68 protein-coding genes (1 of these 68 cut by a window edge) are annotated in these 52,573 nt (G+C 66.0%); 17 read left to right on the top strand and 51 right to left on the bottom strand.

Translation table 11 applies throughout. The features are described 5' to 3' along the window. Positions 1–30: 30 nt before the first annotated feature. Both L0D18_RS09290 and L0D18_RS09285 read right to left on the bottom strand, forming a co-directional pair. A complete protein-coding gene (locus tag L0D18_RS09290; protein ID WP_243028605.1) occupies positions 31–978 on the bottom strand; it encodes a branched-chain amino acid transaminase in 948 nt (315 codons plus the stop codon). A gap of 37 nt (positions 979–1,015) precedes the next feature. After that, entirely contained in the window at positions 1,016–1,912 is an 897-nt protein-coding gene (locus L0D18_RS09285; RefSeq protein ID WP_243028604.1) for a hydrogen peroxide-inducible genes activator, read from the bottom strand. A 101-nt stretch (positions 1,913–2,013) separates the two neighbouring features. On the opposite strand from L0D18_RS09285, the gene L0D18_RS09280 reads away from it, so the two are divergent. Continuing rightward, positions 2,014–2,922: a manganese catalase family protein gene (locus tag L0D18_RS09280; RefSeq protein ID WP_243028603.1), complete on the top strand. Its 909-nt coding sequence runs from the start codon at positions 2,014–2,016 to the stop codon at positions 2,920–2,922. A 38-nt stretch (positions 2,923–2,960) separates the two neighbouring features. On the opposite strand, the gene dprA is transcribed toward L0D18_RS09280, so the two are convergent. Further along, positions 2,961–3,962: a DNA-processing protein DprA gene (gene dprA, locus L0D18_RS09275; RefSeq protein WP_243028602.1), complete on the bottom strand. Its 1,002-nt coding sequence runs from the start codon at positions 3,960–3,962 to the stop codon at positions 2,961–2,963. Positions 3,963–4,100: 138 nt separating this feature from the next. Here dprA and era point away from each other — a divergent pair, with 138 nt between their 5' ends. The 3 genes from era to L0D18_RS09260 all read left to right on the top strand — a co-directional run bounded on the left by era (position 4,101) and on the right by L0D18_RS09260 (position 6,820). Continuing rightward, positions 4,101–5,003: a GTPase Era gene (era, locus tag L0D18_RS09270; RefSeq protein ID WP_243028601.1), complete on the top strand. Its 903-nt coding sequence runs from the start codon at positions 4,101–4,103 to the stop codon at positions 5,001–5,003. 122 nt (positions 5,004–5,125) lie between these two features. Then, a complete protein-coding gene (locus L0D18_RS09265; protein ID WP_243028600.1) occupies positions 5,126–6,007 on the top strand; it encodes an acyltransferase in 882 nt (293 codons plus the stop codon). Between the two features lie 3 nt (positions 6,008–6,010). Next, complete coding sequence (locus L0D18_RS09260; protein ID WP_243028599.1) at positions 6,011–6,820, top strand: HesA/MoeB/ThiF family protein; 810 nt, start codon at positions 6,011–6,013, stop codon at positions 6,818–6,820. A gap of 216 nt (positions 6,821–7,036) precedes the next feature. On the opposite strand, the gene L0D18_RS09255 is transcribed toward L0D18_RS09260, so the two are convergent. Both L0D18_RS09255 and L0D18_RS09250 read right to left on the bottom strand, forming a co-directional pair. Further along, on the bottom strand, positions 7,037–8,170 hold the full coding sequence (locus tag L0D18_RS09255) for a citrate synthase/methylcitrate synthase (RefSeq protein ID WP_243028598.1): 1,134 nt from the start codon (positions 8,168–8,170) through the stop codon (positions 7,037–7,039). A 65-nt stretch (positions 8,171–8,235) separates the two neighbouring features. Then, complete coding sequence (locus L0D18_RS09250) at positions 8,236–9,381, bottom strand: class I SAM-dependent rRNA methyltransferase (protein ID WP_243028597.1); 1,146 nt, start codon at positions 9,379–9,381, stop codon at positions 8,236–8,238. 33 nt (positions 9,382–9,414) lie between these two features. Between L0D18_RS09250 and sppA the strand changes: the two genes are divergently transcribed. Together sppA and L0D18_RS09240 are read left to right on the top strand one after the other, a co-directional pair. Beyond that, positions 9,415–10,347 (top strand): signal peptide peptidase SppA, encoded by a 933-nt coding sequence (gene sppA, locus L0D18_RS09245; RefSeq protein ID WP_243028596.1) that lies wholly within the window; start codon positions 9,415–9,417, stop codon positions 10,345–10,347. Then, entirely contained in the window at positions 10,341–10,781 is a 441-nt protein-coding gene (locus L0D18_RS09240; protein WP_243028595.1) for an RDD family protein, read from the top strand. The genes sppA and L0D18_RS09240 overlap by 7 nt, the downstream gene beginning before the upstream one ends. Before the next feature lie 55 nt (positions 10,782–10,836). Here L0D18_RS09240 and L0D18_RS09235 read toward each other — a convergent pair whose 3' ends face one another. Continuing rightward, positions 10,837–11,205: a metal-sulfur cluster assembly factor gene (locus L0D18_RS09235; RefSeq protein ID WP_243028594.1), complete on the bottom strand. Its 369-nt coding sequence runs from the start codon at positions 11,203–11,205 to the stop codon at positions 10,837–10,839. A 216-nt stretch (positions 11,206–11,421) separates the two neighbouring features. Here L0D18_RS09235 and L0D18_RS09230 point away from each other — a divergent pair, with 216 nt between their 5' ends. Further along, positions 11,422–12,117, top strand: coding sequence for a TerC family protein (locus tag L0D18_RS09230; protein WP_243028593.1), 696 nt, complete (start codon positions 11,422–11,424; stop codon positions 12,115–12,117). 1 nt (position 12,118) lies between these two features. Further along, positions 12,119–12,649: a DedA family protein gene (locus tag L0D18_RS09225; RefSeq protein ID WP_243028592.1), complete on the top strand. Its 531-nt coding sequence runs from the start codon at positions 12,119–12,121 to the stop codon at positions 12,647–12,649. A gap of 17 nt (positions 12,650–12,666) precedes the next feature. Here L0D18_RS09225 and L0D18_RS09220 read toward each other — a convergent pair whose 3' ends face one another. Together L0D18_RS09220 and L0D18_RS09215 are read right to left on the bottom strand one after the other, a co-directional pair. Then, positions 12,667–12,969, bottom strand: coding sequence for a P-II family nitrogen regulator (locus L0D18_RS09220; RefSeq protein ID WP_243028591.1), 303 nt, complete (start codon positions 12,967–12,969; stop codon positions 12,667–12,669). Between the two features lie 3 nt (positions 12,970–12,972). After that, positions 12,973–13,929: a sodium-dependent bicarbonate transport family permease gene (locus L0D18_RS09215; RefSeq protein WP_243028590.1), complete on the bottom strand. Its 957-nt coding sequence runs from the start codon at positions 13,927–13,929 to the stop codon at positions 12,973–12,975. A 47-nt stretch (positions 13,930–13,976) separates the two neighbouring features. Between L0D18_RS09215 and purE the strand changes: the two genes are divergently transcribed. The 4 genes from purE (at position 13,977) to L0D18_RS09195 (ending at position 17,934) form a co-directional block, all read left to right on the top strand. After that, positions 13,977–14,471: a 5-(carboxyamino)imidazole ribonucleotide mutase gene (gene purE / locus L0D18_RS09210; protein WP_243028589.1), complete on the top strand. Its 495-nt coding sequence runs from the start codon at positions 13,977–13,979 to the stop codon at positions 14,469–14,471. Continuing rightward, on the top strand, positions 14,468–15,571 hold the full coding sequence (locus L0D18_RS09205) for a 5-(carboxyamino)imidazole ribonucleotide synthase (protein WP_243028588.1): 1,104 nt from the start codon (positions 14,468–14,470) through the stop codon (positions 15,569–15,571). The genes purE and L0D18_RS09205 overlap by 4 nt, the downstream gene beginning before the upstream one ends. Positions 15,572–15,608: 37 nt before the next feature. Next, positions 15,609–16,745 (top strand): phenylacetate--CoA ligase family protein, encoded by a 1,137-nt coding sequence (locus tag L0D18_RS09200; RefSeq protein ID WP_243028587.1) that lies wholly within the window; start codon positions 15,609–15,611, stop codon positions 16,743–16,745. 268 nt (positions 16,746–17,013) lie between these two features. Continuing rightward, complete coding sequence (locus L0D18_RS09195) at positions 17,014–17,934, top strand: carbohydrate kinase family protein (RefSeq protein WP_243028586.1); 921 nt, start codon at positions 17,014–17,016, stop codon at positions 17,932–17,934. Here L0D18_RS09195 and hisH read toward each other — a convergent pair. The 4 genes from hisH to L0D18_RS09175 are packed head-to-tail and all read right to left on the bottom strand — an operon-like array spanning position 17,905 to position 21,100. Then, positions 17,905–18,501: an imidazole glycerol phosphate synthase subunit HisH gene (gene hisH / locus L0D18_RS09190; protein ID WP_243028585.1), complete on the bottom strand. Its 597-nt coding sequence runs from the start codon at positions 18,499–18,501 to the stop codon at positions 17,905–17,907. The two genes, L0D18_RS09195 and hisH, sit on opposite strands and share 30 nt — an antisense overlap. Positions 18,502–18,504: 3 nt before the next feature. Then, positions 18,505–19,089, bottom strand: coding sequence for an imidazoleglycerol-phosphate dehydratase HisB (hisB, locus tag L0D18_RS09185; RefSeq protein ID WP_243028584.1), 585 nt, complete (start codon positions 19,087–19,089; stop codon positions 18,505–18,507). Continuing rightward, positions 19,082–20,125, bottom strand: a complete 1,044-nt coding sequence (locus L0D18_RS09180) for a pyridoxal phosphate-dependent aminotransferase (RefSeq protein ID WP_243028583.1) — start codon at positions 20,123–20,125, stop codon at positions 19,082–19,084. Before L0D18_RS09180 ends, hisB begins: the two co-directional genes overlap by 8 nt. A 39-nt stretch (positions 20,126–20,164) precedes the next feature. Further along, positions 20,165–21,100, bottom strand: a complete 936-nt coding sequence (locus tag L0D18_RS09175; RefSeq protein ID WP_243028582.1) for a thiamine-phosphate kinase — start codon at positions 21,098–21,100, stop codon at positions 20,165–20,167. A 27-nt stretch (positions 21,101–21,127) separates the two neighbouring features. Here L0D18_RS09175 and L0D18_RS09170 point away from each other — a divergent pair, with 27 nt between their 5' ends. From L0D18_RS09170 to L0D18_RS09155, 4 genes are all read left to right on the top strand, one after another. Beyond that, a complete protein-coding gene (locus L0D18_RS09170) occupies positions 21,128–21,844 on the top strand; it encodes a 2-phosphosulfolactate phosphatase (RefSeq protein WP_243028581.1) in 717 nt (238 codons plus the stop codon). Beyond that, a complete protein-coding gene (locus tag L0D18_RS09165; protein ID WP_243028580.1) occupies positions 21,832–22,536 on the top strand; it encodes a WecB/TagA/CpsF family glycosyltransferase in 705 nt (234 codons plus the stop codon). Before L0D18_RS09170 ends, L0D18_RS09165 begins: the two co-directional genes overlap by 13 nt. A gap of 9 nt (positions 22,537–22,545) precedes the next feature. Beyond that, a complete protein-coding gene (locus L0D18_RS09160) occupies positions 22,546–24,441 on the top strand; it encodes a tetratricopeptide repeat protein (protein WP_243028579.1) in 1,896 nt (631 codons plus the stop codon). Positions 24,442–24,609: 168 nt separating this feature from the next. Beyond that, the gene (locus L0D18_RS09155; RefSeq protein ID WP_243028578.1) at positions 24,610–25,779 is read left to right on the top strand and encodes an ABC transporter; all 1,170 of its coding nucleotides are present in this window, start codon (positions 24,610–24,612) and stop codon (positions 25,777–25,779) included. Between the two features lie 222 nt (positions 25,780–26,001). Here the strand turns inward: L0D18_RS09155 and L0D18_RS09150 are convergent, their stop codons facing one another. Beyond that, positions 26,002–26,646, bottom strand: a complete 645-nt coding sequence (locus tag L0D18_RS09150) for a hypothetical protein (RefSeq protein ID WP_243028577.1) — start codon at positions 26,644–26,646, stop codon at positions 26,002–26,004. A gap of 105 nt (positions 26,647–26,751) precedes the next feature. Here L0D18_RS09150 and L0D18_RS09145 point away from each other — a divergent pair, with 105 nt between their 5' ends. Continuing rightward, entirely contained in the window at positions 26,752–26,964 is a 213-nt protein-coding gene (locus tag L0D18_RS09145) for a hypothetical protein (protein WP_243028576.1), read from the top strand. Positions 26,965–27,224: 260 nt separating this feature from the next. Here L0D18_RS09145 and L0D18_RS09140 read toward each other — a convergent pair whose 3' ends face one another. From L0D18_RS09140 to L0D18_RS08955, 38 genes are all read right to left on the bottom strand, one after another. Then, on the bottom strand, positions 27,225–27,539 hold the full coding sequence (locus L0D18_RS09140; RefSeq protein ID WP_243028575.1) for a hypothetical protein: 315 nt from the start codon (positions 27,537–27,539) through the stop codon (positions 27,225–27,227). A gap of 409 nt (positions 27,540–27,948) precedes the next feature. After that, the gene (locus tag L0D18_RS09135; RefSeq protein WP_243028574.1) at positions 27,949–28,557 is read right to left on the bottom strand and encodes a M23 family metallopeptidase; all 609 of its coding nucleotides are present in this window, start codon (positions 28,555–28,557) and stop codon (positions 27,949–27,951) included. A gap of 2 nt (positions 28,558–28,559) precedes the next feature. Then, positions 28,560–28,832, bottom strand: coding sequence for a hypothetical protein (locus tag L0D18_RS09130; RefSeq protein ID WP_243028573.1), 273 nt, complete (start codon positions 28,830–28,832; stop codon positions 28,560–28,562). Beyond that, positions 28,822–29,124, bottom strand: a complete 303-nt coding sequence (locus L0D18_RS09125) for a hypothetical protein (protein WP_243028572.1) — start codon at positions 29,122–29,124, stop codon at positions 28,822–28,824. Before L0D18_RS09125 ends, L0D18_RS09130 begins: the two co-directional genes overlap by 11 nt. Continuing rightward, positions 29,121–30,170: a hypothetical protein gene (locus tag L0D18_RS09120; protein ID WP_243028571.1), complete on the bottom strand. Its 1,050-nt coding sequence runs from the start codon at positions 30,168–30,170 to the stop codon at positions 29,121–29,123. The genes L0D18_RS09125 and L0D18_RS09120 overlap by 4 nt, the downstream gene beginning before the upstream one ends. 1 nt (position 30,171) lies before the next feature. Then, a complete protein-coding gene (locus tag L0D18_RS09115; RefSeq protein ID WP_243028570.1) occupies positions 30,172–30,642 on the bottom strand; it encodes a hypothetical protein in 471 nt (156 codons plus the stop codon). A gap of 10 nt (positions 30,643–30,652) precedes the next feature. Then, the gene (locus L0D18_RS09110; protein WP_243028569.1) at positions 30,653–31,066 is read right to left on the bottom strand and encodes a hypothetical protein; all 414 of its coding nucleotides are present in this window, start codon (positions 31,064–31,066) and stop codon (positions 30,653–30,655) included. Beyond that, complete coding sequence (locus L0D18_RS09105) at positions 31,063–32,904, bottom strand: fibronectin type III domain-containing protein (protein ID WP_243028568.1); 1,842 nt, start codon at positions 32,902–32,904, stop codon at positions 31,063–31,065. The genes L0D18_RS09110 and L0D18_RS09105 overlap by 4 nt, the downstream gene beginning before the upstream one ends. Before the next feature lie 554 nt (positions 32,905–33,458). Further along, positions 33,459–33,767: a hypothetical protein gene (locus tag L0D18_RS09100; protein WP_243028567.1), complete on the bottom strand. Its 309-nt coding sequence runs from the start codon at positions 33,765–33,767 to the stop codon at positions 33,459–33,461. Next, entirely contained in the window at positions 33,764–37,774 is a 4,011-nt protein-coding gene (locus L0D18_RS09095) for a hypothetical protein (protein WP_243028566.1), read from the bottom strand. The genes L0D18_RS09100 and L0D18_RS09095 overlap by 4 nt, the downstream gene beginning before the upstream one ends. Then, entirely contained in the window at positions 37,771–38,025 is a 255-nt protein-coding gene (locus tag L0D18_RS09090) for a hypothetical protein (RefSeq protein ID WP_243028565.1), read from the bottom strand. The genes L0D18_RS09095 and L0D18_RS09090 overlap by 4 nt, the downstream gene beginning before the upstream one ends. 104 nt (positions 38,026–38,129) lie before the next feature. Continuing rightward, the gene (locus L0D18_RS09085; protein WP_243028564.1) at positions 38,130–38,498 is read right to left on the bottom strand and encodes a hypothetical protein; all 369 of its coding nucleotides are present in this window, start codon (positions 38,496–38,498) and stop codon (positions 38,130–38,132) included. Beyond that, entirely contained in the window at positions 38,499–38,714 is a 216-nt protein-coding gene (locus L0D18_RS09080) for a hypothetical protein (protein WP_243028563.1), read from the bottom strand. A 5-nt stretch (positions 38,715–38,719) separates the two neighbouring features. Beyond that, complete coding sequence (locus tag L0D18_RS09075) at positions 38,720–39,100, bottom strand: hypothetical protein (protein ID WP_243028562.1); 381 nt, start codon at positions 39,098–39,100, stop codon at positions 38,720–38,722. Positions 39,101–39,206: 106 nt separating this feature from the next. Then, positions 39,207–39,380, bottom strand: a complete 174-nt coding sequence (locus tag L0D18_RS09070; RefSeq protein WP_243028561.1) for a hypothetical protein — start codon at positions 39,378–39,380, stop codon at positions 39,207–39,209. Then, the gene (locus L0D18_RS09065) at positions 39,377–39,772 is read right to left on the bottom strand and encodes a hypothetical protein (RefSeq protein ID WP_243028560.1); all 396 of its coding nucleotides are present in this window, start codon (positions 39,770–39,772) and stop codon (positions 39,377–39,379) included. Before L0D18_RS09065 ends, L0D18_RS09070 begins: the two co-directional genes overlap by 4 nt. Then, the gene (locus L0D18_RS09060) at positions 39,772–40,242 is read right to left on the bottom strand and encodes a phage virion morphogenesis protein (protein WP_243028559.1); all 471 of its coding nucleotides are present in this window, start codon (positions 40,240–40,242) and stop codon (positions 39,772–39,774) included. The genes L0D18_RS09065 and L0D18_RS09060 overlap by 1 nt, the downstream gene beginning before the upstream one ends. Further along, positions 40,239–40,487 (bottom strand): hypothetical protein, encoded by a 249-nt coding sequence (locus L0D18_RS09055; RefSeq protein WP_243028558.1) that lies wholly within the window; start codon positions 40,485–40,487, stop codon positions 40,239–40,241. Before L0D18_RS09055 ends, L0D18_RS09060 begins: the two co-directional genes overlap by 4 nt. 53 nt (positions 40,488–40,540) lie before the next feature. Further along, positions 40,541–40,930, bottom strand: a complete 390-nt coding sequence (locus L0D18_RS09050) for a hypothetical protein (protein WP_243028557.1) — start codon at positions 40,928–40,930, stop codon at positions 40,541–40,543. 3 nt (positions 40,931–40,933) lie between these two features. Next, entirely contained in the window at positions 40,934–41,101 is a 168-nt protein-coding gene (locus L0D18_RS09045) for a hypothetical protein (RefSeq protein WP_243028556.1), read from the bottom strand. Between the two features lies 1 nt (position 41,102). Next, positions 41,103–41,996, bottom strand: coding sequence for a phage major capsid protein (locus tag L0D18_RS09040; RefSeq protein ID WP_243028555.1), 894 nt, complete (start codon positions 41,994–41,996; stop codon positions 41,103–41,105). 10 nt (positions 41,997–42,006) lie between these two features. Beyond that, positions 42,007–42,600, bottom strand: coding sequence for a hypothetical protein (locus tag L0D18_RS09035; RefSeq protein WP_243028554.1), 594 nt, complete (start codon positions 42,598–42,600; stop codon positions 42,007–42,009). A 136-nt stretch (positions 42,601–42,736) separates the two neighbouring features. Next, entirely contained in the window at positions 42,737–43,396 is a 660-nt protein-coding gene (locus L0D18_RS09030; RefSeq protein ID WP_243028553.1) for a hypothetical protein, read from the bottom strand. Next, positions 43,393–43,578, bottom strand: a complete 186-nt coding sequence (locus L0D18_RS09025; RefSeq protein ID WP_243028552.1) for a hypothetical protein — start codon at positions 43,576–43,578, stop codon at positions 43,393–43,395. Before L0D18_RS09025 ends, L0D18_RS09030 begins: the two co-directional genes overlap by 4 nt. Further along, on the bottom strand, positions 43,575–44,834 hold the full coding sequence (locus L0D18_RS09020) for a phage portal protein (protein WP_243028551.1): 1,260 nt from the start codon (positions 44,832–44,834) through the stop codon (positions 43,575–43,577). The genes L0D18_RS09025 and L0D18_RS09020 overlap by 4 nt, the downstream gene beginning before the upstream one ends. A 70-nt stretch (positions 44,835–44,904) precedes the next feature. Beyond that, positions 44,905–46,176, bottom strand: a complete 1,272-nt coding sequence (locus tag L0D18_RS09015) for a terminase large subunit domain-containing protein (RefSeq protein WP_243028550.1) — start codon at positions 46,174–46,176, stop codon at positions 44,905–44,907. Beyond that, a complete protein-coding gene (locus tag L0D18_RS09010) occupies positions 46,160–46,513 on the bottom strand; it encodes a hypothetical protein (RefSeq protein WP_243028549.1) in 354 nt (117 codons plus the stop codon). Before L0D18_RS09010 ends, L0D18_RS09015 begins: the two co-directional genes overlap by 17 nt. 142 nt (positions 46,514–46,655) lie before the next feature. Continuing rightward, positions 46,656–47,219: a hypothetical protein gene (locus L0D18_RS09005; RefSeq protein ID WP_243028548.1), complete on the bottom strand. Its 564-nt coding sequence runs from the start codon at positions 47,217–47,219 to the stop codon at positions 46,656–46,658. Further along, positions 47,219–47,431, bottom strand: a complete 213-nt coding sequence (locus L0D18_RS09000; RefSeq protein ID WP_243028547.1) for a hypothetical protein — start codon at positions 47,429–47,431, stop codon at positions 47,219–47,221. The genes L0D18_RS09005 and L0D18_RS09000 overlap by 1 nt, the downstream gene beginning before the upstream one ends. A 14-nt stretch (positions 47,432–47,445) precedes the next feature. Next, positions 47,446–47,688 carry a hypothetical protein gene (locus L0D18_RS08995; protein ID WP_243028546.1) on the bottom strand — a complete coding sequence of 81 codons (243 nt, stop codon included), beginning with the start codon at positions 47,686–47,688 and terminating at the stop codon, positions 47,446–47,448. A 205-nt stretch (positions 47,689–47,893) separates the two neighbouring features. Next, entirely contained in the window at positions 47,894–48,247 is a 354-nt protein-coding gene (locus tag L0D18_RS08990) for a RusA family crossover junction endodeoxyribonuclease (RefSeq protein WP_243028545.1), read from the bottom strand. Next, entirely contained in the window at positions 48,244–48,762 is a 519-nt protein-coding gene (locus L0D18_RS08985) for a hypothetical protein (RefSeq protein ID WP_243028544.1), read from the bottom strand. The genes L0D18_RS08990 and L0D18_RS08985 overlap by 4 nt, the downstream gene beginning before the upstream one ends. Further along, a complete protein-coding gene (locus L0D18_RS08980) occupies positions 48,759–48,944 on the bottom strand; it encodes a hypothetical protein (RefSeq protein WP_126187915.1) in 186 nt (61 codons plus the stop codon). The genes L0D18_RS08985 and L0D18_RS08980 overlap by 4 nt, the downstream gene beginning before the upstream one ends. Further along, complete coding sequence (locus L0D18_RS08975; RefSeq protein WP_243028543.1) at positions 48,941–49,192, bottom strand: hypothetical protein; 252 nt, start codon at positions 49,190–49,192, stop codon at positions 48,941–48,943. Before L0D18_RS08975 ends, L0D18_RS08980 begins: the two co-directional genes overlap by 4 nt. Positions 49,193–49,235: 43 nt before the next feature. Continuing rightward, entirely contained in the window at positions 49,236–49,916 is a 681-nt protein-coding gene (locus L0D18_RS08970) for a hypothetical protein (RefSeq protein ID WP_243028542.1), read from the bottom strand. Further along, positions 49,910–51,538 (bottom strand): ATP-dependent helicase, encoded by a 1,629-nt coding sequence (locus L0D18_RS08965; RefSeq protein ID WP_243028541.1) that lies wholly within the window; start codon positions 51,536–51,538, stop codon positions 49,910–49,912. The genes L0D18_RS08970 and L0D18_RS08965 overlap by 7 nt, the downstream gene beginning before the upstream one ends. Then, the gene (locus L0D18_RS08960; protein WP_243028540.1) at positions 51,516–52,418 is read right to left on the bottom strand and encodes a hypothetical protein; all 903 of its coding nucleotides are present in this window, start codon (positions 52,416–52,418) and stop codon (positions 51,516–51,518) included. The genes L0D18_RS08965 and L0D18_RS08960 overlap by 23 nt, the downstream gene beginning before the upstream one ends. Before the next feature lie 47 nt (positions 52,419–52,465). Then, a protein-coding gene (locus L0D18_RS08955; RefSeq protein ID WP_243028539.1) for a hypothetical protein crosses the window boundary here: on the bottom strand, positions 52,466–52,573 show its 3' end. Its footprint extends 519 nt past the window's final position; the window shows 108 of its 627 coding nt (coding positions 520–627); its start codon lies beyond the right edge, outside the window; it ends in the stop codon at positions 52,466–52,468.

The following is a 52,573-nucleotide window of genomic DNA, read 5'->3' as shown; positions in this document are numbered from 1 at the left end:
ATGGGGCGTTTCCGGCCGGCACTCACGCGGTCACACGTAGGTGAGCCAGCCCTCGTACTCCGGCCTCAGGCCCCGCACCACCTCCAGGTAAACCTCCCGTAGCCTTAAGGTGATGGGCCCGGCGCTCCCCGAACCGATGGGCCGCCAGTCAATCATGGAAACCGGGGTCACCTCGGCGGCGGTGCCGGTGATGAAGACCTCGTCGGCCATGTAGAGCTGGTCCCGGGTGGCCCGCACCACCTGCACCTCATAGCCCAGGTCCTTGGCGATGCGGATCACCGAGTCGCGGGTGATGCCCTCCAGGTTCACCGAGTGCTCGAGGGCGTAGACCACCCCATCCCGGACGAAAAACACGTTCTCCCCACTGCCCTCGGCCACATAGCCTTCCTCGTCCAGCAACAGGGCCTCGTCCGCCCCCGCCGCCACCGCTTCCATCTTGGCCAGGGCCGAGTTCACGTAGTTTCCCCCCACCTTGGCCTTTCCCGGCATCACGTTGGCGGGGAAGCGGGCCCAGGAGCTGGTGATGAGCTTAGCCCCCTTGCGCACCGCCTCCTCCCCCAGGTAAGCCCCCCACTCCCAGGCGGCCACCATGACCTCCGCGGGGTTGTTGGGCAAGGGGTTCACCCCCAAAGCCTTGGCCCCCATCCAGGCCAGGGGGCGGATGTAACAGCTCTTGTAGCCGTTTTGCCGCACCACCTCCTTGATGGCCTCCTCCATCTCCTCCGGGGTGAAGGGAATCTCCATGCGCAGGACCTTGGCGGAGTTGAAAAGACGCCGCACGTGCTCCCGAAGGCGGAAGATGGCCGGACCCCTTGGGGTTTCATAGGCCCGTATTCCCTCAAAAACGCTAGTCCCATAGTGAAGGGCGTGGCTTAGGACGCTGGTCTTGGCCTCCTCCTGGGGCAGAAGGGCCCCGTTCATCCAGATGAGCCCCGCTTTGATATGCACGTCCCCACCCTTTGCCTCGGCCTTAATCATGGCGAACCTCCGCCCTAATCATAACGCTTTTTTGCCCTCAAACCCTCACCCGTAACCCTTGGAAGATGTCCTTGGCCTCCTCCCCCAAAACCCGGGCCACGGGAGCCTTGAGGCTTCCTTCCCGCACCAAGAGGTACACGGTCCGCCCCGCACCCGGAGGGCTTAGGGGCCTTAGGTGGGCATGCTTATCCCTGGGCAGGGTCCATAGGGCCACCTCAGGAAGAAGGGTAAGCCCCCCTACCTCCTCCACCAAGAGGACCAGGGTCTCCAGGTTGCCGCTTTGGAAGGCCACCTTGGGCCTTTCCATGCTTGGGCGGCAAACGGAAAGGACCTGGTCGCGGAAGCAGTGGCCCTCCGAGAGGACCCAGGTGTCCTCGAGGGGTATCTCCAAGGGATGGAGGCTCTCCTTAGCGTAAAGGGGATGCCCCGGGTAGACGTAGGCCAGAAACCCCTCGGAGAAAAGGGGAATGCTTTGCACACCTGCCACCCGCTCCTCCGTGCCCACCAGCCCAGCGTCCAGGCGCCCCTCTTGAAGCCCCTGGAGGATACTTGGGGTGAGCTCCTCCCGCACCGAGACCTCGAGGGCGGGATGCTTTTCTGCAAGCCGAGGCAACAGCTTGGGAAGCAGATAGGGGGCAAGGGTGGGGATGACACCTATATGGAAAAGGCCCAGGAACACCCCCTCCTCCCCCCGGGCCATGGCCTTGATCCTGGCCACCCCCTCTAAAACCCTTCGGGCCTGGGCCGCCACCGCCTGCCCCATCTCGGTGGGTTCTCCCCGCCTGCGGTCAAAGAGCTTCACCCGTAGCTCCTCCTCCAGCTTGCGGATCTGCACGCTTAGGGCGGGCTGGGAGAGGTAGACCCGCTCCGCCGCCCGGGTGAAGCTCTTTTCCTCCACCAAGGCCACCAGGTAACGCAGTTGGTCCAAGGTCATAGCTTTATTTTATTTCCTTGGCTATCCGAATCTATTAGACTTATGAGTAGGGTTTCCCTAAGGTGAAAAGTGCCTGGCTAGGTCAGGCAGGAGGTGTAAGGATGTTTTTAAGGATAGATCGCCTACAGATAGAGTTGCCCATGCCCAAGGAGCAGGACCCCAATGCGGCAGCGGCGGTACAGGCCCTTCTGGGGGGGCGCTTCGGGGAGATGTCCACCCTGATGAACTACATGTACCAGTCCTTCAACTTCCGGGGGAAGAAGTCCCTCAAGCCCTATTACGACCTCATCGCCAACATCGCCACCGAAGAATTGGGCCATATAGAACTTGTGGCCGCCACCATAAACAGCCTTTTGGCCAAGAACCCTGGCCAGTACCTGGAGGAAGGCGTGGACCCAGTACAAGCCCCCCTGGGCTTCGCCAAGGATGCCCGCAACGCCGCCCATTTCATCGCCGGAGGAGGCAACAGCCTGGTGATGGGGGCCATGGGGGAGCACTGGCACGGGGAATACGTCTTCACCAGCGGCAACCTGATCCTGGATCTTTTGCACAACTTCTTCCTGGAAGTGGCCGCCCGTACCCACAAACTCCGGGTCTACGAGATGACCGCCAACCCCGTGGCCCGGGAGATGATCGGCTACCTCCTGGTGCGGGGCGGGGTGCACGCCGCCGCCTACGGCAAAGCCCTGGAAAGCCTTACCGGGGTGGAGATGACCAAGATGCTCCCCATCCCCCGGATTGAGAACAGCAAGATCCCCGAGGCCAAGAAGTACATGGACCTGGGCTTCCACAAAAACCTCTACCGCTTCAGCCCCTCAGACTACCAGGACCTGGGCCTCATCTGGTCCGGCCCCTCCCCGGAGGACGGAAGCGAGGTAAGGGTTGTGGACGGACCCCCCGAGGGTGGCCCGGTCTTTGATCCCGGCCACGACGCCGCCCTTTTCGCCCCCGAGTTCCACCCGGGCGAGCTCTACGAGATCGCCAAGAAGCTCTACGAGAAGGCCAAGTAGGCCAGCACCCCTGGCCGGGCCCTAGGGCCCGGCCAGGGCTATAAAGCCCCATACCTTCCCCCCGGTAAGGCCTGGGCCAGGCCCTTCAGCTCCAGGAGGGTGAGGAGGGAAAGTACCCGCTCTGGGGTCAACCCCAAGGCTTGGGCCAGGTCCTCGGGCAAGGCCTCCCCCTGCCGCAGAAGGGCGTAAAGCCCTTCCTCCTCCTGGGAAAGCTCCAGCGCCTTCCTGGGCTTTCCGGAAAATCCCAGGTAGGAGAGGACGTCCTCCGCGGAAAGCACCGGGTAAGCCCCGTCCTGGATAAGGCGGTTGGCCCCCAGGGAGTTTTCGTCCGTGGGCCGGCCCGGCACCGCCAAGACCTCCTTGCCCAGCTCCAGGGCGTAGCGGGCGGTGATGAGGGCCCCGGACTCCAAGGGGGCCTCCACCACGATCACCGCCCGGGCAAGCCCAGCGATGATGCGGTTTCTCCGCGGGAAAAACTCCGGCTTGGGACCGGTGCCCAAGGGAAACTCGGAAACCAGGTCCATCCTATGGGCCAGCTCCCGGTGCTCGGGGGGATAGAGGCGGTCCAAGGCACTCCCCAAAACCCCCAGGGTCCGCCCTCCTCCCTCCAAGGCCCCAAGGTGAGCCTCCCGGTCAATGCCCCGGGCCAGACCGGAAAGCACCGCAACCCCCGCCTCGGCCAGCTCCCGGGCCAGCCTCCGGGTAAAGAAAAGGGCCCAGGAGGAGGCCTTGCGGGTACCCACGATGGCCACCGCTCGCCCTTCTTCCGGAAGTTCTCCCTTCAGGTAAAGATGGGTGGGAGGCTGGGGAAGCCGCCTGAGCCCCTCAGGGAATTCCTCCTCCCACAGGCCCAGGATGCGCACCCCTAAGGCCGCTGCCCGCTCCCTTTCCCTCCCGGCTTGCTTTTCCGCCTGGGGAAGCCCTATCGCCGCCTGAGGAAAGCGCTCTTTTAAAGAACGCACCGGGTTTTCCTCAGCCAAAAGCTCCAGAAGCCGCTTGGGCCCGATGCCGGGAAGCAGGGCCAGGGCTAGGGGATCCACGGCTTTGGAGTATACTGAAAAACCTGGGCCACGGGCAAAGCCCGTATTCCGCCCTTGGTTGCGGGCCAGGCCCGTGGCTGGAAGGTCCGGCCCCAGGCCTCAAGGCCAATCCCCAGGGGCCGGGATGACCTAAGGACCATGGAAGAGAAAACCTATTCCGGATTCGTGGCCATTGTGGGCAAGCCCAACGTGGGCAAGTCCACCCTCCTCAACAACCTCCTGGGGGTGAAGGTGGCCCCCATCAGCCCCAAGCCCCAGACCACCCGCAAGCGCCTTCGGGGCATCCTCACCGAGGGCAACCGCCAGATCGTCTTCGTGGACACCCCAGGCCTCCACCAGCCCATGGACGCCCTGGGGGAGTTCATGGACCAGGAGGTCTACGAGGCCTTAGCCGATGTGAACGCGGTGGTGTGGGTGGTGGACCTGCGCCACCCCCCCACCCCGGAGGATGAGCTGGTGGCCAAGGCCCTAAGGCCCCTGGTGGGGAAGGTGCCCATCCTTTTGGTGGGCAACAAGCTGGACGCCGCCAGGTACCCTGAGGAAGCCCTAAGGGCCTACCATGCCCTCCTTCCCAAGGCGGAAACCCGTACGCTCTCCGCCTTGGACGAGCGCCAGGTGGCCGAGCTTAAGGCGGAACTCCTGGCCCTCCTTCCCGAAGGCCCCTTCTTCTACCCCGAGGACTTCGCCAAAAGCGACCAAGACTTCGGGGAGTGGGTGGCGGAGATCGTGCGGGAAGAGGCCATGAAGCGCCTTTGGCACGAGGTACCCTACGCGGTGGCCGTGAAAACCGAGGAGGTGGCGGAAAGGGAAAACGGCGTCCTCTACATCAAGGCCATCCTCTACGTGGAACGCCCCTCCCAGAAGGCCATCGTCATCGGGGAGGGGGGTCGGAAGATCAAGGAGATCGGCCAAGGGGCTAGGAAGCAGCTGGAAATCTTCTTGAACCGGCATGTGTACTTGGACCTCGAGGTCAAGGTCTACCCCGACTGGCGCAAGGACCCCGAGGCCTTAAGGGAACTGGGCTACCGGTCCATGGGGTGACACCCTTCTCGTGTTTCGTCCCCTCGGTTCCCCTCTTAAGGCCTTTTCCGAAGACCTTGCCCTGGCCTAGGTGGTAAGTTGGGGTATCCCTTTCCATGGGGTTTCCGTTTAGCATAACCCATATGCCTTGGCTTCTGCCCAAAGGAATCACCCCCCTCCACGAAAAGGCCCTGGACCGCTTCCTGGGGAGCTTGGTGGAGAAGCTTTCCGACCCCGCCGTGGACCGCAATGCCCTGGTGCGGGAGGAGCTGGCCCGCCTCCTCTATGGCCGGCCCTATCAAGAACTCCTCGAGGCCAGCCCTCTGGCCGCCATGGGGTTGGACCCCGAGGGCATCACCTTTGAGGCCGAGTACTACGCCGCCACCGACCAGGAGAAGTTCCAAAAGGTCAAGCCCCTCCTCTGGTTCTGGAAGGTTTTGGACCTCACCCCCATCGGCCAGTCCGTGCACTCGGGGGTGGCTATCCGCCGGGCCCTGGCCCCCTTCATCTTCAAGCGGGTGGGGCGAAACCCCAAGTTCTTCCAAAACGTGGAGTTTTCCGTGGGGTACAACCTGGAGCTGGGGGACGACGTGGTGGTCCACCGCTACGTCCTCCTGGACGATATCGGCGGCATCAAGATTGGGGACCGGTCCTCCCTTTCCGACTATGTGAACGTCTACAGCCACACCCACCACGTCCTGGCCTCCCCCGATGTGACCCTTAAGGAAACCATCATCGGAAGCGGGGTACGCATCACCTACCACGCCACCATCCTGGCGGGGGTGCGCATCGGGGACGATGCCATGGTGGGCACCGGGGCCATCGTCACCAAGGACGTGCCCCCCCACGCTATCGCCCTGGGGATTCCCGCCAGACCCGTGCGCTACAAGGTGCGCCACGACTGTCCCTACTGCCGCAAAGGGGAACCCCATCCCTCGGACCTCATCCCCAAGGCCCCCGACCGCAAGGGCAACCCCGACTACCCCGACTTCCTTCCCCCTGGCTTCGGCACCCGGGAGGCCTAGGCCATGTGGACCAGGGAGGAGCTGGACCGCTACCACCGGCAGATGATCCTGCCCCAGGTGGGGCCGGAAGGGCAAGAAAGGCTCAAGCAGGCCTCTGTGGTGGTGGTGGGAGCCGGAGGGCTTGGGGTTCCTGTCCTCCAGTATCTGGTGGCAGCTGGGGTGGGCCGGATCGGCATCGTGGAGATGGACCGGGTGGAGGTCTCTAACCTCCACCGCCAGGTGCTCTACACGACCGAGGACATAGGCAAACCCAAGGCTCTGGTGGCCAAGGAGCGGCTTCTAGCCCTAAACCCCTTGGTGGCGGTTGACGCCTACCCGGCGCGCCTCACCTCGGAAAATGCCCTGGAGATCCTGAAACCCTACGACCTGGTGGTGGATGCCTCCGACAACTTCCCCACCCGCTACCTGGTGAATGACGCCTGTGTCCTCCTAGGAAAGCCTTTGGTCCACGGGGCCATCTACCAGTTTGACGGCCAGGTGGCGGTCTTCCACCACAGGACCCCGGAAGGGGAGATGGGCCCCTGTTACCGTTGCCTCTTCCCCAAGCCCCCTCCGCCGGGAAGCGTCCCCTCCTGTGCGGAGGCCGGGGTCTTCGGGGTTTTACCGGCGGTGGTGGGAAGCCTGATGGCGGCGGAGGCCCTAAAGGTGCTTCTGGGCATCGGTAAACCCCTAGCTGGCTCTCTCCTCCTCTACGACGCTTTGGAGAGCCAGTTCCGCAAGCTTGCCTTACGCCGGAACCCGGCCTGCCCCGTCTGCGGGGACCATCCCACACAGCGGGAGCTCATAGATTACGAAGCCTTTTGCGGGCTCTAGTCACCGCTTGTACCTCGCCGGAGGGACCACCCTGGCGAACCCTTCCCCTGGGATGAAGGTGGGAAGCCCTGCCCTTTTCCCGCGTTTTATTCCCCGATTGCCACCAAGATCTCGCCCATCCAAGGGCTTCTCCGAAGCCCCCACCCTGGCAGGGGCCAGGGTGGGGTGGTGCCAGAAGGCCAGGGGCTTTTTGGCCCCCAGCCCAGGCCCTATCCCCTAAGCCCGCGCCTCCACGGGAAGATAGGGCACGTCCAGCTGACCGATGTACTTGGCATCGGGGCGCAGCAGGCGGTTGTCCAAGGCCTTGTACTCCAGGATATGCCCCACCCAACCAGAGATGCGGGCCACAGCAAAGATGGGGGTAAAGAACTCCAGGCCGAAGCCCAAATCGGAGTAGACCACCCCGGAGTAAAAGTCCACGTTGGGGTAGATGCCCCTAGGGTTAAGGACCTTGCCCGCCTCCTCCTCCACGATTTTGAGGATCTGGTACTCGGTGGAGTGCCCGTGGGTTTCCGCCACAATGCGGGCCAGCCTCTCCAGGACCCCAGCCCGGGGGTCAAAGGCCTTATAGACCCGGTGGCCCATGCCCATGATGCGCTCCTTCCGGGCCAGCTTCTCCCGCACCCAGTCCCGGGCCCTCTCGGGGGTGCCGATCTCCTGGATCATCTTCATCACCGCTTCGTTGGCCCCACCGTGCCTGGGCCCCTTTAGGGAAGCCACAGCGGCGGTGATGGCCGAATAGAGGTCGGTCTCCGTGGAAAAAGCGGCGATGGCGGTGAAGGTGCTGGCGTTGAAGCCGTGCTCGGCGTGCAGGATTAAAGCGGCATCCATGAGGCGCTCTTGTTCCGGGGAAGGTTCCACCCCGTTCGCCATGAACAGGAAGTTGGCAGCGTGGGAAAGGTCCTCCCTAGGCGGCAAGGGCTCCTTCCCCTCGCGCAAACGCTTGTTGACCGCCACGATGGTGGCAAACTTGGCGATGAGGTCAAGGCCTTTTTCGTAGAGGGCTTCCTGAGAGATGTCCCCTTCTTCTGGGTCCAGCATGCCCAGCTCGGAAACCGCCGTGCGCAGGAAGCTCATGGGATGGGCCCCTAGGGGATACCGGCGGAAGGACTCCAGAAGGTGATCTGGCAGGGCCCGTCGCCAGGCAAGTTCTCGCTTAAAGGTTTCCAGCTCCTCCCGTTTGGGAAGTCTCCCGTGTAGGAGGAGAAAGGTGGTCTCTTCAAAGGTGCTCCTTTCCGCTAGGTCCTGGATGGGGATGCCGTAGTAATAGAGGCGGCCCGCCTCCCCGTCAATGAAGCACATCCGGCTTTCCGTGAAGAGCACGCCCTCCAAACCCCTTGCCACTTCCATACGCGCCTCCCTTTCCGCACCCCAAAGGTGCTTCCCTGCCCATCATACCAGGGCTCGACCGGCCCTTACAGGGCATCCTCCTGCAGGATAAGGGTTTTCAAATAAAGGCTTTCCGGCACGTGCAGGCTCCAAGGGTGATCCCTAGGCTGGTAGGTGAGGGCGTGTACCCTTAGCCGCATCCCCCGGTCGGCGGCCGCCCGCCGGGCCACCTCCAAAAGGTCCTCCGCCTTTAGGTAGTAGCTACACGTGGAAAGCCAAAGGTAGCCCTCGGGGGCCAAAAGGCGCAGGGCCTCCCTTAGGAGATCCACCAGGTGCCGCTTCATGGGGGAAACCTCCTCCGGCCGTTTCACCAAGGTGGGCGGGTCCAAGAGGATATGCTGAAAGGACCCCTCGAGGCCCTTTAGCACCTCCAAGGCTTCTCCGTGGAGGATGTCCACCCTAAAGCCCAGGCGTAACGCCGCTCGGTCCAACACCGAGAGGGCCTCGAGGTCCTTGTCCACTGCCAGGGCATAGGCCCCTTTCCGGGCAGCCCTGAGGGCAAAGCCCCCCACGTAGCTATAGACGTCCAAAACCCTCTCCCCTGGGCGCACCAGGCCTTCAAAAAGGCGGCGGTTTTCCCGCTGGTCCAGGTAAAACCCCGTCTTCTGGGCCAGGACCAGGGGAATGGAGAAAAGGAGGCCATCCTCCTCCACCTCCAAAACCCCAGGCACCTCCCCGTAGACCACCCCTACCCTCTCGGGAAGGCCTTCCTGCCTCCTGGCCTCCACATCGCTTCGCTCATAAACCCCCTTGGGGGACACAACCTCCAGAAGAGCCGGAAACCACGCCCCCCTTAAGGCCTCCATCCCCCGGGTGCGCACCTGGAGGACCAAGACTTCCCCGAAGCGGTCCACCACTAGCCCAGGAAGCCCGTCCGCCTCCCCATGCACCAAGCGGTAGCTTTGGCCCATCCCTTCCCGCCTCCTGAGGGCCCGCTGAAAGCGGGCTAGAAAAAAGGCCCGATCCAGCGGGCCAGGGTCAAAGCGGTAAGCCCGGAAAGGGATGCGGGAATCGGGGTCCAGGTAGCCCACCGCCACAAAGCTCCCATCGGTAGCCACCGCCTCCGCTACCCCTGCTTGGGAAGGCATCTCCTCCAGCTCATCCCGATAGAGGTTGGGGTAGAAGTTGCGGACCTTCCTCTCCTTTCCCGGCTTGACCACCACCCTAAGCACAGGCTCAGCATACCCTTGTGCTACCTCGGAACCATGAACCGAAAGCGTTGGCTAGCCCTTCTCCTTTTCCTGATGGTGGCCCTTCTGGTGGTGGGCCTGGGGCGCCTAACCCAATCCCGGGAAACCGACCATCCCTGGCGGGAAACCACCCTATATGGCCGCGGCGAAAAAGTGGTCCTCCTGGAAGTGGCGGGGAGTATCCCCGCGGGAAAAGACCTCGAGGACCTCCTATCCAAGATCCGCCAGGCCCAGGAGGACCAAAGCATCCGGGCCGCCGTCCTCTTCGTGGACAGCCCTGGGGGTAGCGTAACGGAAACCGAGGCCATCCACCGGGCCCTAAAGGGCCTGGCCCAGGCAAAGCCCCTGGTGGCCGCCTTCGGCACGGTGGCCGCCAGCGGGGGCTACTATGTGGCCACCGCCGCCCGGGAAATCTTTACCCCGGCCACGGCCATCACCGGCTCCATCGGGGTCATCGCCACCCTCCCCCAGGTCCAGGGTTTGTTGGCCAAACTGGGCGTCCAAGTGAAAGTTCTTAAGGAAGGAAGGCTCAAGGACATGGGTTCTGGCCTAAGGCCCCTCACCCCCGAGGAGCAAGCCATCCTCCAGGGCTATATGCGGGAGGCGTACCGGCTTTTTCTGGCCAGGGTTAGCGAAGGAAGGCGCCTTTCCCCGGAGAGGGTGCGGCTCCTGGCCGATGGCCGCATTTACTCGGGAGCCCAGGCCATCGCCCTGGGACTTGCGGACCGGGAAGGCTACCTGGAGGACGCCGCCAGGCGCGCTGCAGAGCTGGCCGGCCTGGCGGAGTTTCGCCTGGTGCGTTATAAAAAACCCAAGGGACTTTTGGACGAGCTCCTGGGCGAGAGCTTTCCCCTGGGCCTTTCCTCGGAAACCGAGCAGCTGGTTTCCTTGCTCGGCCGGAAAGGGTTCCGCCTCGAGTACCGCTACCTGGGGGGTGGCCTATGGTGATCGCAAGCCCCTGGCGCCGGCTCCTAGCCTCCCTCATAGACGGGCTTATCCTGGTGCCCCTGAGTTTTCTTTTAATGACCCTTGCCGGTATCAACCCCTTGACGGCAAGCACCACCTTCCTCCAGGATTTCCTCTTCAACTGGCTACCCAGCTGGGCCTACTACGTGATCTTCACCGCTTTGTATGGGGCTACCCCAGGAAAAATGGCCCTGGGCCTCAGGGTGGTCCGCACGGACGGCCAACCCGTGGACTGGCTCACCGCCTTCATACGGGAGGTGATCGGCAAGACCCTCTCCACCCTCCCCCTTCTCCTGGGCTACCTGTGGGCCTTTTTCCATCCCAGGCGCCAGGCCTGGCATGACCTCATCGCCGATACCGTGGTGGTGCGCCCAGGCCAAGCCCGGGATAAGACGGAAGAGGGCAGCCTTGGGTGAAGCCGCCGAGGTGGGGGAAACCCCTCCCGGCGAGGCAGGGAAAGGGGTAGGCCGCCTACACGTTGAACCCAAACATCCGCATCATGCGCTTGCCCTCCTCGGTCATGCGGGCAGGGGTCCAGGGAGGGGTCCAGACGAACTCCACGTTCACCCCCTGTACCCCGGGCAGGCGCATCACCGCCATCTCCGCATCGGCCTTCACCATGTCCTGGGCCGGACAGCCGATGGCGGTGAGGGTCATGGTGAGGTCCACCACCCCGTTTTCATGGATTTCCACGTCGTAGACCAGACCCAGATCCACGATGTTCACGGGAATCTCGGGGTCGTAGACCACCTTCAGGGCCTCGAGGACCTGCTCCTTGGTGGGCAAACCCTCCCCAGATGCCTTTTCCCCTTCGGGTAAGGCTTCCTGGCGCTCGTCCATACCCCCAAGGATACCCTGCCTTCCAGCCCTTTGCCTAGCCAAGCTCACCTTCCCCCTGGATAAAAGAGGGCAAATGTGCCACAATATCCCCGGTTGGGGAGTAGCCCCAATACCAGCCTTCCGTCAGGACGGGCCTAAGCCCCGGGGGCTGGGGGCAGAAAGCCCGGGCGAGACCACCGCAGGAAGCGGTGGTCTTTATCTTTTTGGGAGGTTGACATGGAAGGTAGCGTTCTCTCCGTGATCCTCATCCTGGTGGCCCTGGAGGTGATCCTCTCCGCTGATAACGCCCTGATCCTGGGGGTCATCGTCCAAAAGCTACCCGTTCACCTGAGGCGAAAAGCCCTTTTCTACGGCATCCTGGGGGCCTACGTGCTTCGGGGCCTGGCCCTTCTCTTTGCTGCCCTGGTCATAAAGCTGTGGTGGGTTCAGGTCCTTGGAGCCGCCTATCTCCTCTACATCGCCCTCAGGCACTTCCTGAAACCCGAGGACGCCCACGCCCCACCTCCCCTAGCGGTGAGCGCCACCCAGTTCTGGAAGACGGTAGCCCAGGTGGAGGTCATGGACCTGGCCTTTGCCGTGGACTCGGTGCTGGTGGCCGTGGCCCTTTCCGACAAGCTTTGGGTCATCTACACCGGGGTCTTCTTAGGAATACTGGCCCTCAGGATGCTAGCCAGCCTGGTGGTCTCCCTCCTGGACCGCTACCCCCGGTTCAAGCACCTGGCCTATGGGGTGGTGGGGCTTGCCGGGGTTAAGCTCCTCCTGGGCGGCTGGGACAAGCTGATGAAGGAGGTCCTCCACCGCCCCGAGCTGGTGGTGGGCCTGGACAAGGAGACCTTTAGCCTCTTCATCCTGGGGATGCTCCTTTTGGGAAGCCTCTGGGCCCTGCGTAAGCCAGCGGTCCAACCCTCCTGAGATGAACTTTTGGACCTACCTTCTCCCAGCCCTACTCCTCTTCCTGGAGGTGGGCTTCCCCTTCGGCCTCTTTGTACCCGGAGGGGATACCCTCCTCTTGGCCCTAGGAGCCCTGGCCGGGGAGGGAAGGCTGGCCCTCTTCCCCTTGCTCCCCATCCTCCTCCTGGGAAGCTACCTGGGGCACGGAATGGGGTACGGACTGGGGCGGATCCTGGGCCCTAAGGTGATAAAACGCTTCCCCGAAAGGCTAAGGCAGCAGGCCACCAGACTCCTAAACCGTTTTGGCCCTTCGGCCTTGCTGGTTGCCCCCTCCGTGCCGGGCCTGCGCACCGCGGTGCCCTTCTTGCTCGGGGCCCTGGGCTTTCCCTGGCTACCCTACCTGGCCCTCGCCGCTCTGGGAAGCCTTCTTTGGACCCAAGGCCTGGTGCTCCTAGCCTACTTGGTGGGGGAAAGGCTTCCCGCTTGGTTGCTGTGGCCCGTCCTCCTCCTGCTGCTTGCCCTTGCCCTTTTGCGGCGAAAACCTGGGGGCTAAAGCGCCTTGAATCCCGCCTACACGTATTTCTCCCCCCGCACCACCCAAACGTTCTCCACATAGGCGATCACGGCATAGTGGGGGAAGTAGGCCTCCTGCAGCCGGGCTAGGATGCGGAGGGCCACCTCCTCGGGGACAATGGTCTCCAAGCGGATGTTCTGCCCCTCCCAGTCCAGGCTGCGCATGCCCCTCGAGCCCTCCCCCCTGGCGGGCACGATGGTGTACCCTTTGGCCCCCAGGCGCTTGATCTCCTCCACCAGCTTCTTCTCCAGGATGCTCTCGGCCACGATGGTCACCAGCTTTAAGGGCTTCAGGTCCATGTTTCACCCCCCGATCCACTGGGTTAGGGCGTGGTAGATGGGGATGCCCAAGACCAGGTTAAAGGGAAAGGTCACCGCCAAGCTGGCGGTGAGGTACAGGCTGGGATTGGCCTCCGGCAAGGCGATGCGCACGGCGGCGGGGGCGGCGATATAGCTGCTGCTGGCGGCCATGGCCCCCAAAACCGTTGCTCCTCCCACGGAAAGCCCCACCCAATGCCCGAGATACACCCCGATGGCCCCATGGAAGATGGGCAGGAGGATGCCATAGAGGACCAGGCGGAAGCCCACCTGTTTTAGGGCAGCGAACCTCGAGGCCGCCACCATCCCCAGATCCAGCAGGAAAAGGGTGAGGACCCCATAGAAGGGATCCACAAAAAAGGGTTTTACCCGGTCCATCCCCTCCTCCCCGGAAAGGGCCCCGATGAGAAGCCCTCCCACCAGGAGGACCACGCTCCTCCCGGTAAGGACCTCCTGGAAGGCGTCACCCAGGTTCCCACCTCCCCGCTTGGCCAAGAGCAGGGCCACCACGATACCCGGCACCTCCAAAAGGGCCACCAGGGTGGGCAAGAAGCCCTCGGGCCTGTGGCCCACCCCTTGGGCAAAGGTGAGGGCCGCCAAAAAGGTCACCGCAGAGACCGAACCGTAATGGGCGGCCAAGGCCCCGGCATCCACCCGGCCGAGGGTGAGAAAGCGGCGGGCCAGAAAATAGCTGGAAAGGGGGCGGAACATCCCCAGGCCCAGGGTGGCCAAGGCGGGAAGGAGCAGGGTGGCCACGGGGGTCTTGGAAAGCTCCACCCCCCCTTTGAAGCCGATGGCGAAGAGCAGGTAGATGGATAGGGCCGTGTACAGGGCCTCGGGAAAGGCCAGGTCGCTCTTGAGAAGCCGGGCCGCCACCCCCAGGGCGAAGGCCAGCACCATGGGGGAAAGGAGGTTGAGCCGAAGCAGTTCCAAGGCATCCATGGCCTGCCTTTTACCACGAGGGGGAAGGCTTGGTACAATCCGGTACGATGCGGCCTTTGGTGGGCGTTATCATGGGTTCTAAGTCCGACTGGGAAACCCTGCGCCATGCGGCGGAGACCCTCGAGGCCCTAGGGGTTCCCTATGAGGTGCGGGTGGTCTCCGCCCACCGCACCCCGGACCTCATGGCGGAGTACGCCAAAACCGCCAAGGAGCGGGGGCTTTTGGTGATCATCGCTGGAGCGGGTGGGGCGGCCCACCTCCCGGGGATGACCGCCGCCCACACCCCCCTGCCCGTGCTGGGGGTACCGGTGGAGAGCAAGGCCTTAAAGGGCCTGGACTCCCTCCTCTCCATGGTGCAGATGCCGGCGGGCGTCCCCGTGGGCACCCTGGCCATCGGCAAGGCGGGGGCGGTGAACGCGGCCCTGCTTGCCGCCAGCATCGTGGGGCTTTCCCACCCCCAGGTGATGGAGCGCCTCGAGGCCTACCGGAAGGCCCAGACCGAAGCCGTCTTGGCCCACCCCGACCCCCGGGAGGAAGGATGAGGATAGGCATCCTGGGCGGGGGACAGCTGGGCCGGATGCTGGCCCTGGCCGGCTATCCCTTGGGCCTTTCCTTCCGCTTCCTGGACCCCTCCCCTGAGGCCTGCGCCGGGCAGGTGGGGGAACTCGTGGTGGGTGACTACCTGGACGAAAAGGCCCTTCGCCGCTTCGCCGAGGGGCTGGACCTGGTCACCTACGAGTTTGAGAACGTCCCCGTGGAGGCGGCCCGCTTCTTGGCAAAGAGGCTTCCCGTATTCCCTCCCCCCAAGGCCCTGGAGGTGGCCCAGGACCGCCTGGCGGAAAAGGCCTTTATGCAAGGCCTGGGGGTACCCACCCCTCCCTTCCACCCGGTGGATAGCCTCGAGGAGCTGGAGGAGGGCCTGAGGGCCCTGGGCTTTCCCGCCCTCCTCAAGACCCGCCAGGGCGGGTACGACGGCAAAGGACAGGTGCGGATCGGCTCTTGGGAGGAGGCGCCCAAGGCCTTCCAGGCCCTGGGGGGAAGGGGATTGGTCCTCGAGGGGCATATCCCCTTTGACCGGGAGCTCTCCATCCTGGGAGTGCGGAGCCGCACCGGAGAGCTGGCCTTCTACCCCCTGGTGGAGAACCGCCACCAGGAGGGCATCCTGCGCCTCTCCCTGGCCCCGGCTCCCGGGACCTCCCAAGCCCTCCAGGAAAAGGCCGAGACCTACGCCAAGAAGGCCATGGAGGCCCTGGGGTACGTGGGGGTTCTGGCCCTGGAGCTTTTCCAGGTGGAAGGGGAGCTCCTCTTCAATGAGATGGCCCCCCGGGTCCACAACTCCGGCCACTGGACCATAGAGGGCGCCGAGACCGGCCAGTTTGAAAACCACCTCCGGGCCCTTTTGGGCCTCCCCTTGGGGAGCACGGCCCCAAGGGGCCATAGCGCCATGGCCAACCTCATTGGCCACAAACCCGACTTCGCCCAGGTCCTCGCCTTTGCTGGAGCCCACCTCCACTGGTACGGCAAGGCGGTGCGCCCAGGGCGGAAGGTGGGGCATATCACCTTGCGGCGGGACACTTGGGAAGGCCTAGCCCAGGACCTTCCCCATCTCCTCACCCTGGCCCAGGCTCCTGAGCCGGTATAATCCCCGTGTTCCCTGCGGGAGCGGAAGGAGGCGATCCATGGAACGGAACGCTCGGCTCAAAGAGGTGGTGCGCGCGGCCAAGGAACACCCCGTCTACCGGGAGAAGCTTAGGGGAATCCACCCGGAGGAGGTCACCCTGGACAACCTGGGGGAGCTTCCTCCCACCACCCGGGAGGAATGGGTGGCCTACCTTAAGGAAAACCCCAGGCCGCCCACAGGGGCCAGCCTCATGCACCTGACCCCGAGCCCTTTCATGGGCTGGATGCCGGAGTACCTCTCCCAGGAGGACCTCCGTTACCAGACCGAGGCCCTGGCGGAACACTACCGGCGGCTTGGCCTCACGGGGAAAAAGGTGCTGGTGGCCTTCAGCTACCACGTGTATGCCGGGGGGTGGCTCTTCCACCAAGCCCTTTGGCGGGCGGGGAACCTGGTCTTCCCCCATGGGCCCGGGGAGGCCAGCCGCATCGCCGAGATCGGCCAGGCCTACGGCTTTGACGTGCTGGTCACCAACCCCTCCTTCGCCCTCAAGGTGGGCCAGGCGGGGGGGCGGTTCGCCCTCCTTCTGGCAGGGGGCGAGCCCTTCACCTCCGTCCCCGGTTTCCGAGAAAAGGTGGAGGCCCTTTTGGGGTGCACCGCCCTGGATGCCTATGGCACCAGCGAGCTGGGGATCGTGGCCGGGGAGCAGCTCGCCAAGGATGGCCTTTGGGAGATCCCCGAGATGGCCGTGCTGGAAGTTCTGGACCCGGAAACCCTAAAGCCCGTTCCTGACGGGGAAAAGGGGGAGCTGGTGGTCACCGCCCTAAGCCGCACCCTCATGCCCATGGTGCGCTTCCGCACCGGGGACTTGGCCATCGCCGAGAGGCGGGAAGGGCTCACCGTCCTACCCCGGGGGGTCTTTGGCCGCACCGACCAGATGGTGAAGGTGAAAGGGGTAAAGTTCTACCCCACGGAGCTGGCCCCCATCCTGGGCGGGTTCGGCCTGGACCCCAGGGGCTACCAGGTGGTGGTGGAACGAAAGCTGGAGGGCACGGACAAGCTGGTCCTTCGGCTTAAGGCGGAGAAGGTGCCCGCCGGGCTTCTGGAGGCCATCACCAAGGCCACGGGCCTAAAGGTGGACGAGGTGGAGCTGGTGGGGGAGCTGGAAGGAGGCCTGGTGGTGGATCGGCGCTTCTAATGCCACCCCACCTTGGCTTTCGCCAAGGTGGGGGCCCCGGTAATCCCACCCCACCTTGGCTCCCGCCAAGGTGGGGGCCCCGGTACTTTCGGGTGTTCTTGGGCACCCAGGGGGCATGGCGAAGAGAGGGTATAAGGGGGTGTAGAGGCGTCCTCTTGGGGCCACTTGTTACATTCTTCTCATAACCCTGAGGTATACTCCTCCCAAAGCAACGGGGCCCTTGGGCTATAGTAAGGGCAAACCCTGTGCCTTGTGGGAAGGAGGCAAGATGCGGTTTTTCGTGGTGGGCGACGTTTCCGTGGACCTGCTCTTCTTCGTAGAGCGCATACCGGAGCCGGGGGAGGAGGTTCCTTCCCGCCGCGCCCTGATGAAACCAGGAGGCGCTGGAGCCACCCTGGCGGTGCAGCTGGCCAGCCTGGGCCACCGGGTCTACCTGGCGGGCCGGGTGGGGCAGGACCCCTTCGCGGAGCTGGCCCTTTCCCGGGTGCGGGAGGCAGGGGTGGACCTCAGGCACCTTCAGGAGGACCCCGACCACACCACCAGCTCGGTGCTGATCCTTTTGGTGCCAGGAGGGGAAAGGGCCATGGTGAGCGCCGAGGGGGCAAGCCGTTACCTGGATCCCTCCCTCTTCAAGCCCCGTTTCCTAGACCAAGCGGACGCCGTGGCCCTCTCCGCCTACGCCCTGGTGGGAGGGCCCAGCCGCAGCTATGCGGTGGAGGTCCTCGAGGCCGCCCGCAAGCGGGAGATGCCCATCTTCGCCGATTTGGGGACGGGGGCGGTGCGGGTAGCGGGCAAGGAGCTTTTGCGTTACCTCCGGGGGGTAAGCTGGCTCCTCATGAACCAGACGGAGCTTCTGGCCCTGACCCAGGCTTCCTCCCTTTCCGAGGGGGTAGCCCGCCTGCGGGAAGAGGGTTTCCACCATCTGGCCATCAAGGTGGGGGCCCTGGGGTCCATCGTGGTCACCCCGGAAGGGGAGGAGCTCATTGAGCCCTTTCCCGTGGAGGATATCGTGGACTCCACAGGGGCCGGGGATGCCTACACCGCCGCCTTCGCCCACGCCATTCTGAGCGGAAAGAGCCCCTTGGAGGCGGGCAGGCTGGCCAACCTGGCCGGGGCCCTGGCCGCCACCGCCATCGGGGCCCAGGGCAGGCTCATCCGCCTAGAGGACCTGGAAGTAGCGGTGGGCTAAGGACAGGAAGGCCAGCCCTGCCCTCCCGCTTTTTTCCGGGTGAAACTGGGGGGCAAGGAGGTTGTCCTTGGCCAGGAGGGCGGTGAAGGGCGTACCCTCATACTCCCCCTGGCCCAAGGCATGGGGAGTGAGGGGGCCATAGTAGGAGTTGGCGAAGTAAAAGTGGCGCCCCGAAAGCTCCTGGAAGGCCCCGGCAAAGCCCACCCGGTTCCAGCCCATCTGGGGTACCCGACCCCGGGGAAAGCGCCTCACCACCCCTTCCACCAGGCCCAAACCCCTAACCCCGGGGGCCTCCTCGCTTTCCTTGTACAGGACCTGCATGCCCACGCAGATGCCCAGGAAGGGAAGGCCCCTTTCCAGGTGGGCCAAGACCCTGTCCACAAAGCCGCTGTTTCGGAAGGCCTGCATGACCTGGCCGAAATGCCCCTGGCCGGGAAGGACCAGGAGGCTGGCCTCGAGGTGGGCCCGGGGGTCCGAGGAAACGGCCACCTGGAAGCCGGCCACCTCCAGGGCCTTGGCCGCACTCCGGAGATTCCCCGAGCCGTAGTCAATGAGGAGCGCCTTCATGCCCTACAGGACCCCCTTGGTGCTGGGAAGCCCCTCCCCCGTGATCCGGGTCGCCCGGTGAAGGGCCCGGGCCAGGGCCTTGAAACTGGCCTCCAGCACGTGGTGCACCTCCCTGCCGGAAAAGAGCCTCAGGTGCAGGGTAAGGCGGCCGTGGTTCACCAGCCCCCGCAGGAACTCCCGCAGGTGGTAGTGGTTCACGCCCCCCGCCTCCCCCACCAGGGGCCATTCCTCGGGGCGGTACTCCAGGTGGGGCCTACCCGAAAGGTCCACCACGCAAAGCACCAGGGTCTCGTCCATGGGGGCGAAGGCCTCGGCGTAGCGCTCTAGGCCCATCCCCTCTCCCAGGGCCTCCTTCAGGGCCTGGCCCAGGGTGATGCCCACATCCTCCACCAGGTGGTGCACGTCCACCTCCAGGTCCCCCTGGGCCTTCACCTCCAGGAGGAAGCGGCCATGCCGCTGAAGCTGCAGAAGCATGTGGTCCAGAAAGGGAAGGCCCGTGGCCATCTCGCCCCCTGGGGGCCCATCCAAGCCCAGGCGCACCCGCACCCAGGTTTCCGCCGTGGCCCGCTCCACCGTAGCCTCACGCATACGCCACCTCAAAGGCCGCCTTCAAAAAGGCATCCATCTCCTCCTTGAGGCCCACTGTGACCCGGATGCAGCCCGAAAGGCCGGGGTAGTGGTCCTGCCGGCGCACCAGGATCCCCTGGGCAAGCAGGTGGCCAAACGCCTCCGCGGCATCCGGGGTGCGCACCAGGAGGAAGTTGGTGTGGCTCCTATGGGGCCGCCAGGTGGGATGGGAAAGAAGCCTCCCATACACCCTCTCCCGCTCAGAGCGCACCGTTTCCACCACTTCCTGGACATACCCCAGGTTCTCCAGAACCACTTCCAGGATCGCCCCGGTATGGGCGGGTAGGACGAAGGGAGGAAGCACCTCCCGCACCACCTGGGCCACCTCCGGGGCCGCAAGCAGGTATCCCGCCCGGATGCCCCCCAGGGAAAAGGCCTTGGAGAAGGTGCGCAGGAGGGCCACATGGGGGTTTCCCCGGCCTAGGTGGCTGAAGTCGGTACCGGCGAACTCCCGGTAGGCCTCGTCCACCACCAGTAGACCCCCCACCTCCTTGGCCCTTTCCGCCAAGACCCTTAGGCCCTCCTCAGCAAACAAGGTCCCGGTGGGGGCATGGGGGTTGGGCAGGAAGAAAACCCCTCCCCGGAAAGCGGCCAAGGCCCCTTCCAGGTCCAGGGAAAACCCTTCCCCCAAGGCCACCGCCCGGTATGGGGTTCCCGCCATCCGGGCCGCATGGGCGTAGTGGGGAAAGGAGGGGCTTAGGTCTAAGACCTCCTCCGCCGCCACCGCCAGGGCCAGGATGAGGAGGTTGGACCCAGGAGCCAGCACGATTCCCTCCTGGGGCCAGTCCAGGAGGCTGGCTAGCCTCCTTCGCAAACCCTCAGCATGGATCTCGGGATAGCGGTTCCAGGGAAGCCGGGCCAGGCGCCTTAGGGCCTCCTCCTTCAAGGGAAGGGGCAGGTCAAAGGGGCTTTCGTTCTGGTCTAGCTTCACCGGGGCCTCCACCTTGTTGTAAGGGTACGGCGCCAGGCCCAGGAGGTGCGCCTTAAAGGCCCGCATGGGTCAAGTATAGCCAAAGGGCAGGAAGCCCCATCCGGGCTAAAAGTGGGTGTACCCCCTTCGGGGCACGGGCCTTGCCCCAAAGTACACCCCCTTCCCTTCCCCTATATGGCCGGCAAAGAAGAGGGGAAGCCCCACCCCTTGCGCCCGGAGCAGGACCTCCTCTTCCCTCTCCCTGGGCACCACCAGGACCGCTTCAAACTCCTCCCCCCCGTAGAGGACCAGCTCATAGGCCTCCTCCTCCCCACCCGCAAAGGCCAAGACGTCGGGGTATAGGGGTAGGGCCACGAGGTCCACCCGCACCCCCAGATCGGCAAGCTGCCAAAGGGTTTCCGCCAGGCCATCGGAGGAGTCCAGGCTTCCCCGCAGGAGGCTCTGAAGGCCGAGAAGCTCCAGCCGGGGCAGGGGGTAAAAGGCGGCCTCTTGGATGAGGGGGAAACCCTTTAGGTCCCTACCCCGGTAGTGGGCGGCAATGGCCGCCCCCGTCCTACCCCAGCGGTCCCCGGCCAAATAGACCCGGTCCCCGGGCAAGGCCCGGCGGGGCAAGGGAGCCTCGGCGTAGGCGAAGCCGGAAACGGTGAGGGCCACCTCTTGGCCCCTATTGGTGTCCCCCCCCAGAAGGCAAGCCCCAAGCCGCCTCGCCGCCTCCGCGGCCCCTTCCACCAGCTCCAAGGCGAAGGCCTCCTCGAGGTCCTCCGGCAAGAAGAGGCCCAGGGTAAACCCCAAGGGCTTGCCCATCTTGGCGATCAGGTCCGAGGCCGTGGCCGCCACCCCCCTGAAGCCCACCGCAAAGGGCCCCATCCCCAAAAGGGCCACCTCCCGGTAGAGGAAACCATCGGTCTTGAGAAGCCAAGCCTCCTCCCCTACCCAAATCCCACCGGCATCGTCCCCTGGGGGCAGGGGAGCCCCAGGGGGATAGCCGATAGGGGCCAACTTCCTAAGAAGAGCCCGCTCCCCCAAGTCTTTAAGCCGCATACGACCAGGCTAAGGTATCATGGCGGGGTGTGCCGGGTTGACCTTTGCCGTACACCGGCCCCTGGCCCCTTGGTCCTGGTGGAGGTTCTTCCCGCAGGAAGCGTCCTCACCTTGCTCCTGTCCCATGGGGCCGAGGAGGCCTGGGTAACCCCCGGGCCCAAGGTGGCCCGCCTGCTGGCGGAGGAGTTGGGAAAGGAAGCCCTTCTTCTGGGCGAGGTGGAGGGGTTTCCCCCCGAGGGTTTCCATGGCCGTCTCTCCTTGGTGGAACTGGAAGGCTTGAACCTAAAGGGAAAACGGGCCATCCTGGTGGCCCCGATGCTGAACGCTAGCCTTCTTCCGGGAGAGGAGGAGGTTTACCTGGTGGGCTTCCGTAACGCCAAGGCCGCCTTGGAACTCCTCCGTCCGCTAAAGGGCATCGTGCTCCGGCCTGCGGGAGCCCCCGAGCCCCTGCTTTCTGCGATGGTGGCGGCGGGTTTTCTGCAGAAAAAGCTGGCCCCCCATGCCCCTTTAAGTCTGGCTTCCGCCCTCCTCAAGGCCTTCCCCGACCCCCAGGAGGCCCTTTTCCAAAGCCCTGAGGGCCAGGCCCTCCACAAGGAGGGGCGCACGGAGGAGCTGGCCCGGGCCAGCCTCATCGGAGTGGACCCGGTGGTGCCCCGGCTGGCCGGGGTGCGCTTCTTCCCCAAGTGGGAGTTCGGCCTGACCCAGGACCGCTACGCCCAGAGGTTCGTGCCGTGGAACGGCTAGAGATCCTCAGCCTGCCCTTGGACCCCGTGGACATGGAAGGGGCCCTGGCCCGCATCGGGGACTTCCTGAAGGAAGAGGGCACCCATCAGGTGGTGACCCTGAACCCCGAGATGGCCGTGCGGGCCCAGAAGGAGGAGGCCTTAAGGCGGGCCATCCTCGAGGCGGAGTTGGTAACCCCGGACGGGATAGGTATTCTCTGGGCCGCCAAAAGGCTTCTCGGCCTGGACCTCAAGGAGCGGGTCACCGGGGTGGACCTTACCCTGGCCCTCTTGCGGCGCTTTCCTGGAATCCGGGTCTACCTCCTAGGGGGAAAACCCGGGGTAGCCGAGCGGGCCGCGGCCGAGGCCAGGCGGCTGGGGGCCGAGGTGGTGGGTTTCCATCACGGCTACTTCCAAGAGGAAGAAGGGGTGGTGGAGGAGATACGGCAAAAGGCCCCCGACCTCCTCTTGGTGGGCATGGGGGAAAGGCAGGAGGTCTTTATCCACCGGCACAAACCCCACCTGGGCGCCAAGGTGGCCATGGGGGTGGGGGGCACCCTGGACGTCCTGGCCGGCGAGGCGAAGCGCCCCCCCGCCTGGGCCCAGAGGCTGGGTCTGGAATGGCTTTTAAGGGTGGGCCTGGACCCCAAGCGCTGGAAAAGGGCCCCCAGGCTTTTCCGCTTCGCTTACCTTGTCCTTAGGGAAAAGCGCTAAAATGCGCCCATGGTGATCCCAAGGCGCTTCCTGGCCCTTTTCCTTCTCCTGGGACTGGGATTAGCCCAGGGGCTGGTCCTGCCCTTTGAAGGCCCCGAGGGCTTCCGCCGGGCCCAGGCTTTCGCGGAGGGCCTTAAGGCCCCTCCCCCCACCCTCCTGGCCCTTCTCCTTCCCGACCTCCCCTGGCAAGGCAGCTACGACCTGGCCGGGGGGCTTTACACCAAGGCCGGGGCCCGATTGGCCCAAGCAGCCACCGGGGCCGATTGGGTTCTCCTGGGCAAAGAGGAGGAAAGGGGCTTAAGGCTTTTTTTGGCCCGCAAGGACGGGGTCAAGGAGGGGCTTTTTGCCACCCCAAGCCTGGCCTGGGTTTGGCTCCAAAGGGAGGGCCTGGCCAAGAAGTTTAGCTCCTTACCCCACCCTGCCCTTTCGGAGGAAGCCCTTATGGCCCTAGCCCAAGGGCAGAACCCTGACCCCTTGCACCAGTCCGCCTTGGACCTGAAGGAGGGGCGTGGAGCCGGCCTTTTGCAAGGGCTTTTACCGGAAAGGCTACTCCTCCTTTGGCAAGGGAAACTCCCCCCGGCTTACCAAGCCTTCTTCCTCCTCTCCCAAGGGAAGCGGGAAGAGGCCCTCAAGCAGGCGGAGGCCCTGCTCCAGGGAGATGTTTTGCAGCGGACCGCCGCCCACTTGGTCCTTAGGGCCCTCGAGGACCCGCGCTGGAAGGAGTCGGCCCGCAGCCTAGCCCAGGCCTTCCCCGAGCTTCCCCTGGCCTGGGAGGAGGCGAGCTTTGCCGCCTTTGCGGAAGGGAAGGGGGAGGAAGCCAAGGAGGCACTCCTGAAGGCCCTAAAGCTAAGGCCAGATTATTGGCTTTACTGGACCAACCTGGGCTGGGCCTACTACCTTACGGGGGACATCCCCCGGGCCATCCTGGCCTCCCAGCGGGCGGTGGCCTTAAGGCCCAACGCCACCGCCTACTACAACCTTGGGCTTTTCAGGGCCATCTACGGCGACTACCTGGGGGCCAAGGCCGCCTACGACCGGGCCCTCAGGCTAGACGAGGGGGAGGACTTCCCCGAGGCCTTAAAGGACCTGGAGGGGCGCCAGGAACCCCTGGCCCTCTTCTTCCGGGCCTATGTTTCGGAGCGGGCAGGGCTTCCGGCCAAAGCCCTGTACCAAGCCTTCGCGGAAACCCACCCCCGGCATCCCCTGGCCCAGGCGGCAAAGAGGGCCCTGGACCAGGAAGAAGGGGGGCTGGTTTTGGAGGTGAAGCGGCTTTCCCTGATCCCCGGGGACCTGGAAGCCCGGCCCTTCCGCGCCGGGGAAGCCGTTTTCCCCGAGGTAAGCCTCAGCGCCCACCCTTACCTGCCGCGCGGGGAGCTGGAAACCCTCCTCTACCAGGAAGGAACCCTCCTTGCCCAGGAGAAAAAGCCCTTGGGCTTCCCACCCCTCACCGCCGCCCTCGAGGAGGTGGCCCCCGCCGTCACCCTGCCCGAGCCAGGGCGGTATCTCCTGGAGGTCCGCTACGGCCAAGCCCAGGTAGCCATTCCCCTGGAGGTGGGGCCGGAAAGCCTGGCCCGTAAGCTCTACGCCTTGGGCCTCGAGGTGCGGGACCTGGACGGCACCCCCCTCCTAAGCCCCAAGGAGGCCCTGGGCCCTGAGGGGGACCGCCTCCTCCTGGAAAGAACCCTGGAGGCCTTGAGGCAGGCCGCCCCCCTGGCCACAAGCGGACGTCTCACGGCTCCCCTCACCCAAGGGCCCTATGCGGGGAAAAGCGTGCAGGACCTCCTGAAAAACCCCACCCCAGAGATGGTCCGGGCCTTCTTCCAGAAGGTGGTGGAATCCCCCGAGCTCCTTTCGGATAACGACGTGGTAAACGCCCTGGTGGACTGGCTTCTTGAAAGCCGGTAACGCTGTAACGTATCCGTAACGCCTCCTTGGGTTTACCCTAATCCTGGTCTCATTAGACCGGATTGGAGGCGGATTCATATGGGCATTTCTCGGCATTGGCGTTTGGGCATTGTAGCGTTGGTGGCAGCGTTGGGCGCTTGTTCCGGCCCCCAGGGGGTTAAGCCCAACATGGTGGTTCCAGGACCGCGGGACGACGCCGGAGGCGACCCCGCCCAGGCCTGCGGCAAGGCCCTCGAGGCCCCCATGGGCCAGGTGGGGAGCCTCTTGGTCTGGAACACCCAAGACACCCTTTTCGTACGGCTCTCCGGAACCTTCCCTTGGCAGCTTACGGAAAGCCATGCCTATGCGGGCACCGCCGCCCCAGGCAACTGGTGGACCTTCCCGGCCCAAGCGGTCCACGATCCTTACGTAGCCACTTTCACCTACGCCTTCGCGTTAGCGAACCTCGGCGTTAACCCTGGGGACACCTTGCACGTGGCCGGCCACGCCTTCTTCTTAACCCCCAGCTACAACTTTGGCGAAGCCCAGGGTCATGTGGAGTTCACCGTGAACCGCTGCGGCACCACCCCCCCACCCCCGGGTAAGGACATCGTGGTCTTCAACGACATCAACCCCTTTGATAACACCGGAATGGCCAACGTCAACAACAAGCTCATGGTGAAGAATCTCGTCAACTACACCACCTCTGGGCCTCGAGGGGCGGGAACCAAGGTCTATTTTGACCGGGGAAGGAACTCGGTTTGCGGCGGCACTGGAGAGTGTGGCGACTCTAGCCTCGCCACCATGCGGAGCATCATCGCTGGAGAAGGCTTGGCCATAGAAGAGCTCGGGTCCACCCCAGGCTCTATCACCGCCATCCCTGCCGAGGTCAAGGTCATCTTCCTCTGGAACCCCAGGGAGACCTTCACCAATGGTGAGATCAACGTGCTGAAGCAGTTCGCCTCCGAAGGCGGCCGGGTGGTCTTCATCGGGGAGTGGCAGGGCTACTACGATGCCATCACCCTGGAAAACGACTTCCTGGGCAAGATGGGGGCCGTCATGACCAACACCGGTCAAGCGGTGGACTGCGGCTACAATACCCTGCCCCAGGCTTCCTTGCGTCCCCACCAGATCACCCAGGGCATGACGAACGTCACCATTGCCTGCTCCTCGGTGCTGGTGCCAGGGCCCAACGACTACCCCCTTTACTACGACTCCACCAATACCAAGGTGCTTTCGGCCGTGGCCACCATTGACGTTACTCCCTTACCCTTGGGCTTCGTCCAGCCCACCAAGGTCATCGTGTCTCCCCAGAGCCTGCATCCCCTTTTGAACCCGGGTTCCGCCACCGGCTACTAAGAGGGGCAAAAGGAAGCCTCCCGCCTAAGAGCGGGAGGCTTTGCTGGTGGAGCCGAGGGGATTCGAACCCCTGACCTCCTGAGTGCGATCCGCACGAAAATCCCTGCGCACCGCGGCGAGTCGCGTCAGGAATCGGCACGGATTGGCACGTGGGGGTACTATCCGGTTGGCGCTCTGCTACAGCTCTGCTACAGGCCCCACCCTAGTCCCCGGTGCGGTCCCTCAGCGCCCGGGGTCGTACAGGGGCAGGTAGAGGCGGATGAGGGCCCAGTTGAGGGTGCGGGGGGCGGGCATCCCCGAGGCCCCCTCCCAGGGGCGCGCGGGCTCCCAAAGGCCGGGGGCCAGGGCGTAGGTGAGGGGCTGCAGGAGGCCATAGGTCCTGCCCTGCCACACGTGGTTGAGCTCGTGGGCCAGGGTTTCCCTGCACCCCTTGGCGGGGGCGTCCGGGTCCACCCGCACCACCCCGTCATAAAGCCCGCACAGGTCCCCGGGCAGGGGGCGGTAGTAGATGGGCACGGGGTCCACCCGCACCTCAATGACCGCCTGTGGCCCCGGCCAGGCCAGGCTTACCCCGGCCCGCCAGGCCACGTCCCAGCCGTCCGCCCCCCCGAAGCGCAGGAGCCCCGAAAGAAGCAGGATCAGGCGGATCAGGTCAACCTCCGTCCTCGTCCTCCCGCAGGGGGGCCCCCCGCACAGGGGGCAGGCGGGGTCCCCGTAGCCCGTGGCCGCCAGGTCCCCGTCCTCCTCCCCACCCACAGCCCACCGCCAGGCGGAGAAGGACCGCCCCACCTCAAGGGCGGCCCACCAGCCTTGGGCATACCAGGCCAGCACGGAGTAGGCCCCCACCCCTGCCCTGTCCCGTCCCACCGCCGGGTATCCCCAGCGGGCTCCACGCCCTCAGTTAGTGGGCTCGGGGGTAGGGTGGAAGTGGGGGGTGTTGACATAATGCATGCGTCATGCTAGCATAAGGGCGTGGAGGTGATGGGGATGACGCTACAGGAAGCGATGGAGCACCTGGAGAGGGCGAAGCGGGCGCTGGCCGAAGCCGAACGAGCCGAGGCGGCAGCAGAGGCAGCTTTCCGGGCAGCTACTGCGGCGCGGCGGGCAGCTCGGGAAGCGGTTTTCCAGTTGGAGCAGGTCGTAAACATGATTCGGGTGCGTGAGAGCATGCAGGTGGAGAGGTAGGTAGTAGAATGATGGCACCCCAGACGCAAAATCAGCTTTCTCGTTGGGACTCCCGCATGCTCCGAATCGGACTCCCCGAGGAGGATTGGCAGAAGGTAATGGGTGCTGCTGAACGGCTCCCTGGCCGTTCCCAAGCGGAGCGCCTGGGGCTCCTCCTCCGGCTGGGGGCCGTTCTCGTTGAGGAGGAAGGTCCTCAGGCGCTCTCACGGCTCTACTAAGGGGAGTTGAGCATTTGCCGCCGCCGTACGGCGGCGGATTTTTTACCACCTCACCCCCACCCCCACCGCCCACCGCCAGCTCCCGAGGTTCCTCCCCACCTCCAGCGTGGCCCACCACTCCTCCAGGTAGAGGCCGATGAGGGTGTACGGGGCTACCTGCTCCTGGGGCCAGGTGCGGGCTTCAACCCCCAGAGCAACCTCCAGCGGACCACCAGACCAGACGACCTGTTCGGCGTAGCAGATCCCCCAGAGCGGGGGGCCGTACACGACCCTGCACGCCGCACGACCGCTAGCGTAGACGGGAGCGCTCAGGGTCAGGACGAGCGCCAGCAGGAGCGCTACCAGCCGCACCGCCACTCCCTCCAGTGATGGACCGCACCAGGTCCACCCCACCGCTAGCTAGCGCCCCGGCCAGGAGCCCGAAGGTGGCCCAATCCCCGCTCAAATGCCCGGCCAGGGAGCCCAGATACGCCAGGGCCAAACCAAGAGCCACGCTGAGGGCTACCGCCATCGGTCCTTCGGGCCGCCAGAGGTGTTTGCGGACGAGCGCCACCAGCGCCGCCACCACGCCCGCTAAGGCCATCGGGGACTGGTACCAGAGGGCTAGATCGCCAGGGACGCCGATAGATGCTCCAAGAGCCGCTAGAACGGTGAGAATCGCTATGAGCGCCTTCATCCTTCCTCCTTTGTCATGTGCTAAAGGATTTATCCCGTCTAGGACGCATTCTCGGTTTGTCAGGGTTGCCCAAACTGACAAACCGAGGTCCTACGCGCCAAAGTCTTCGCCCCGTGCTGGACGCACTTGGGGCATGTCAGGTTTGGTGAGGTTCACAACCAAGTGCCAAACGTACCGATGCTCCTGGTCTGTCTTCGCCAGCACAGGAGCAGGGTCAATGTAGTTCCGCTCGATCACCTCCCTTCTCTTCCCCGGCCAGTAGAGGGCGGGGAGGAGTGTCGTGCGGAGCTCAAAGTGCAGATGAGCCCAGTAGCGCTGACGCCCCCCCTTCCCCATCCCTCCGATGGCCTGCCCCCCCAGTACCCTCTGGCCCCGCTCCACCACGGGCCAGAGGAGGTGGGCGTACTGGCTCCAGAGGGCGGGGATCTCCCGCCCGAGGATCCGCCCCACGTGCCGGGCCACGGCGTGGTCATGGCGCACCAGGACCACGTGGCCCCACACCTCGTCGTGGGCTACCTCCTCCACCACGCCGGGGGCGATGCAAAGGACGGGGTGGCCGAGGTCGGCGTCCCCCGAGGTGCCAGCCCGGTTCAGGTCCACGCCGGGGTGCTCACTCCCCACGATGCGCAAGTACGCCGGGTCCAGAAACCCGGCGTCTACCCGCGCCCACCTCGGGCTACCTAGGGGGTGGAAGAGCATAGCTACCTCTTGAACAGCTCAAACCCCGCGGCCACCACGCCGCCCAGGATGAGCCCGATGATGGCCCAGACCAGGGCTTGCCACGTGGAGGTGCGGGCGATGAGGGTCTCCAGCCGCCCCTCCAGGCGCACTACGGACTGGTCCATGCGCCGGATGTCCTCCCGCAGCTCCTCCACGCTGTCCATGCGGCGCTGGAGCTCGTCCAGGATGGCCCCCTGGCGCTCCTGGGTACGCTCCAGAGCCTCCACCCGGGTGTAGAGGCGCTCACTCTCCATCGGGCTGCTGCTCCTCTAGCGTGGTGGGCTCGGGGAACATGCTCACCCACTCGACGACCTGTAGCACGGGCTCCCCCTCTTCCATCCACGCGGAGATGAGCGCCCCGTAGGTGGCCTCGATGGCCACCTCGGCCCCGGGCCTGACCTCCTCCCCGAGGCTGGAAAGGTCGTAGCGCTCGACGACTTCGCCCTGCGGCGTGCCGATGCGGATGGTGAGGATGCCGTCCTGGATAGCGATATCCTGGACGGTCATGCCCGGTAGCCCGACCTGCTGGATCCGTTCGACTCTCATAACCTCCACCTCCCGAGCGCGTAGGCGTGTATGTTGAAGGCCATCCCGTTTGAGGCATACTGGGCTATCAGCTGGACGCTGGTAGCCGTGCGGCTACTGATCCGAGCCGCCCCCATACCCGAGCAATCTATCGTGGCCTGCACTATGGGGGGCTCGGCGAACGCCGCGGGGTAGGTCCACGTGTACGCGCGCGTGTAGGGGGCGGTGAATGTCCCGCTCCCGGTCTGGGCAGCGAACGCAGAGCTCGCTACCTCGCACCACGCCAGCTGCATACCGTTATCCAAGCGGATGTGCCCGTTCGAGGGGGAGAGGTTCTGGCTCACCACGGTGCCGTACGGTAGTACCACCGACTGGCTGGAGCCCGACCAGAACGCGGTTTGCGCACCCGTGGGCGCAGCATCCTGCGGGGCCAGGGTGGAGGGGATGGTGACGGTGACATTGGAGTCCCGCCATATGGTGGCCTGCATGGTGTGGGTGGTCAACGCCTGCACCCAAATCTCATACAGGCCGGTGGCCGGGTCGCCCACGATGGCGATATCCTGGAGTGAGTTCTGGAACGTGCTGTTTATCGCGGCGGCTCCATATAGGCCCACGCGCAGCGCCACCGTGCCATTCCCGTTACGCCCGACATGGAACACTGCCATGGTGGGGCTGTAGGGGCCCTCCGCCCCCTCACGAGCCATCCAGATCAGACCCCGCGCGCCACGATAGTTCGTGGTGCCGATGTTGATACCCAGGATCTTTATCCATTTTAGCCCAATGAACAGCGGCCACCGGAGCAGGATGCTCTGAACGGTTTCGACCTGAACCGCATACGTGCTCCCCTCCACGATGGGGATGCTGGCGGGTCCCAGCGGGACTCGCACCGTGTCCCCTGTGGTCCCCTCCGCGGACACGAACAGGCCCTCGGCTGCCGACCCCAGCGGTAGCTCCCTGATGCGTTTCAGCGGGACTCGCACCGTGTCCCCTGTGGTCCCCTCCGCGGGCACGAACAGCCCCTCGGTTAGCGACCCTAGCGGTAGATCCCTTATGCGTTTCAGTGGCATCTCACACCTCCTCCATAAACACGATGCTGGCTCCCGTGCCGTCCACGATCTCATCCGCCCCCGTGGACCACCGGGATATCCGGATGACCTGCTCCCCTACCACAAACCGCATCCGCACGAAGGCGTACCGGGCACCTCCCTCCCGCACTTCTAGCGCCCGCACCGTCAGGACAGGGCGCTCCCACTCCAGGGTGCCAGACGCCCCCAGGGGGCTTTCGTAGCCCACCGCCGCTATCCCCTGCTGTGAAACGGCGTAGAGCTGGCTGGCCACCTGCTGGGCGGTGCTGGCGGTGATGGGTACAACTATAGATATCTCCATGGGCATGGGTAGCCCGGTGCCCCCTGGGGTCCAGGTGTCGGAGTACGCCGCCCGCTGCAAGGCGGCGTCCACGGTCACTGAGAGGGCTTCGCCCAGCTCGGAGAACGTCCAGTAAACCTGGGCGCCGTTTGGGTCTCGTATGTATGCCGGCATCCTGACCTCCTCATCCCAACCACAGCAAGTAGGGGGTTCCCCCGGCATTCCGCCACCAGGGTTCACCCGGTAGGAGCTCTAGCTCGTACTCGGCTATGCCAGCCTGGAAGCGCCGTACCCTGAGCGTCCCCCCAGGGCGCAGGACGCGGGTGTAGGTCACCCCCTCCAGGGAGGCGTCTAGCCGCACTACCTCCCTGAGCGCCGCCCCGAGGGTGATGAGGTGGCTCATAGTCTCCTCCAGCCCCAGGGTGGGGTCAGGGTTGGCCGGGGCGTAGACGCAGGACAGCCGGAGGGGTTGCAGGTTGGGGTAATCGGCCACTGCCTGGGGCGTTTGCAGGGTGGCCGCCCGCTCCAGGGTGAGGCCGCTCTCGCTCCGCACTCGGAGGGAGATGGACTGGTTGGGGGAACCGTAGATCAGAGTCATTTCGCCACCATGTACGCTCCGAGGATGTAGCCCCTATACAAAGCCCCCATTTGATTTGGGCTAGATGCGTACGCTTGGAGCTTAAACGTGTACGTCCCAGGGGATAAGTCGTAGCTGTGCGTTGCGGTAAGCAGGGTATCGCCACCAATCCCTGTCCCAGCCGGTGGGGATACATCATAACGGCGGAACTGCACAAAGGATGACATGACCTCCAGGGATAGGGACGGCCCGGCCGTTTGCACGAGCCGGGCGTAGGCGCGGACACTGATGATGGTTAGACCACTGCCCGCTGCACCCAGAAGGGCTTCTATGTTAATAGGGAGGCGGTAATGGAGCAGCACGGAGGAGGGAGAGCTCGCGGTGAACGTTATGGATGCCCCACTTATGTCAGCGTAGTCCCACGTGGGCAGGGTGTTCGCCAATCCAGACTGTGCTACGCTGTTGCCCTGCACAACAGCCGTGGCTGTTACACTGACGGTGCTGCTGGTGGGCGACACCCGCCCGTCCCGGTAACGGTGGGCGATTCTCACGTAGTAGGTGGTGCCAGGTGTCAGGGGAGTGCCATCGCCCAGAGAGGTTATCAGTACGGATGTACCGGATACCCGACCCCACAATGTAGTAGGCGAGAAGCTCGAGTCGAAGTAGACCAGAGTTTCCACATAGTGAGGATCTCGCTCCTCCGGCCACGTAACGAGTATCCCTCGCGGGGTGGCTACCGCCTGGAGGCTAGATGGTGTGATGGGTACGGATGGGCGCCAGTTGGCCGTGCTGGACACGACCCCGGTCCTCCCGGACTCCCGGCTGAGCCAGTAGCGGTAGAGCCCAGGGTTACGATTGCCCTGGATTTCTACCTCCGTTCGAGCCTCGTTTGGCGTGAGCCGATGGCGCACCCGGGACACGCCACCCTGGACAGCAGCTCTCAACACGTAGCCGTCAGGTTCCACCCGGATAACGTCGTTCACCCGCACAAAGGGGGCCCACGGCAAACTCAGACGGGCTCCACGCATGGGTTGGGCGAGGTCCGCCAGGACCGCGGCGGCCAGGGCCTGAGCCTCCGCCTGCGTGTCCACCACGCTATCGGACGCCTCCTCGATACGGGCCACCCTGCGCCCGTACTGGGCGATGCTGGCCGGGTCCTCTGCGGTCAGCATGGTGCGGGAGGTAGGCGACCCGTAGACCACCTGGACCACGTTGCGGACGTCCTCCAAACCTAGACGTAGTGATCCCAGGTCTAGGATGTCGTTGGGGCCGAAGGTGTACGTTGGCGTGCTGGCGGCACGGTCCGGGGTGTAGAGAACGAGCCGCCAACACTGGGCGGCGTGGTCGTACCGCCAGCGGATGCGGGAGCCCCCACAGTAGGCCGCACTTTCCCGCATCATCTCCAACACTGGGCGGCGGCCAAACCGCTGCTCGCCGCTAACGGTAATGATGGACCCCTCATAGATGGGCACCGTCAGCCCAGCCCGCAGGACAAGCTGCTGCAACCGCTGGGCCAGGCGTTGCGTCCCGGTGGCCTCGTACTCCTCCTCTAACCACGTGGAGAGGAGGGACTCGGAGGCGTCATAGACCTGGACCGTCATCTCGTGGCGGGAGGGGTCGATGGCCCCCACCCGGCCAATGAGCATGGGAGCTGCCTGCCACTGCGTGCTGCTCACAGGACGATAGCGGCCAATGATCTCCACCGGGGCGGCCAGCTGGAGGGGTGAGCCGGGAAGGTCGGGGTGTAGCGTCGAGCGGTCCACGGTTATGGTGGCTACCGGGCCCGCACCGTCCAGCTCGTCCACCACCTCCAGGCTGATCACGGACGCACTCACGTCCTGGCCGCCGATGCGCACCACGGCCTGCCCCTCGATGGCCTGGGTCCATTGCAACGGGTCTGGCGTCTGACCTGTGGCGTAGTAAATCCCGACGGCTACCGCAATCGGGGAGCCATAGAAAGAGCCTGTTAAACTGAGAGAGCCCGCGGATGCATTAGGTATGCGAGCGTAAGCCACGGCCCTAGACGTATTGACCACCGCGGGGTTGTACGACCCACCCCAGGATGTAAACTGAGAAAGACCGTGCCAAATGCCCCAAATGTCCCCAACCGCAGGCATGTCCGCGGTCAACGTCACTGTGGAGGGACCGATAGGCACTGACCGCCCCCACACCTGGGCAGTCAGTGCTCTTCCGGGGTCTGGTCTGTAAACCAGCACGATGACTGTCCCGGTGGCAGGTATCGTACCACCACTCGGGTATGTTCCTACATAAACGCCAAGCCCGATGTGTCTGAGCCACGTCGTGGAGCCGGAAATGCCCGCTACTCTGGGGTTAACCATGACAACGACAAAATCCCCCGGCTGCGTACCGGATGGGGGGGTCGTACTTGTGATGATCGAGTGGGCAACGAGGGTCATAGCTCTTCCACCTCAATCTCCACGGTGGCGTAGCCGGGGTACGGCCAGGCGCCGATGCGGGCGCGGTACCAGCCCTGCCAGGTGCCGGTGGGGTCCTGGACGGTGACGACCTGCCCGTCCAGGGCTAGCCACGGGGCGCGAGCGCTGGCGTCCAGGGGCGGCGTGGTGTAGGAGTAGCGGCGCTTGGAGGGGGCCACCAGGACCACCCGCAGGGCGTTGCTGATGGTACGGGCGGCGTACTCGGCCCGTACCCGGTCCTCACGAGCCTCGGCGGCGGGGAGGAGATTGCCGTTGACGTAGATCATCTCCAGCCTCCCGTGTTGGCGTAGACCCCCACGGCGTTAGCCTGCTCCAGCACACGCCGGAGATCGTCCACCCCGTAGATGGACCCCTGCACGTTGATGACTACCGTCCGGGTGGCCTGCCCCCGCACCTCCTCCAGGCGGTACCAGGAGGGGAGGTTAGACGCGCTCCCGGCCACCCGCTCCAGGGACTCGCTAGCCCTGGTGGCGGACTGGGAGAGGTCGCTGAATACGCTCACCAGGGGATGCATGCCCTGGAGGAGCCCGCCCACCAGGACCTCGGTCTTGGTGGTGATCATGCCGCTGAGGGTACTGACCGCCTGCCAGTTGGAAGTTAGAATAGCCTCCACCATCCCGTCGATGAGGGGGCCCAGCGCGCCTTGCACGACCGCCTGGGTGACGGCGGCGTCGACTACCGCGGACAGGATGCCCTCCCGGATGCGGCTGGACAGCTCCGCCTGCCAGTCCTCGCCCCTGAGCCCGGCCTGGAGGGCGGATTTGACTGCTCCGGTGATACCTCCCTCTAGGCTGGCAGTGAGGTCCTGGATGGACTTTTCAGCCTCAGACAGCTGGCGGGGTAAAAGCTCCCCTAGAGCCTGCCCCAGGGACTCAAAGAGGGGGCCCAGGGCTTCCATGCCCTGGGCTAGGGCGGCGGTGGCCGCAGCGATGGCCTCGGCGTTACCCGAGAGGATGGCTTCCGCCAGGGCGGTGGTGAGGGGTCCGAGGGCGGCTTTTATCGCCTCGGACTGCATGAGGGCGTTTACTACTGCATTGAGCGTAGTGCTGTAGAGGGACTGGCGGATGGCTTCCTGCCAATCCTCCCCGCGGGCAGCGGCGTTTAGCCCGGCCTGGATGGCCCCGGACACGGCCCCTTCGGCGGTCTGGGCCGCATCCTGGATGGCTTTCAATAGCTCCTCGTTGACGCGGTACTTGGTGGTTTGGATGAGCCCAAACAGGTAGGACTCCGTGTATTGCTCCACCGCCCGCTGGGCCAGGGCGGGGTCCACCAGCTTCCAGTTGGCGGTGGCCTCGCGGATTTTGGCCTGGGCCCGTTCCCAGCCGGTGTCAAACACGCTGGCGATGCCGTCCCATAACCAGCCGATGAGCCCACCAACCGCCGCGATCAGCCCGCCGATGAGCTGGCCGCCCGGTATGAGCCCAACGATCTGACCAATCCCAGCGGCGAACTGGCTTATCCCCTGTCCTACGGTTTGGGCGCTGAACGCATCCCCGATGTTTCTGAGCCCGGAAGACAGCCCTTGAAGGGCGCTCGTGGCCCCTCGGATGCCATCCGCCCAGCGCTGCGCTTCCTGGTCCAGCTGAACCCTCTTGGACTCGTCCCCCAGTTCGCGCATGCGCTGGACGAGGGTTTCCAGCACCTCACGGACGATATCGGCGTCTATCCCGGCTTCTTCCAGGGCGCGGATGAGCTCCTCCAGCCCCGGCATGGCGGATGCCAGCCACCCCTCTAGGTCCGCCAGCTGGCGTAGCCGCTCCACGGGATCCTCTATCTCGGCGATGGCGTCCAGGTAGCTCCTGAACTCGTCTAGCCGGGACATGGCGGCGGTGAGGGCGGGGGCGAAGTCTCCGGTGCCCATCTCCCCCACCGCGTTCCCTAGCTCCACGATGGGGCCGATGGACTGGAGCACCTGCATGCGCAGGTCGGCGATGGCCCCCTCGTACAGGGCGAGGGACTGGGAGCCGCGCTGGAACTCTTCCGCGGTGATCTCCCCGGCTTCGTAGAGGGCGGTCAGGGTGCGCCGGGCGTCCTCGGCGGCGTCGTAAAGGGCATAGATGCCCTCGGTGGCGTCCAGCGCCCCGGTCTGCACCGCCGTGAGGATGGAGTAGACCGGCCCCTGGAGAAGCTCCCGAAGCCCTCCGGGGATGTCAATCTGCCCGGCCCGCTCGCGCTCCTGGGCTACCTCCCCCAGGATGCGCAGCTGGTTCCTGGCGGCTTCCTCGGCCAACTGGGCCGCCGCGGCGGCCTGGCGCTCCATCTCCTGGCGGAACCTTTCCCAGGACCCACTGGCTCCGGCCAGGAGTCCACTGGAGATCATGGCCCCCACGTCGGCGTAGCCGGGGGCAGCGGCGCTGAAAGCGGCTTCGGTAGCCCGCTCCACGCGTTCCAGAAACTCGCTGATGAACGCGCGGGCGGCCAGGTCAAAATCCACCCCGGCGGCAACGGCTTCTCCAAAGCTGGAGAAGGACCGCCGGATGGCGTTGATGGTGGCTTGTTCCGCCCGCCCGCCGGACCACAGGGCGGATGTCTGGTCGGCGTACGCTTCCCAGAGCTGTTCCGCGGCCCGCTGCCCCTCCTCGGCCATGCGCCGGGCCATGGCGGCTTCAAATGCCCGGTTCTGCAGGAGGGTCTGCTGGGCTTCCAGGTAGGGGGCCACCTGGGCTTCCAGCAGGGCCCCTTCCACGTCCACCGCCCCCCAATCCCTGGGCTGGCGGCGCTCCCGCTCCGATTTGGTGAGCATCCCCGCCCGCTCCAGAAGGGACTTGGTGGCGTCGTCCAGCTCCTTGACCTTCTTCGCCGCTTCCCCGGCTGCCGTCCCTACGGCGTTCAGCCCGGCGGCCAGATTGGGCATGGCCCCCTTTGCGTTCTGGGCGGTGTCGGTGGCGTTTTGGATCCTCTCCGCAAGCCCGCGGATTTTGTCCTGCAGCGCCCTGGCTTCGGGGGTTACCTCCCCGCGCCAGGTGGCTGAGAGAAGTTGCCCAGCCCGGGCAAGGTCTTGGTTGGCTTGCTGCAGGTTAGCCGCCCAGCGCTCCAGGTTGAGGACCTTCTGCACCTCCTGCCACGCCCCGGCGAAGTCCCCCACCATGGCGCGGCTGATGGCGGCCCACACCCCGGCCAGGGTTTGGCCAACGTTTCGGAAGAGCCCAATGACGGCTTCCGCCGTGCCCTTGGCGCCGTAGTAGAGGGCTTGCAGGGCTTGCACCAGGAGCCCAATCCGTTTACGGGACTCCTCGAGGTCCCCCCCCGCGGAAGCCCACGCACTCACCAGGACGGCCACGCCAGTGATAACGAGCCCAATAGGGCTGCGGACCAGCCAGAGAAGGGCGTTGCCCAGACCAGTGACGACGGTCCAGGTGTTGCGGAGGACCGGCAGGAGCATCCCCAAAGCGGTAGACGCTCCTAACACGCCGCCGGAGAGAGCCGCCCAGGTCCCCACCTGGCGCTTGGTTTCTGCGTCCAGGCTGTTGAAGGCGTTGACCGCGCTGTTGGCCAGGTTGATGAGCGCGGTCAGATGAGGAAGAACCGCTTCCCCGACAGCTTTGCGGAACTCGTATAGAGATAGGTTCAGTCGGTTCTGGGCTCCGGCGTACCCCCCGAGGAGGTCGGGGAGGGCGGCCACCTCCTGCTGGGTGGCTTTCAGGATGGCGTTGAGGGCGGCTTGCGCTTGCGCTTGGCGGACGGCTTCCTCACTGGCCCCCTTCATGGAGGACGCCACTTTTTGCATCACGGGGCCGATGTTTTCAGCGATGCCAATGTAGTTGAGGTAGATGGACTGGCCCGTGGAGAGGGCCATCGCCACGTTCTCGATGCCCTCCTGGGCGGTCTTGCCGGCGGCCAGGGCGGAAGCCGCACCGGCCTGGAACGCGGCGGCGATCTGCTCGGTGGTGTAGCCCGCCCGTAGAAGCTGAGCGGCGGCGGAAGCCGCTTGCTCGGGGAGGACGCCAAGGGGCTGGAGGACGCGCCGGAGCTCGCCCTCCAGCGCGGCGAAGTCCTGGCCCACAGAAGCGGCGGTGCGGGCCAGGACGCGCATCTGCGCTTCAGCCTGGAATGCGGTGTCGGCGGCGGATTTCAGGGCGTAGGTGAGCCCGGCGGAGCCGACGATGGCCCCCAGGGAGGAGCCCAGCCCCTCCAGCCCCCGCTGCACCTGGGCCAGGCTGGACGTGAGGGACTGGTTGGAAGCGCGGGCTTCCTCAGCGGCGCGGGTGAACGCCCTGAGCGCCCCGCTCGCTTCGTCCCTGAGCCGCAGGATGAGTTCTAGGATGTTGTTCATTGCCGTTTGGCGAGGGCTCTAAGCCCGTCCTCCCCCAGCACCCGGACCAGCCGGGCCGCTTCGTCCGTGCCAATCCGCCCCACCTCCAAGGCCAGCGCCAGGTCGGCCAGGGCTTCGTCCGAAAGGGCCAGCCGGGCAAGGGGGTCGGGCTGGAGCGCGGCGGGCACAAACTCCTCCCAGGTGACCTTGGCCCCGTGCGCTTTGACGGTGGCGTACGCGTTCAGGAGGGCGGGGAGCGCTTGGAGGTACATCACCCCTCGCACCGCTTCCCGTACCGCTACCAACTTGGGCAGGGGCCACCGCCAGACCTCCTCCAGGGGGGTGCAGGTGTAGTGGGCGACCAGGACGGCGCTCTCTAGGAGGGCGTAGCCGGGGTCGAGAAGTTTCCCTCGCCCCCTTCAGCCGAACCCGGCTGGGTGCCCAGCACTCGGGCCACCACCTTGGCCGCTTCCTGCAGTTCAGACGGGGTGAGGGGAAGGGCCATGAGCTCCTCGTAGCTCAGCCGATCCTCGGGGACGGGGCTGTAGCGGAGAATAGCGGCCAGCATGGCCATCAGCCCCTCAATGTTCCCCGCGGGGTCCCCGCTCCCCTCCAGCTGGAGCCGGGCCAGCTGGGCCATGAGTTCCACGGGGACGCCATCCCGGAAGACGGGCACGGCCAGCCCCCACAGGTCGATGGTCTGGGTCTTCTGCAACCTCTCCCTGATTTCAGCTTTCAGCGGCACTTATACCTCCTCTATGGTCTGCCAGCGGTATAGCCCTGGCGCATAGCCGGGCCAGCGCACGCATATCTCCTCCTCTCCGGGGTAGAGGTACGCGCTCACGGTTTGCGGAGCTTCCATTCCGTCGTGCACGCTGAGAAGCTCCACCCGGAGCCCGCCCCGCACCCTGCGGGCTCCGTACCCCAGGGCGCGGGGAAACTCGCGGGCTCCAAAACGCACGTGCATCAGAGGGTGGGCATCGAAGTGACGTTCTCGGCGATGGTTAAGGTGGCCCCGTCCGCGAGCCGCAGGGTGACCTGCTGGGTTACTACCGCTTTGGCTTCGGTGGTGGGCGAAAACGCTTCTACCAGCATCCGCCCGTAAATGCAAAGGTTCTTGGCTCCAGTGTTGGGCGGCTGGCCGATGACCAGGAGCACATCGATGAGCTGGCTAGCGGAGTTGAACGCGTTCAGGAACTTGGTCTTGGCCGCATCATCCGGGTCGTACACAAGCCGCAGGGTGAGGGAAAAGTCCTTGGTGGTGGGGATGCGGCTCACGGCCAGGGTAGCGAAGGTGTCGAAGGTAAGGGACTCCCCCGACACCTCCGCGCTTACTTCCTGCAACATGTTCTGAGGGATGAGATCCCCAGTGGCGAACGCCGCCGGGGTAGCTCCAGGGGTCTTTGCGTAAACATGTACGTTCGTTGCTCCAAGGATGGGCATCTTCTACCTCCTAGTTCTTCTTCTCCTTCTGCTTCTCCTTCTCCTTCTGACCTTCTGCCGGTTCCAACCAGTCCTCGTAACGGCGGTAAATCTCTTCCGGGACCTCGTACTCCTGCCCGGCGTACAGGGTCCGGTAGAGCTCCCGCACGTACACGCTCCAGGTATTGCGCACCTTCACCTTCACATAGACCTCCTCACGGCCAAACTCACCTCCACCCGCCACGCCATTGCCCCCTCCTCGACGGGCACCGGGGGGGATACTGCCCCCCCATCCACGCTCTCCACCGCCACCTCGGGTAGAGCCAGCCCCATGAGGGCCAGGAAAACCTGGTCCCGGGCGTTGCCCACTTGGGCGTAGGTGACCCCGCTAATGGGGGCCAGGAGGACGACCTGCAGGGTTTCGAGGAGGGCGTAGCCGTCGTACCCGTGCGTGGTCAGCCGGGCGGGGCCCAGGAGCACGTACGCGGTCGGAACGGTGGGCACGCCGCGGCTTTCGGGGCTCTGGGCGATAGTCCAGCCCGGGAGGGCCACCTCGAGGGCTTGGCGGACGGATTGCAGGAGGGCTTCCGCGGTCATCAGAGTTGCCTCCGGATCTCAGCGATGACCTCGTCCACGTACTCCGGCCAGTGGGCGGCGGCGTCCTGCCCCGCCGGACCAAGGAAGGGGCGCGGAGGGATGACCACCTGGCGGGCGCGCACCCAGGGGCCGGTGGGGGCAGAGGTGTCGGAGAAGTTCCAGAGCCGGAAGACGAGGTAGGGGCCGCGCTTGGGCCGGATGGTGGCCCCGTACTCGTGGACGCGGGCATAGACCACGTCCGAGTAGACCCGCTGCTCGCCGTAGCTTCCGGGGGACCACTGCTTGTAGGGGCCCTTTTTGATGCTCTTGCGCAGCCGCCCCGTGCGGGGGATGAGCCCCGGGCGGCCCAGACTGACGTTCTCCTGGGCGCGCCGGACCACGTCATCCACGAGCCGCCGGAAAGCCCCGTTTACCGCGGCCACGAGGTTTTCGCGGATGCTGAAGAGGGGGTCCAAAGAATCGGGCATCATGCCTCCTTAGCCAGCTCGGCCAGGAGCCCCGCCGGGGTGAGATGGACCCGCACCACCCGGTAGCGGGAGCCATCTGCCCCCTGGAGGACGTCCTGGACCTCGAGGGGGTCCACGGTCAAAAGCCGCATGGTCGGGGCCAGCCCCATCATGGCGTCCACTAGACCGGGGCGGGGCTCGGACAGGTAGCCGTGGACCTCCCCCACCTGGGAGTTGCCCGCATAACGCACAAGACGCACAGGGGCCAACAGGAACCTCCACGAAGGGAGCGCGGGGATAACCCCGTACTGCACATAGCCCATCAGAACCTTGGGGCCAGTTCAGCCGGGCGGACGCCGGTCAGGTCAGCGATGAGGTCGTCGATCCAGCGCCCTTCCGCCCGAATGGCCGCGGCCACGGCGTTGGGGTCGGGGTAATCCTGGGACACTCCGGCCAGGGCCAGGGCCCGTAGCCGGGTGGGGTCGGAGCGGATGGCCCGGGCCGCGGCTTCGTGGGGGCGGTAGTAGGTGGAGCCGCCCAGCCGGATGGCGGTGGCCTCCAGCCACCCCAGCCACTCCTCGTCCTCCAGACCGCCAGGACGCCAGGCATCCCCCACCGGGACGTCCCGGGCCAGGTTGCGCGCCCACATCAGGGCCCAGGTGGCGCTGGTGGGGTCGTGGGGGCGCAGGAGGGTGGGGTTGTAGGTGCGCATGGGCTACCTCCGGCGGCGGCGCTCCTCCTTCGGGGGCTCCTCCTGGGCGGGGGCGGGGGTGGAGCCCTCCTCCTGGACCTCCTCCAGCCCCAGCTGGCGGATGAGGTCCTGGGGGTAGTCGTCGGGGATGACGGACTCCACCCCGAAGGGGTTCCGCACGCGCTTGGGCATGTTATCCCTTCACCTGGACCATGAGCTCGGGGCGGATGGCGGCCACCCCGTAGAGGATGTCCACGCTGATGGTGTGGCTCTTGGCCAGGACGTCGTAGCGGAGGGTCATCCTGAAGGACAACCCGCCCTCGGGGTCCACCACGACCACGGAGGGCGTCCCGTCCATGGGGGCGGGGAGGGGCCGGGTGACGAGGGCTAAAGCGTCCCGGTGCAGGGCCAGGTTGTAGGTGGTGCTGGGGGTGCCCGTGACCACCGGCACCAGCTGGGACATAGCCACCTGGAAGCCGTACAGGTTGGGCAGGATGCCCTGGCGGATGGCCTCGGGGTTGGCCTGGGCGAAGAAGGGGGCCAAAGAGCTATCCCCCATCAAGCTGATGTGGTCCTTGGGGGACACGATCAGGTAGCGGTCGGTCTGGGGCACCAGGGCGTCGTCCAGGGTCTTCTTCGCCGCCCGCACCGTGGCCGCGGTGATGTCCGTCCCCGCGGTGCCCACGTTGGCGGAAGCCGCGGTGTAGAGGGCGAACAGGTCGCGCTCAATGGCTTCCGCAAGCGCTTGGGCCGCGGCCCCAGTGAGGTCCTCCATGAGGTTGGGGGCGGTCTGGGCTAGAGCCAGGTCGTCCACCTTGATCGGAACGTGTTTGAACTTGTTCAGGACTACCTGCTTGGTGGTTAGGGTGACGTTCTGGGTCCCGGTGTCGCCCACATCAAACGCGGAAAGGGTGACGGGGACGGGGATGTTCACCGTGTCCCCCCGCTGGGCCACGTTGTTGGAGTAGTCCCGGCGCACGATCCGCGCCAGGACGATGTTGGCCCGCAAGCGGGTGAGGATCTCCTGGGCCCAGATCTCCGGGATCCATGCGTCTGCCGTGGTCTTGCTGATGATCTGCAAAGCCATGTTCTACCTCCTACTTGATGAGCCCTTTCGCAAGGGCTTCTAAAATCTCCCGCCGCCGCTTGGCGTACTCCTCCGGGGTCATCTGGGCGATGGCGTCCCGGGTGAGCTGCGGGGTAGCGGGCGGGTTCGCCCCCGCATCCCGTGGAGCCCCACGCGTGCGCAGGAAGGGGTAGCGGCTGAAGAGGGTTTCCAGGTCCACCCGGGCCCCTTCTCCCTCCACCTGCACCAGCCCGTCAGCCCGGGCCAGTTTTAGGGCCGCTTCCGCCGCTGTCTTGTCCCCGAGGGCGGCCACCAGCTCGGCGCGGGCCGCCTCCAGGGCCGCCCGCTCCCGCATGGCGTTGAGAGCGGCTTCCATCTCCTGGATGCGTTCCTCCAAGGACTTCTTCTCCACCCTGCGGCTGGCGGCTTCCTCCCTGGTGCGTTTCAACTCCCGCTCCAGGGCTTCCGCCTTGCGCCGGAGCTCTTCCAGCTCCCGGATGGGGTCCGCCTGGGGCTGGTTCTGACCGCTCTCGCCCTTCACCTGGGGCTCCTGGCCCTGGCTCTGGGCTTGAGCTGCCGCGGCGACCTCCTGGGCCGCCTGTTCCTGCTTGGTTTCCTCGTTCATCTTCCCTCCAAAAAGGAGCCCCCGGTCGGTGCCGGGGGCGATTGCCACGAGGCTCCTGGCCCCGGTGGGCGCTATTTGCGTTTCCTGCTCCTCACCTGGATGGTCTTCTGGCTCCTGCCCTTCTTCAGTGGCATGGCTACCTCCTCAGATCCTTCCATTGGGCGTGCGGGACGTAGATCACGGCGTGCCCGCAGTTCACCCACTCCGCCGGGTCTGGCACGCGGTCCCAGTCGTGGGGGGCGGATACCCGCTTGCCCGCGTTCGGGCCACCGGGGAGGATAAAGAGGCCAGTCTCGGGGAGGGTCTGCCCCTCGAGGGCGGCATGCCAGTCGCGGGGGTGTTTGGCGGGGTACACGCGCACCCAGGTCTTCCACCGGGCGCCGCCTCGCCGCCCGGCCTCCCGCGCTCCCTCTCCCCACCCCCTTCGGGTAGCTACGTCCGCGATGAGCCGGACGTAGAGCCGGGGGTCCAGACGCCCCCCTTCGCCGGAGCCGTAGTGGGCGGACACCCTCGCCACCACGTCCTGGCCGAAGCGGAGGGAGCGCTCGGTCAGGAGCGCCAGGGCGTCCTTCGGGGGGACGCTGGGGATGTCCAGCCATGCGGAGTGCGTGGCCCACGCCGCCACCTGAGCGTCCAGGTGGCCCTTCGCCGCCCACCGGAGGAGGAGCGCCCTCAGCCGGGCGTACTCCCCGCGCCCCAGCATGGCGAGGTACTCGTGGAGCGCCTTCCGCATGGCCGCACCCTCAGACTTGCGGATGAGCCGGTCCAGGAGGGCTCCGAGTTTGTCCAGGGTCATGCCCGTAGCCCCTCTTTGAGCGGCGTGTAGGTGATGAGCCTAAACCACCGCCCCCTAATCCAGCGGATGTGGAACCGCGAAAGCAGATAGCGGCGGCGAAGCTTCCATTTGAGCGGCATCTTGCGCTTGCCAGCGCGAGCGCGCTGGTTGAACTCACGCACGATGCGCACCCTCTCGGTCATTCACCACCCCCACCGAGGAGGTTCGCCACCTGGCTCGGAGTGACTATGGACTCCTGACGCTCCAGCCACTCGGCTAGCTCCTCATCCGACCAGGTAGGAAGGTACGGCTGGATCTCCCTGGCGGCCACCCGCAGGGGGATGAGCCCGTCCCGGTACAGAGCAGCCACCACCTGGATACGGTCGGCGGCCTCGAGGTCCCTGGGGGGGAGGACCGCCACCGGTACGGGTTCAGCGCCCACCACGGCAGCGTAGTCGGTCACGAGGTCGGTCATGAGCCCCTCCACCAGGTTCCGAAGTAGCCCCGTGAGCTGCCTAAATCTAAGGTTCGCCTCCCGGAGCGCCTCGCCGGAAGGGGGCTGGGCTCCCATGATGGCTCCTGGGAGAGAGAGGGCGTCCCGCAGCCGCTCCAGTTTGAGCCGGAGCTGCTCCCGGAGCTCTCCGAGGTTGCCGGGTTGCGCCCACGTGAACTGGCCCCGGATAGGAAGACCGGGGCCGACCGCCTGCACGTCGGTATCCGGCCCGAAGATCGGCACGGGATACCCGGCTAGCTCCTCTGCCCGGGCCAGCATGAGCTCAGACGCCATGATGTCCCGGAGCATGGGGAGCGCCCAGAGGATGAGGGACTGGGGCGTTCCGTCCGGGTCCAGCGCCCACACCCGCATCCTGGGCCGGACGCCGGGGATTTCCGCTGAGGGGGGGCGGGTGGAGAAAGACACAGGGTCCGGCAGGTCCCGCCACTCCTGGGCCACCGCACCCTCGAGGTCCCACCACCGCACCCAGTACCGCAAGCCCCTCCCCACGTCCAGGTAGCTCTGCACCTGGTACAGGGCCACCAGGATGTCCGCGTCCTGGCCGTCCTGGATGGGCTGCAGGTAGCCGGTGATGCGCCCGATGCGCACCTGGCCGTCCTCCCGCTCGTACACGTACCCGGCGGCCACCCCCTGGACCAGGAGGTCCTCGGTGAGGGCTCGGGCCAGTTTGGTGAGGTCCAGGGCCTCGAGGGCGCGGTCCACCCTCCGGCTCTCCCCGCCCCAGGTCACGGAGCCCACCACGCCGCCCACCAGGGTGGACACGATGCGGGGGCCGATGGCGGCCACGCGCCGGAGGGCGCGGTGCCACGCGGCGGTGGCCTCCTGCCCCACCGGGTGAGGGAGGATTTCACCGGGGGCGGGGGACCAGGTGCCGGCGGCCCACGCCATGGCCTCATCCAGGGCGCGAATCTCCGCTGTCAAGTTAGCCAGGCGGGCACGCAGCACGCCCTCCTGGATGGGGGATAGCGTCATGTTGGGCTACTCTAGCTACAGAATAGCACAAACTGCGGAAAACTCAACGGGATGCATAGCGCAACTGCTCCTCGTAGGTGAGCCCGACCTTCGTGTGGTTCATGAGGTGCGTCACGGCCCACACCAATGCGTCCATGCGGTCCGGGCTGACGGGGTCGCCGGGCACCCATCCGGTCAGCTGCGTTTCTAGCTCACGCAGGACGCCCACGTGGTGGACCCGCCCCTGCTCGTAGAGAAGAGCCACAGGCTCAGCCCGCACCGCCTTACCCCTGGTGGCGGTTACCACCCGGAGGGGAAGGTCCATGTTAGCGGCCCGAAATATCGCCTCTACCATATCCCCGCCCTGGTTCTTCTCGGCCACTATCACGTCTGCCTGGTGGGCGTGGTATGCGTGCAGCACGCGGGCCCTCCACTCCTCCGGGCTACCGCGCAAGGAATAGTCGCCAAGGACGTAGTAGTGTCCATCTGCCCCCAGCCCCGCCACAACAATGCCGGTTTCCGCCGACCCCTCGGCCATGGAAGCGGCGGGGTCCACGCCCACGACCACCCGCACCAGATCCGTCGGGGGGGCTTCGACACGGAACGCTGGGCGCTCGAACCACTCCCAGCGCCATAGAGCGCCCTGGCGCTCTTCCACGAACTCGGCCAGGTACTCCTGGGCAAACATCCGCTCGCCCACCCGCAGACGTTCCGCCTGCAAAAACTCCGGGCTAAACCGGGGCACTTCCTCAGCGGACACCCGCACCCGGTGCCAGTGATCTCCCCCCTCGTGCCATTCCCGCCAAAACCAGCCCCGTTTGCCCGCCGGGGTGGAGATGGCGAGAACCCGCCCCCTGGTGACGGCCAGCATAGGGCGCACGGCCACGTAAAGGTCGTCAGGGATGTACGCCGCTTCATCCAGCACCACCATAACCGCGGTGTACCCCCGGATGCCCTCGGGGTGGGCGGGGAGGGCGATGACCCTCCCACCGCCCTCCATCTCCAGGTAGGTGCGGCCCTCGGCCTCCAGGGGCAACCCCGCCAGCGCGGCCATTTTGCGAACCCGGAGCACTAACTCTGTAGACTGGCGCTCGGTGGGGGCCACCACCAGCACCGTACCCCCGGCGGACACCGCCCGATGAAGGGCGAGGGCGGCGGCTGCCGTGGACTTCCCTGCCTGGCGGGACGCCAGGACGAGGGTGTCCCGGTTCACGGCCATCACCTCCCGCTGCCATGGGTCGGGGGCGATGCCCATGAGCCCGAGGTAGTAGCCGGGGTGGGCCTCTCTGCCCACCCCTATGTCCCACCACACGGGGGGGTCATTCTTGCCGGGCACGGGCCACCTCCGCTAGGGCAAGGGCGATGCGCTCACGCACCTCCGGCGGGGCGTCCAGCACCGCCCGTTTGAGGGCTTCGAGGGCGGCCACGGGGACCATGACCATGCCCCCCACCTGGACCTGCACCCCAACCCCCACCTGCACCTTGCCGTCCTGGAGCTTGCCCAACAGTTTCGCTTCAAGCTCCAGCGATTTCAGGGCGGAACTGATGAGGGCGGCCACGGAGTTGTACCTCCGCTCCTTGCGCGCTCCCTCCAAGGTCTCCCTGGCGATGCGGTTTAGCTCACGGATGCGGGCCACAAGGTCATCGGCTAGCTCCTCCTCGTGCTTCTGCAAAAGGGGCGTAATATGGGCGCGGTGGCGGCGTAGTGATGCTTCCGAAATACCGTCGTACTGCGACGCTATACGACGAAACGAATCGCCCTGTAGAATCGCTTGTTCGATTTCAGCACGATAGGGGTGGGCACAGACGGTGCACCTACGGGGCACGAGCCACCTCGGTTTCAGCGTAGCCCAATGCCATGACTAGAGCCACTATCGCTTCTCCTATGCGTCTAGCCTCGGCGTTCCGATAGTAGCCCCGGTCCAGGAGCGTTCTCCTCCTCTCCTGGCCGCGCACGATGCGCAGGAGAAGGTCGGCGTGGGGGCTCTCCCGGATGGCGGCCATCACGCGGGAGGACGGCATCCACCCGATGGGGAGGAGGATCATCTCCGTGGCCTGGCGGTACGCCCACTCCCCGATGATGGGGCGGGGTGGGGTGGGGTCCAGGTGGGCGAAGTGCCACCGCACCAGCTCCGCTCGTATCCCGGTGGCCTGAGCGATCTCCCGCACCAGGGGGCGGGTGTCCTGGGCGTCCAGCATGGCCTGGGCGATGAGGGTGTCCCACCGGTCCCGGTCCACCCGCCGGCACATGGGGCACCTGGGCCAGTAAGCCGCCGGCGCTCCTCTGGGGGCCGGGGGGCGGTGGCGGGGGACGCCGACCTCCCGAGTGCGCCACTCCCGCAGGGCCCGGTACCAGCGCTCCACCTCGAGGGGGTCCACTACTGCACCTCCGGCGGGACCAGGAGGTAGACCACATGGCCGTCCCGCGCGCCCCAGTACGCCCGCCAGCCCGTGGGGTAGTGGATCACGTGCTCCATGCGCACCGCCCCCGTTTCCGTGGGCACGGGCATGGGGCGGGGGGCATTGCCCCCCCACGCGATGGGGCCAATGGGCCGCAAACGGCGCTCCACATCCCGCATAAGTTCGGTCATAATCCCTTCCATAGCTACCTCCTAGCCCGGCCCGCTTCCAGCTCGATAACCGCCAGGGCGCGGGCCATGCGCTCCTCCCTTTCCCGGTACGCCCGCTCCCGGGCCAGGGCGGACTCCAGGGCGGCTTTAGCCCTCTTCCCTTCCTCCAGGGCCGCGCGGACCACCCCGGCCAAAGTGTCCGCCCGCCAGTAATCCGCTGGCGAGGCGTGGTAGCCGATAATCTCCATCAGCTGGGCCAAAGCTTCTTTAGCCGTCATCCTTCCTCTTCCCCCACCACGGCACCCCCCTGGCCCTCCGGGGACGCCGGGCGGGGATGCGCCCCTGTTGCTCCCGCTGGGGTGGGGCGGGTTCGGACCGCTCCCGGGGTGCGGGGGCAAAGGGGAGCCCCAAGACATGGGGCGCCCCGTGGGTTAGGGGCCGGGGCCACGCCCCGATTGGGCCAGTACCTCACGCCGAAAGGCGTCAAGGGTCTATCACCTCCAGGTAGAGCTCCACCATTCCGCCCGGCTCTGGTCTGCGGCGGATAAGGTGGATCTCAGCCACCTGACTATCGTCTTTCAGGATGCCCCCATGCACCAGGGCGTCCAGAATGGCCTTCAGGATGTTGTCCAAATCGCGCTTCCGGCGATCTGGGGGGTAGGCGAACACAAACACGGCCACTTCCCGCGTGATGCGCCCACGCCCGTTCCTGGCTGCCCGCAGCCGCCAGGACGCCTCTTCCCGCCAGGCCCGGGCCCGAGGGGACAGGTAGCGGCTATTCCCCCTGGCCGCCCAGTAGTGGTTAACCGAGGGGGGCCAGGGCAGCGAAACCTTCACTCTACGACCTCCAGGATGAAGCGCTTCCCAGACTCTGGACGCTCCCCGTAGCGGGGAAGCCGCACATGAATCCGTTTGGCCCCGCACGGGCACATGTAGATGTCCGGGGTGGCGGTTTTGGGCACCCGGATGGTGCCCTGGCACCCCTCGGCGGGGCAGGCGTGGCGCTCGAAGTACCCCAGGGCCTCGAGGGCTTCCGGGCCCAGCTCCAAGATGGCCGAGCGCACCAAGCGCCCCTCCACAACCTTGGTCGGCCCGGCGTACACGCTCACCCCCTCGCCGATGGTGAGCTTGTCCAGGGGCCAGGGAAGAACGGTCGTGGCAAGCTCGGCTTCCAGCTTGTGGTCCTTGCCGATGTCTTCCCAGTCGTCGTGCCCTGCCCGCTCCAGGGCGGCGAGCAGGTCGGACATGCGGGGGGCAAGCCAATCCTGGGTGAAGGTAGACCCAAACACCTCCCAGCCCATCCCCCCGTCTATCAGGGCCACGTAGCGGCAGTACTTCAGAGTGCGGCTCATACCCCCCTCCACACCAGCGCCACCAGCACGCCCACCAGTCCCGCAAGGGCGGCCAGACCGAGGATGCCCACACTGGCCCCTTCGGGAAGCTCCTCCCCCCGCCGGGAAAGGTAGAGCAGGAGGAGCCCCAGGGCCAGGTAGGAGGTCAGGACGTAGACGAGTACCAGCTGAAGCAAGCTCATCTCGCCAGCTCCTTTATCACGCGCAGGAGCACATCCCGCACGTCCAGCACCACGCCTTCCCACCAGGCCAGGTATGCCTGGGCCAAAGGCACCGAGTAGCCGCGCCGGAGGGCGTCCCGGATGGCCCGCTCTACCGCATCCACCCGGCTCACCCCCTGGCCGTAGCCGACCATGCGCCCCTCCTGGAGGACCACGGCCTCCCAGGTCCCGGTCTCTAGGCAGAGGGCCACCACCACCACCTCCCCCACGGCCCACCTCCAGCGCTACCTCCCAGTCCCGCTGGGCGTCCCCTCACGCCGCCTCCTTCCAAACGAGTCCGAGCCGCTTCCCGTTCCGGGCGAACCACGCCACCCAGGGGCGGAGGTCCACCCACGGGTCCAGCTCGTCCTGGCCTTCGGCCTCAGGGTTCTTCTTGGCGAGCTCCACCAGCCAGGCCCGCCAGGCCCATAGCTCCGCCTCCTGGCCCATGCGGCGAAGCTCCTCGCGCCAGGCCTCGTCCTCCCAGCGCATCCGGAAGCGGTGGGCCTCCATAGCCTTGTACGCCTCCACCCACCGCTCCAGGGCCCGTTCCCGGAGCTCCCGCCCCTTCCCGCTCGCCACGGCGGCCTGGACCTTAGGCCAGTCGTCCCCGAGCCCCCGGAGGACGAAGCCGTTCAGCGCGTCCGCCAGGAGGCACCACATGGTGTAGGCGAGCCAGGCGGGGGCGCCGTCCTCCTCTGCTTCCGTCTCCAGCTTCGCCTCGTAGGCCAGGGCAAACTCCAGCCTGGCCTCCATGGCCTCGTCCAGGCGGGCCTCGTCCCGGAGGAGGGCGAGGATGGCCCCCTTCAAAACCGGGATGACCTCCCCGTACTCCTGGCGGAACGCCGCCCGAACTTCTTCGGGCCCCTCGAGGCCGAGGCGCCCGTCCTGCTCCACGAAGCGGAGCCCCCTCGCTTCGGCCTCCCGGATGACCTCCAGCGCCTTCCTCACCATACGTCCACCTCCACCTCTTCCCTCACGGCGGGCCAGGGGTAGGCGTGCGGGGCCTTCCCCTGGTCCATGAGCACGAGCCCCTTCCTCGCCCGGGTGGCGGCCACGTAGAAGAGCCTGTGTAGCTGGTCCGGGTGCTCCCTAGCCGCCTTTCTCGTGTACCCAGGCCAGACGTACACCCAGTCCGCTTCGCCGCCCTTCACGCTGTGGATCGTTCCGATCCACACCCTAGCCCTGCCCTGGAGGACCGCCTCCGGGCTCTTCAGGGCCACCATGAGGCTCTGGCGCATGGTCTTGGGGGCGTTCCCGAGGAGGTGGTCCAGGAGCCAGGACACGTCCCGCCCCACGGCGTGCGGACGGTGCTCCGGGCGGAAGACGTTCCAGATGGGGTGGTCGTCCCCCACCTTCTCCTCGTCCGGGAAGCTCTCTATGTACCGCCTCGCCTCCTCCCCCTTCACGGCGAAGACCTTGGAGCTCACGTGCTTGGTCCACGCCTTCACGTCCGCCGCGATGCGGTTGGGGAAGAGGAAGCTCCGCGCCTTCTCCCAGGCGCTCCTCGCTCCCTGGGGGAAGAGGTTGAAAGCGTGGCGGTGCGGGGCATAAGGGTTGGCGTAGGGTTCGCCCCGGAGAAGGAGTTCCGCCTTCAGCTCCTCCAGGAGGTACTTGGCCGTGGCGAGGAAGAGAACGCTTTCCCCCCTGTTCACCCGCTCTATGGCGTCCGCCACGGCGTGGTAGGGGGCCTCTGGAGGCACCCAGAGGAGGCGCACCTCTCCCTCGTCCCCACGGGGGGCGTAGCGCTTCGGGGCCCGGTTCTGCGCCCGGCGGATGACGGCCTCCGCCACCCGTTGCACCCTGGCGGGGACGCGGTAGGATTGACCTAGGACAAGCTCGTCTTCCACCGGGACCCCGAGAAACGAGGCCCCGTCCGCCCCCATGAAGCCGTAGATGGCCTGGTCGTCGTCCCCCACCAGGGCGAGCCGAGCCCCTTGGGCCCACTTCTCCACCAGGAGGAGCTGGAGCGGGGTGAGGTCCTGGGCCTCGTCTACCAGGAGGAAGCGCGCTCCGAGGCCGCCGGGCTTCGCCAGGGCCATTTCCAGCATCCCGGGGAAGTCCACAAGCTCCTTAGCGTTCATCCAGGCCTTCCAGGTCTGGAAGAAGGCCCTTTCCTCCTCGCTCCAGGCCGCCATGGGGGCGAGGGTGTTCCGGAGGTAGGCCACCCGGTCGTAGAGCTTGTCCCCGGGGGGCCTCGAGTCCTCGTCCTCGTAGGGGTCCATGACGTCCAGGAGGTCCGCCCCCCTCCCGTCCACCCTCGGGGTCACGCGCCAGGTGTCGGGCACCCGGCGGTTCCAGTCGCTCAGGGCGTCCTTCGTCAGGGCCAGAGGAGGCCTTCCGATGGCCCGGTAGGCCAGGCTGTGGATGGTCCCGAGGTTGTCCTCAGGCACCTGCCCGGCGAGCCTGGAGGCAAACTCGCGGAACGCCGCCCGGGAGAAAGAGCACACGGCGATCTCCTCCCCGGGTACGCCGGAGCGGAGGAGCCGCTCCACCTCGTCCTTGAGCCACGTGGTCTTCCCCGTCCCGGGCGGCCCGTAGACCCGGAGGCGGCTAGAACCAGTCAACCCCTTCATCGCTTAGCACCTCCCCCTCCTCTTCGGTTGAGAAATCTTTCTCCGGTGTTCTAGTCACATAGTCAGATGCCTGTAGGTATCTGACTAGGCCAGGAACCCCGTTCTGCACGGGCTTTATTGGCTCTCTAGTCACATAGTCAGATGTTGGCGAGTTGTCCGGGGGATTCACTTCTCTGACTATGTGACTAGACCCCTCACTTTCGCCGTTCTGGAGGGCGTTTCTCGCATAGTCAGATGGCTCAACGCTTCCGGTTATCTGACTAGACGAGAAGGTGTTCTCATTAGCCTCTTCCTCGGAGGGCACCCACTCGGGGGGCAGGAGGGAGGCCGGGATGGCCCAGTACCGCCGGCTCCGGTTCGCCCCCGAGTTCCTCCACCGCTGGACCTTCACCGGCTCCGCCCCGTAGCGCCTTAGGAGGAGGGCCATCTCCCTGGGGCGGATGCGGTGCCCCCTCCGGTCTCCCACCCAGGAGGCGAAGTTCGTGGCGTTTATGGCGAGGTCGCCCTTCCAGTAGAGGGGTAACTCCATCCGGAAGTGGCTCTCCCAGGCTTGGGGGTCGTCCTCCCGGGCCGGTGAGCGTTCATCCAGGTAGGCCTCTAACCAAGCCCGGAGAAGGTCCAACTCCTCCGCCTCGGGGGCGTCCACGTCCTCCGAGGCATCCATGATGGCCTGGGCCATGTCGTCCCAGTAGCGCTGGTCCAGCCAGCGGGGGAGCACTTTTAGGACCTCCGCCACCCGCACCCGCACCTTCCGCTGGCTCGCCAGGCTCTCCACGCTCCCGATGTCCACCTTCTGCCCGCCTCCCAGGACGAGGACGTACTGGCGGGGGGTGCTCTGGATGCAGAGGACGCGCTCCACCCCCGGGATCCACTCCTGCACCCTGCTCAGGGCTTCCTCCCGGCTCAAGCGGGGCGGAGGGGCGAGGCTCACACTCTCCACGGCGGCACCACCCCCTTCCTGGGCTTGAGGCCGAGCAGGCGCTCAGGGCGCGGGGCGGGCTTCCGCTTCCCGGCCTCGAGGCCCGACCGGACCGT

The sequence above is a fragment of the Thermus albus genome, assembly GCF_022760855.1.
Taxonomy (GTDB): Bacteria; Deinococcota; Deinococci; order Deinococcales; family Thermaceae; genus Thermus; species Thermus albus.
This window is presented reverse-complemented; position numbering and strand designations above follow the sequence as displayed.

Bases quoted from the DNA above. Each gene is read 5' to 3' on its own strand.
- L0D18_RS09045 (WP_243028556.1), bottom strand. From the start codon at position 41,101: ATGCCCAAGCGCGTGCGGAACCCCTTCGGGGTGGAGTCCGTCATCCCC.
- purE (WP_243028589.1), top strand. From the start codon at position 13,977: ATGCGGCCTTTGGTGGGCGTTATCATGGGTTCTAAGTCCGACTGGGAA.
- L0D18_RS08985 (WP_243028544.1), bottom strand. From the start codon at position 48,762: ATGAGCCGCACTCTGAAGTACTGCCGCTACGTGGCCCTGATAGACGGG.
- L0D18_RS09260 (WP_243028599.1), top strand. From the start codon at position 6,011: ATGTGGACCAGGGAGGAGCTGGACCGCTACCACCGGCAGATGATCCTG.
- L0D18_RS09135 (WP_243028574.1), bottom strand. From the start codon at position 28,557: ATGCTCTTCCACCCCCTAGGTAGCCCGAGGTGGGCGCGGGTAGACGCC.
- L0D18_RS09225 (WP_243028592.1), top strand. From the start codon at position 12,119: ATGAACTTTTGGACCTACCTTCTCCCAGCCCTACTCCTCTTCCTGGAG.
- L0D18_RS09265 (WP_243028600.1), top strand. From the start codon at position 5,126: ATGCCTTGGCTTCTGCCCAAAGGAATCACCCCCCTCCACGAAAAGGCC.
- L0D18_RS08965 (WP_243028541.1), bottom strand. From the start codon at position 51,538: ATGAAGGGGTTGACTGGTTCTAGCCGCCTCCGGGTCTACGGGCCGCCC.
- L0D18_RS09240 (WP_243028595.1), top strand. From the start codon at position 10,341: ATGGTGATCGCAAGCCCCTGGCGCCGGCTCCTAGCCTCCCTCATAGAC.
- L0D18_RS09155 (WP_243028578.1), top strand. From the start codon at position 24,610: ATGGTGGTTCCAGGACCGCGGGACGACGCCGGAGGCGACCCCGCCCAG.
- L0D18_RS08980 (WP_126187915.1), bottom strand. From the start codon at position 48,944: ATGAGCTTGCTTCAGCTGGTACTCGTCTACGTCCTGACCTCCTACCTG.
- L0D18_RS09205 (WP_243028588.1), top strand. From the start codon at position 14,468: ATGAGGATAGGCATCCTGGGCGGGGGACAGCTGGGCCGGATGCTGGCC.
- L0D18_RS09255 (WP_243028598.1), bottom strand. From the start codon at position 8,170: ATGGAAGTGGCAAGGGGTTTGGAGGGCGTGCTCTTCACGGAAAGCCGG.
- L0D18_RS08995 (WP_243028546.1), bottom strand. From the start codon at position 47,688: ATGACGGCTAAAGAAGCTTTGGCCCAGCTGATGGAGATTATCGGCTAC.
- L0D18_RS09115 (WP_243028570.1), bottom strand. From the start codon at position 30,642: ATGCCGGCATACATACGAGACCCAAACGGCGCCCAGGTTTACTGGACG.
- L0D18_RS09195 (WP_243028586.1), top strand. From the start codon at position 17,014: ATGCGGTTTTTCGTGGTGGGCGACGTTTCCGTGGACCTGCTCTTCTTC.
- L0D18_RS09025 (WP_243028552.1), bottom strand. From the start codon at position 43,578: ATGACCGAGAGGGTGCGCATCGTGCGTGAGTTCAACCAGCGCGCTCGC.
- L0D18_RS09000 (WP_243028547.1), bottom strand. From the start codon at position 47,431: ATGACCGAACTTATGCGGGATGTGGAGCGCCGTTTGCGGCCCATTGGC.
- L0D18_RS09285 (WP_243028604.1), bottom strand. From the start codon at position 1,912: ATGACCTTGGACCAACTGCGTTACCTGGTGGCCTTGGTGGAGGAAAAG.
- L0D18_RS09060 (WP_243028559.1), bottom strand. From the start codon at position 40,242: ATGATGCCCGATTCTTTGGACCCCCTCTTCAGCATCCGCGAAAACCTC.
- L0D18_RS09180 (WP_243028583.1), bottom strand. From the start codon at position 20,125: ATGCGGGCCTTTAAGGCGCACCTCCTGGGCCTGGCGCCGTACCCTTAC.
- L0D18_RS09125 (WP_243028572.1), bottom strand. From the start codon at position 29,124: ATGAGAGTCGAACGGATCCAGCAGGTCGGGCTACCGGGCATGACCGTC.
- L0D18_RS09215 (WP_243028590.1), bottom strand. From the start codon at position 13,929: ATGGATGCCTTGGAACTGCTTCGGCTCAACCTCCTTTCCCCCATGGTG.
- hisB (WP_243028584.1), bottom strand. From the start codon at position 19,089: ATGCGTGAGGCTACGGTGGAGCGGGCCACGGCGGAAACCTGGGTGCGG.
- L0D18_RS09075 (WP_243028562.1), bottom strand. From the start codon at position 39,100: ATGTTGCAGGAAGTAAGCGCGGAGGTGTCGGGGGAGTCCCTTACCTTC.
- sppA (WP_243028596.1), top strand. From the start codon at position 9,415: ATGAACCGAAAGCGTTGGCTAGCCCTTCTCCTTTTCCTGATGGTGGCC.
- L0D18_RS09235 (WP_243028594.1), bottom strand. From the start codon at position 11,205: ATGGACGAGCGCCAGGAAGCCTTACCCGAAGGGGAAAAGGCATCTGGG.
- L0D18_RS09200 (WP_243028587.1), top strand. From the start codon at position 15,609: ATGGAACGGAACGCTCGGCTCAAAGAGGTGGTGCGCGCGGCCAAGGAA.
- L0D18_RS09230 (WP_243028593.1), top strand. From the start codon at position 11,422: ATGGAAGGTAGCGTTCTCTCCGTGATCCTCATCCTGGTGGCCCTGGAG.
- L0D18_RS09160 (WP_243028579.1), top strand. From the start codon at position 22,546: ATGGTGATCCCAAGGCGCTTCCTGGCCCTTTTCCTTCTCCTGGGACTG.
- L0D18_RS09175 (WP_243028582.1), bottom strand. From the start codon at position 21,100: ATGCGGCTTAAAGACTTGGGGGAGCGGGCTCTTCTTAGGAAGTTGGCC.
- L0D18_RS09040 (WP_243028555.1), bottom strand. From the start codon at position 41,996: ATGGCTTTGCAGATCATCAGCAAGACCACGGCAGACGCATGGATCCCG.
- L0D18_RS09120 (WP_243028571.1), bottom strand. From the start codon at position 30,170: ATGCCACTGAAACGCATAAGGGATCTACCGCTAGGGTCGCTAACCGAG.
- L0D18_RS09035 (WP_243028554.1), bottom strand. From the start codon at position 42,600: ATGAACGAGGAAACCAAGCAGGAACAGGCGGCCCAGGAGGTCGCCGCG.
- L0D18_RS09090 (WP_243028565.1), bottom strand. From the start codon at position 38,025: ATGTACCTCCAAGCGCTCCCCGCCCTCCTGAACGCGTACGCCACCGTC.
- L0D18_RS09110 (WP_243028569.1), bottom strand. From the start codon at position 31,066: ATGACTCTGATCTACGGTTCCCCCAACCAGTCCATCTCCCTCCGAGTG.
- L0D18_RS08970 (WP_243028542.1), bottom strand. From the start codon at position 49,916: ATGGTGAGGAAGGCGCTGGAGGTCATCCGGGAGGCCGAAGCGAGGGGG.
- L0D18_RS09030 (WP_243028553.1), bottom strand. From the start codon at position 43,396: ATGACCCTGGACAAACTCGGAGCCCTCCTGGACCGGCTCATCCGCAAG.
- L0D18_RS09290 (WP_243028605.1), bottom strand. From the start codon at position 978: ATGATTAAGGCCGAGGCAAAGGGTGGGGACGTGCATATCAAAGCGGGG.
- L0D18_RS09100 (WP_243028567.1), bottom strand. From the start codon at position 33,767: ATGATCTACGTCAACGGCAATCTCCTCCCCGCCGCCGAGGCTCGTGAG.
- L0D18_RS09095 (WP_243028566.1), bottom strand. From the start codon at position 37,774: ATGAACAACATCCTAGAACTCATCCTGCGGCTCAGGGACGAAGCGAGC.
- L0D18_RS09220 (WP_243028591.1), bottom strand. From the start codon at position 12,969: ATGGACCTGAAGCCCTTAAAGCTGGTGACCATCGTGGCCGAGAGCATC.
- L0D18_RS09065 (WP_243028560.1), bottom strand. From the start codon at position 39,772: ATGACCGCGGAAGCCCTCCTGCAATCCGTCCGCCAAGCCCTCGAGGTG.
- hisH (WP_243028585.1), bottom strand. From the start codon at position 18,501: ATGAAGGCGCTCCTCATTGACTACGGCTCGGGGAATCTCCGGAGTGCG.
- era (WP_243028601.1), top strand. From the start codon at position 4,101: ATGGAAGAGAAAACCTATTCCGGATTCGTGGCCATTGTGGGCAAGCCC.
- L0D18_RS09050 (WP_243028557.1), bottom strand. From the start codon at position 40,930: ATGCGCACCTACAACCCCACCCTCCTGCGCCCCCACGACCCCACCAGC.
- L0D18_RS09280 (WP_243028603.1), top strand. From the start codon at position 2,014: ATGTTTTTAAGGATAGATCGCCTACAGATAGAGTTGCCCATGCCCAAG.
- L0D18_RS09130 (WP_243028573.1), bottom strand. From the start codon at position 28,832: ATGGAGAGTGAGCGCCTCTACACCCGGGTGGAGGCTCTGGAGCGTACC.